Annotated in this window: 40 protein-coding genes and 1 riboswitch (1 of these 41 only partly in view); of the genes, 19 read left to right on the forward strand and 21 right to left on the reverse strand. The window is 67.6% G+C overall.

Features of this window, described 5'->3' with window-relative positions; translation table 11 throughout:
- Both ACIGII_RS15160 and ACIGII_RS15165 read right to left on the reverse strand, forming a co-directional pair.
- Positions 1–209, reverse strand: partial view of an ATP-binding protein gene (locus tag ACIGII_RS15160; protein WP_399639377.1) — the 5' end (the start) only. It extends 3,280 nt beyond the left edge of the window; only the first 209 of its 3,489 coding nucleotides appear in the window; it begins with the start codon at positions 207–209; the stop codon falls past the left edge of the window.
- A gap of 137 nt (positions 210–346) precedes the next feature.
- Positions 347–3,925 (reverse strand): ATP-binding protein, encoded by a 3,579-nt coding sequence (locus ACIGII_RS15165; protein ID WP_399639374.1) that lies wholly within the window; start codon positions 3,923–3,925, stop codon positions 347–349.
- 129 nt (positions 3,926–4,054) lie between these two features.
- On the opposite strand from ACIGII_RS15165, the gene ACIGII_RS15170 reads away from it, so the two are divergent.
- From ACIGII_RS15170 to ACIGII_RS15180, 3 genes are read left to right on the forward strand one after another with little or no spacing between them, the layout of a single operon-like run.
- Positions 4,055–4,753: a YceI family protein gene (locus ACIGII_RS15170; protein ID WP_399657563.1), complete on the forward strand. Its 699-nt coding sequence runs from the start codon at positions 4,055–4,057 to the stop codon at positions 4,751–4,753.
- Positions 4,750–5,322 (forward strand): cytochrome b, encoded by a 573-nt coding sequence (locus ACIGII_RS15175; protein ID WP_399639371.1) that lies wholly within the window; start codon positions 4,750–4,752, stop codon positions 5,320–5,322. Before ACIGII_RS15170 ends, ACIGII_RS15175 begins: the two co-directional genes overlap by 4 nt.
- 2 nt (positions 5,323–5,324) lie before the next feature.
- Positions 5,325–5,894 carry a YceI family protein gene (locus tag ACIGII_RS15180; RefSeq protein ID WP_399639368.1) on the forward strand — a complete coding sequence of 190 codons (570 nt, stop codon included), beginning with the start codon at positions 5,325–5,327 and terminating at the stop codon, positions 5,892–5,894.
- Here ACIGII_RS15180 and ACIGII_RS15185 read toward each other — a convergent pair.
- Complete coding sequence (locus tag ACIGII_RS15185; RefSeq protein ID WP_399639365.1) at positions 5,863–6,111, reverse strand: glutaredoxin family protein; 249 nt, start codon at positions 6,109–6,111, stop codon at positions 5,863–5,865. The genes ACIGII_RS15180 and ACIGII_RS15185 overlap by 32 nt on opposite strands.
- Positions 6,112–6,197: 86 nt before the next feature.
- On the opposite strand from ACIGII_RS15185, the gene ACIGII_RS15190 reads away from it, so the two are divergent.
- Together ACIGII_RS15190 and ACIGII_RS15195 are read left to right on the forward strand one after the other, a co-directional pair.
- Positions 6,198–7,580 (forward strand): L-serine ammonia-lyase, encoded by a 1,383-nt coding sequence (locus ACIGII_RS15190; protein ID WP_399639363.1) that lies wholly within the window; start codon positions 6,198–6,200, stop codon positions 7,578–7,580.
- A gap of 50 nt (positions 7,581–7,630) precedes the next feature.
- Complete coding sequence (locus tag ACIGII_RS15195) at positions 7,631–8,629, forward strand: alpha/beta fold hydrolase (RefSeq protein WP_399639360.1); 999 nt, start codon at positions 7,631–7,633, stop codon at positions 8,627–8,629.
- 76 nt (positions 8,630–8,705) lie between these two features.
- Here the strand turns inward: ACIGII_RS15195 and ACIGII_RS15200 are convergent, their stop codons facing one another.
- From ACIGII_RS15200 to ACIGII_RS15210, 3 genes are read right to left on the reverse strand one after another with little or no spacing between them, the layout of a single operon-like run.
- The gene (locus ACIGII_RS15200) at positions 8,706–9,773 is read right to left on the reverse strand and encodes a homoserine dehydrogenase (protein WP_399639358.1); all 1,068 of its coding nucleotides are present in this window, start codon (positions 9,771–9,773) and stop codon (positions 8,706–8,708) included.
- Positions 9,770–11,014: an O-succinylhomoserine (thiol)-lyase gene (locus tag ACIGII_RS15205; protein WP_399639355.1), complete on the reverse strand. Its 1,245-nt coding sequence runs from the start codon at positions 11,012–11,014 to the stop codon at positions 9,770–9,772. Before ACIGII_RS15205 ends, ACIGII_RS15200 begins: the two co-directional genes overlap by 4 nt.
- Positions 11,011–12,039 (reverse strand): homoserine O-succinyltransferase, encoded by a 1,029-nt coding sequence (locus ACIGII_RS15210; RefSeq protein WP_399639352.1) that lies wholly within the window; start codon positions 12,037–12,039, stop codon positions 11,011–11,013. The genes ACIGII_RS15205 and ACIGII_RS15210 overlap by 4 nt, the downstream gene beginning before the upstream one ends.
- 78 nt (positions 12,040–12,117) lie before the next feature.
- Positions 12,118–12,237: riboswitch (SAM riboswitch) on the reverse strand.
- Positions 12,238–12,380: 143 nt separating this feature from the next.
- Between ACIGII_RS15210 and ACIGII_RS15215 the strand changes: the two genes are divergently transcribed.
- The 4 genes from ACIGII_RS15215 to ACIGII_RS15230 all read left to right on the forward strand — a co-directional run bounded on the left by ACIGII_RS15215 (position 12,381) and on the right by ACIGII_RS15230 (position 17,928).
- Positions 12,381–13,265, forward strand: a complete 885-nt coding sequence (locus tag ACIGII_RS15215; RefSeq protein WP_399639349.1) for a M23 family metallopeptidase — start codon at positions 12,381–12,383, stop codon at positions 13,263–13,265.
- Positions 13,266–13,340: 75 nt separating this feature from the next.
- Positions 13,341–14,945 carry a peptide chain release factor 3 gene (locus ACIGII_RS15220; protein WP_399639347.1) on the forward strand — a complete coding sequence of 535 codons (1,605 nt, stop codon included), beginning with the start codon at positions 13,341–13,343 and terminating at the stop codon, positions 14,943–14,945.
- Positions 14,946–15,031: 86 nt separating this feature from the next.
- Positions 15,032–15,670 carry a hemolysin III family protein gene (locus ACIGII_RS15225; RefSeq protein ID WP_399639475.1) on the forward strand — a complete coding sequence of 213 codons (639 nt, stop codon included), beginning with the start codon at positions 15,032–15,034 and terminating at the stop codon, positions 15,668–15,670.
- A 332-nt stretch (positions 15,671–16,002) separates the two neighbouring features.
- Positions 16,003–17,928, forward strand: coding sequence for an AsmA family protein (locus tag ACIGII_RS15230; protein ID WP_399639473.1), 1,926 nt, complete (start codon positions 16,003–16,005; stop codon positions 17,926–17,928).
- 255 nt (positions 17,929–18,183) lie between these two features.
- On the opposite strand, the gene ACIGII_RS15235 is transcribed toward ACIGII_RS15230, so the two are convergent.
- Genes ACIGII_RS15235 through mtgA form a run of 3 tightly spaced genes read right to left on the reverse strand, consistent with a single transcriptional unit; the run spans position 18,184 to position 20,347 of the window.
- Entirely contained in the window at positions 18,184–18,615 is a 432-nt protein-coding gene (locus ACIGII_RS15235; RefSeq protein ID WP_399639344.1) for a CBS domain-containing protein, read from the reverse strand.
- Positions 18,575–19,594, reverse strand: a complete 1,020-nt coding sequence (locus ACIGII_RS15240; protein ID WP_399639342.1) for a glycosyltransferase family 2 protein — start codon at positions 19,592–19,594, stop codon at positions 18,575–18,577. Before ACIGII_RS15240 ends, ACIGII_RS15235 begins: the two co-directional genes overlap by 41 nt.
- A gap of 3 nt (positions 19,595–19,597) precedes the next feature.
- Positions 19,598–20,347: a monofunctional biosynthetic peptidoglycan transglycosylase gene (gene mtgA, locus ACIGII_RS15245; protein ID WP_399639339.1), complete on the reverse strand. Its 750-nt coding sequence runs from the start codon at positions 20,345–20,347 to the stop codon at positions 19,598–19,600.
- A gap of 83 nt (positions 20,348–20,430) precedes the next feature.
- Between mtgA and ACIGII_RS15250 the strand changes: the two genes are divergently transcribed.
- The 3 genes from ACIGII_RS15250 to ACIGII_RS15260 all read left to right on the forward strand — a co-directional run bounded on the left by ACIGII_RS15250 (position 20,431) and on the right by ACIGII_RS15260 (position 25,418).
- Positions 20,431–21,324: an Hsp33 family molecular chaperone HslO gene (locus ACIGII_RS15250; protein WP_399639336.1), complete on the forward strand. Its 894-nt coding sequence runs from the start codon at positions 20,431–20,433 to the stop codon at positions 21,322–21,324.
- 151 nt (positions 21,325–21,475) lie between these two features.
- Positions 21,476–22,300: a hypothetical protein gene (locus ACIGII_RS15255; RefSeq protein WP_399639471.1), complete on the forward strand. Its 825-nt coding sequence runs from the start codon at positions 21,476–21,478 to the stop codon at positions 22,298–22,300.
- A gap of 355 nt (positions 22,301–22,655) precedes the next feature.
- Positions 22,656–25,418 carry a TonB-dependent receptor gene (locus ACIGII_RS15260; protein WP_399639333.1) on the forward strand — a complete coding sequence of 921 codons (2,763 nt, stop codon included), beginning with the start codon at positions 22,656–22,658 and terminating at the stop codon, positions 25,416–25,418.
- Positions 25,419–25,557: 139 nt separating this feature from the next.
- Here the strand turns inward: ACIGII_RS15260 and ACIGII_RS15265 are convergent, their stop codons facing one another.
- The gene (locus tag ACIGII_RS15265; protein ID WP_070209681.1) at positions 25,558–26,160 is read right to left on the reverse strand and encodes a TetR/AcrR family transcriptional regulator; all 603 of its coding nucleotides are present in this window, start codon (positions 26,158–26,160) and stop codon (positions 25,558–25,560) included.
- Positions 26,161–26,263: 103 nt separating this feature from the next.
- Between ACIGII_RS15265 and ACIGII_RS15270 the strand changes: the two genes are divergently transcribed.
- The 3 genes from ACIGII_RS15270 (at position 26,264) to ACIGII_RS15280 (ending at position 30,193) form a co-directional block, all read left to right on the forward strand.
- A complete protein-coding gene (locus tag ACIGII_RS15270) occupies positions 26,264–27,160 on the forward strand; it encodes an alpha/beta fold hydrolase (protein ID WP_399657566.1) in 897 nt (298 codons plus the stop codon).
- On the forward strand, positions 27,157–29,637 hold the full coding sequence (locus ACIGII_RS15275; RefSeq protein ID WP_399639327.1) for an acyl-CoA dehydrogenase: 2,481 nt from the start codon (positions 27,157–27,159) through the stop codon (positions 29,635–29,637). Before ACIGII_RS15270 ends, ACIGII_RS15275 begins: the two co-directional genes overlap by 4 nt.
- An 82-nt stretch (positions 29,638–29,719) precedes the next feature.
- Positions 29,720–30,193, forward strand: coding sequence for a hotdog fold domain-containing protein (locus tag ACIGII_RS15280; protein ID WP_399639325.1), 474 nt, complete (start codon positions 29,720–29,722; stop codon positions 30,191–30,193).
- Between the two features lie 514 nt (positions 30,194–30,707).
- On the opposite strand, the gene ACIGII_RS15285 is transcribed toward ACIGII_RS15280, so the two are convergent.
- Together ACIGII_RS15285 and ACIGII_RS15290 are read right to left on the reverse strand one after the other, a co-directional pair.
- Positions 30,708–31,064, reverse strand: coding sequence for a DUF1304 domain-containing protein (locus ACIGII_RS15285; RefSeq protein ID WP_249832956.1), 357 nt, complete (start codon positions 31,062–31,064; stop codon positions 30,708–30,710).
- 29 nt (positions 31,065–31,093) lie between these two features.
- Complete coding sequence (locus tag ACIGII_RS15290) at positions 31,094–32,431, reverse strand: NTP/NDP exchange transporter (protein ID WP_399639322.1); 1,338 nt, start codon at positions 32,429–32,431, stop codon at positions 31,094–31,096.
- 144 nt (positions 32,432–32,575) lie between these two features.
- On the opposite strand from ACIGII_RS15290, the gene ACIGII_RS15295 reads away from it, so the two are divergent.
- Together ACIGII_RS15295 and ACIGII_RS15300 are read left to right on the forward strand one after the other, a co-directional pair.
- Entirely contained in the window at positions 32,576–34,156 is a 1,581-nt protein-coding gene (locus tag ACIGII_RS15295) for a GMC family oxidoreductase (RefSeq protein WP_399639319.1), read from the forward strand.
- A 140-nt stretch (positions 34,157–34,296) separates the two neighbouring features.
- Positions 34,297–35,688 (forward strand): serine hydrolase domain-containing protein, encoded by a 1,392-nt coding sequence (locus ACIGII_RS15300; RefSeq protein WP_399639317.1) that lies wholly within the window; start codon positions 34,297–34,299, stop codon positions 35,686–35,688.
- Positions 35,689–35,923: 235 nt separating this feature from the next.
- Here ACIGII_RS15300 and ACIGII_RS15305 read toward each other — a convergent pair whose 3' ends face one another.
- The 9 genes from ACIGII_RS15305 to nudE all read right to left on the reverse strand — a co-directional run bounded on the left by ACIGII_RS15305 (position 35,924) and on the right by nudE (position 42,782).
- Positions 35,924–36,463: a hypothetical protein gene (locus ACIGII_RS15305; RefSeq protein ID WP_399639314.1), complete on the reverse strand. Its 540-nt coding sequence runs from the start codon at positions 36,461–36,463 to the stop codon at positions 35,924–35,926.
- A 706-nt stretch (positions 36,464–37,169) separates the two neighbouring features.
- Positions 37,170–37,565, reverse strand: a complete 396-nt coding sequence (gene gcvH, locus ACIGII_RS15310) for a glycine cleavage system protein GcvH (protein ID WP_399639312.1) — start codon at positions 37,563–37,565, stop codon at positions 37,170–37,172.
- A gap of 62 nt (positions 37,566–37,627) precedes the next feature.
- Positions 37,628–38,740 carry a glycine cleavage system aminomethyltransferase GcvT gene (gene gcvT / locus ACIGII_RS15315; RefSeq protein WP_399639309.1) on the reverse strand — a complete coding sequence of 371 codons (1,113 nt, stop codon included), beginning with the start codon at positions 38,738–38,740 and terminating at the stop codon, positions 37,628–37,630.
- 95 nt (positions 38,741–38,835) lie between these two features.
- Entirely contained in the window at positions 38,836–39,267 is a 432-nt protein-coding gene (locus tag ACIGII_RS15320) for an NfeD family protein (protein WP_399639306.1), read from the reverse strand.
- Position 39,268: 1 nt separating this feature from the next.
- Positions 39,269–40,231: an SPFH domain-containing protein gene (locus ACIGII_RS15325; RefSeq protein WP_399639304.1), complete on the reverse strand. Its 963-nt coding sequence runs from the start codon at positions 40,229–40,231 to the stop codon at positions 39,269–39,271.
- Positions 40,232–40,289: 58 nt separating this feature from the next.
- On the reverse strand, positions 40,290–40,613 hold the full coding sequence (locus tag ACIGII_RS15330) for a YnfA family protein (RefSeq protein ID WP_399639301.1): 324 nt from the start codon (positions 40,611–40,613) through the stop codon (positions 40,290–40,292).
- The gene (gene mazG / locus ACIGII_RS15335) at positions 40,610–41,422 is read right to left on the reverse strand and encodes a nucleoside triphosphate pyrophosphohydrolase (RefSeq protein ID WP_399639298.1); all 813 of its coding nucleotides are present in this window, start codon (positions 41,420–41,422) and stop codon (positions 40,610–40,612) included. The genes ACIGII_RS15330 and mazG overlap by 4 nt, the downstream gene beginning before the upstream one ends.
- An 11-nt stretch (positions 41,423–41,433) precedes the next feature.
- Complete coding sequence (gene cysQ, locus ACIGII_RS15340; RefSeq protein WP_399639295.1) at positions 41,434–42,237, reverse strand: 3'(2'),5'-bisphosphate nucleotidase CysQ; 804 nt, start codon at positions 42,235–42,237, stop codon at positions 41,434–41,436.
- Positions 42,234–42,782 (reverse strand): ADP compounds hydrolase NudE, encoded by a 549-nt coding sequence (nudE, locus tag ACIGII_RS15345; protein ID WP_399639293.1) that lies wholly within the window; start codon positions 42,780–42,782, stop codon positions 42,234–42,236. Before nudE ends, cysQ begins: the two co-directional genes overlap by 4 nt.
- A gap of 62 nt (positions 42,783–42,844) precedes the next feature.
- Between nudE and bioA the strand changes: the two genes are divergently transcribed.
- Both bioA and ACIGII_RS15355 read left to right on the forward strand, forming a co-directional pair.
- On the forward strand, positions 42,845–44,236 hold the full coding sequence (bioA, locus tag ACIGII_RS15350; RefSeq protein WP_399639291.1) for an adenosylmethionine--8-amino-7-oxononanoate transaminase: 1,392 nt from the start codon (positions 42,845–42,847) through the stop codon (positions 44,234–44,236).
- Positions 44,227–44,961 carry a 16S rRNA (uracil(1498)-N(3))-methyltransferase gene (locus tag ACIGII_RS15355; protein WP_399639290.1) on the forward strand — a complete coding sequence of 245 codons (735 nt, stop codon included), beginning with the start codon at positions 44,227–44,229 and terminating at the stop codon, positions 44,959–44,961. The genes bioA and ACIGII_RS15355 overlap by 10 nt, the downstream gene beginning before the upstream one ends.
- The last annotated feature ends 317 nt before the right edge of the window (positions 44,962–45,278 follow it).

Raw genomic sequence — 45,278 nt, forward strand, 5'->3', positions numbered from 1 at the left:
AGGCCATCGCTGCCGGCCAGCCACAGGTAACCGGAGGCATCCTCGGCGATGGCACGCACGTGCGGATCATGCAGGCCGTCGGCCAGACCCAGCAGGCGCGGGGTGGGAATCTGTACCACGCCCGCGGCGCGCGCCTCCGGCCAGGCCCCCAGGCATGCCAGCAACACCACCATCGCCCGCCCGCGCAGGAGTGCTCGCGGAAACGTCACCTTTCAGCGCAGCGTCATCGTTCTCATCGGCGTAACGGTAGAACCTTCGCCCGCGCGGTGCAGCGGCATATGCGTGACGGCGTCACAGTCGCGCAAGTGAAGTTTTAGATTGATTCTGCGTTTTTCTGACGCACAGCCTATTGAACAGCGGCACCGTCCGTCGTTGCCCGTCGCTTCGCGCAGGCCTGGGCGATGGCCGACACCAGCAGGTCTCCGGTGACCGGCTTGCGCAGGAAACCGTCGAACCCCGCAGCCAGGACCTGCTGCTCGGCGTAGGCATCCGAACGCGCCGTCACGGCAATCAGCGGCAGCGCATACCCCATCGCGCGCAGCTGGCCGGCGATGGCGATGCCATCCAGCGCCGGCAGGTCGAGGTCGAGCAGGCCGACATCGAAGGCACCGGCTGCCACTTCCGACAACGCGGCCAGGCCGTGCAGCGCATGCACCACGGCATGGCCGCGCGCGCGCAGGAGTCCCGCGATCACCTCGGCCACGGTGGCGTCGTCTTCCACCAGCAGGATCCGCAGCGGAGGCAGCGCGATCACGCTTCCGTCGGGCACGGCCTGCGACGCCGGACCGCTGCGCTGCGACCAGGGCAGCGGAAGATGCACGGTAAACCGCGCGCCCTGGCCCGGCTGGCTGTCGATTTCGATCCGCCCGCCCATCGCAACCGCCAGTTCCTGGCAGATCGCCAGGCCCAGCCCGCTGCCGCCGTAGCGGGAGGCGGTACGCGGACCGTCGGCCTGTTCGAAGCGGTGGAACAGGCGCTCCTGCTGGTCACGGTTGATGCCCGGGCCGGTGTCGGACACGTCGAACACCACCCCGGTGCCCTGTTCGACCAGATCGATGCCCAGCCCCACGTGGCCGTGTTCGGTGAATTTGATCGCGTTGCCGAGCAGGTTCATCAGGATCTGCCGGACGCGCATTTCATCGCCGCTGACCTGGATGGGGCCAGGCAGGGTGAAGCTGCGTTCGTAGGCCAGCCCGCGATGGTGTGCCATCGGTTCCATCAGCGCGTCGACCTGGGCAAGCATCGACATCAGATCGAACGGCCGGATATCCAGCTCCAGCCGGCCCGCCTCGATCCGGGCGAGGTCGAGCGCGTCGTTGACCAGCCGCAGCAGGTGCGCGCCGGCGTGCTGGATGGAGGCCGCGTACCCGCGCTGCAGCTCGTCCAGTGGCGTGGCAAGCAGCAGTTCGCTCATGCCCAGTACGCCGGTCATGGGCGTGCGTACTTCGTGGCCCAGCGTGGCCAGGAAACGGCTCTTGGCCTGCGAGGCCTGTTCGGCGATCTGCTGCTTGTGCACGGTGAGCTGCCACTGCTGGCGCCGGCGCAGCCGCGCGCGCGCGAACGCGGCCAGGGCGGCCACCAGCAGCAGCCACAGGATGACGTAGCTGAGGATGGCCCAGCCACTGCGCCACCACGGCGGCTGCACCGTCACGCTGATGGTGCGGGAGGGCGTCCACTCGCCCTGCGGCGTGGCGGCCTGCACATCGATGGCGTACCCGCCTGGAGGCAGGCGCGACAGCAGACGTTCGCCGTCGGCGTTCTGCATCACCCAGTTCTGGTCATACCCGGAAACCCGGTAGCGGTACCGGTTGCCCATCGGGCTGGCATAGGACAGCAGCCGCGCCGAAATGATCAGGTCGCGGTCGTCCGGCCCCAGCAGCAGCGGCGCGTTGACCGGCAGCGACTGCTGGCCTTCGGCGTCGTCGCGGCGCACCTGGATGTTGTCGATGACCAGCTGCGAAGGGGGCAGCGCCAGCTCCGGCGCGTTCGGGTCGAACGCCACCAGGCCGGTCGCGGTAACCGCCAGCACGCGCCCGTCCGCCCCGGTGACCGGAGGACGCCCGCTGAACTCCACGTCGGGCAGGCCATCGCGTTCGCCGTAGACGCGCAGGCGGCGATCGCGCGGGCGCCAGCTGACCAGCCCACGCGGCGTGGTCGCCCACACCTGCCCGTCGGCGCCGCGGGCGAGGCCGCCGATCGACACCGGCGGCATGCCCTGCGCGGCGCCCACGCGTTCGCGCAGGGTCATGCTGAGACCGTCCCAGCGGTATCGCTCCAGGCTGCCCTTTCGTGCCAGCCAGGCTTCGTCCGGACTGATCCACAGCATGTCGTACAGACTGCCCGGGGCGATCCCCGGCACGCGTTCGAAGCGGTCCTGCTGCCAGCGCAGCAATCCCATCTCGCCGAGATCGCCCATGATCCACAGCTGCCCGCGTGGATCGAACACCATCTGCTCCACCGGCATGTCGACCAGGCCGCGGCCAGCGTCGATGCGGATCTCGTCCAGCAGCTTGCCCTGCGCGTCGCGGTGCTGCACGCCCAGGTTGGTGATCGACAGCCACAGCCCGCCGTCGGGCGCCTGGCGGATCAGCTCGATGCGTTGCCGCACATCGGTGCCGCTGCCGATCGTCCATTCGCGCAGGCGGCCCGTGCCGGGGTGGTACAGGCCCAGCCTGCCCGCACGCCCCAGCCACAACGCACCGTCAGCGCGTGGCAGGACCGAACGCACCGCGCCGATCCCCAGCTGCTTTTCGTTCGCCACCTGGCGCAGCTGCCCGCCCGCGTCCAGCGCGTACACGCCGTGCGCGGCGGCAATGTAATAGTCGTTGCCTGCCGCAGCGGCACTGAGCAGGTACGCGCTGTCCAGCGGCTTGCCGTCGAGCTGGTACCAGGTCGAAAACCGCTTCCAGTCCGGCGGCAGGTACGCCAGCCCCTGGGTGAGCATGGCGAACCACAGGCCGCCTTCGTGGTCCTGCAGCATGTCCAGCACGCCGCTGCGTTCGGTGAGGAAGCCACTTCCGGCATCGCCGGCCAGCAGGCGCATGCTGCGGTCGTCGCCGCGGTACAGCCCGTCGGCCGTGCCCAGCCAGTAGCCGCCGTTGCGGTCGTGGACCACCGAGGCAGCACGCACGTCGGCGCTGGGCGACCACGGCGCCGGGCGCACGCTGTCATCGGTACCGATGCGGAACAGGCCGCCCTGGGTACCGGCCCAGACCGTACCGTCGCGGTCGCGGGTCAGGCGGAACACGCTCTTGTCGCCCAGCAGCGCGGGCGCGATACGGGTGAAGGCCTTGCCGTCCCAGCGTGCGACGCCGCTGCCGGTGCCGATCCAGACCCGCCCCTGTGCGTCGGACAGCATCGTGTAGACGGTGTCGCTGGGCAGGCTGCCCGGATCGGCAGGATCGGCGCGGTAGCGCACCAGGTTGCCGTCTTCGTCGCGGCGGCAGATGCCATGGGCATTGGTGCCGATCCACAGCGATTTACCCGCGTAGGCCAGCGACCAGAACTGCCCGTCGCAGTGCGCGCTGATGTCGGGAAACTGTTCGAAGCGTTCACGGGCGGGGCCGAGCATGCTCAGGCCGCCGCCGTTGCTGCCGACCCAGACCCGATCCAGCGGATCGACCAGCAACGTTTCGATCTCGTTGCTGGGCAGCGAACCCGGGTCGTCCGGCTCATTGCGCCACACCCTCAGGCCAACGCCGTCCACGCGCGCCAGGCCATCGTCAGTGGCGGCCCAGACATATCCCTGCCGATCCTGCGCCAGGGCCAGCACCATGCGCGACGGCATGCCTTCGGCCGCACCGAAGCGGCGCATGCGCGGTGTCTCTGCCGATGTCCCTGCGGCCCACGACGCCGACGGCACGGCAGACGCAGCCAGTGCCAGCAGCACGATGCCTGCCCGCCAACCGCGCGCGCTCAACGCCATCGAGTTCTCCCTGTTGGCCGCGATTGTCACACAGCGGGGCCCGCTGCGCGTCCGGCGCCACCACGAACTGTTGCAGCCATGGTGCTGCCGGGGATCACGGCCCAGCGCGTATGATCGGCCCAGCCCTGAATGGAGCCGGCCGTGAGCCATCGCCTGACCCTTGCCCTGCTGCTGTGCGCCACCCCCTGGATGGCGGCCGCCGCGCCGGATACCTACCGGCTGGACCCGGTCCACACCCGGGTGCTGTTCGCGGTGGAACACGCCGGGTTCTCGCAGGCGCTGGGCACGGTGTCCGGCAGCGAAGGCACGCTCTCCTTCGATCCAGAGGACTGGAGCACGGCCACGCTGTCGGTCGGCGTGCCGCTGCAGCGCCTGGACCTCGGCGACGACAAGTGGAACAAGGCCGCCCTGGCGCGCAACCTGCTCGACGCCGACCGCCATCCGCAGGCGCGCTTTGTCTCCACCCGCGTCGAACCGGTCGACGCCACCCACGCGCGGGTCGTCGGTGAGCTGACCCTGCGTGGGGTGAGCCGCGAGGTGACGCTGGAGGTCACGCTCAATGCGGTCAAGCGCCATCCGATGCCCCCGTTCCGACGCACCGCCGGCTTTTCGGCCACCACCACGCTCAGCCGCAGCGCGTTCGGCGTGGATGCCTGGCCGTCGATGATCGGCGACGAGGTGCAGTTGCGCATCGAAGCCGAGGCGCTCCGCGATCGCAACGCCACCGATCCGCAGGACACACCGTCCGTCGACGAACCGGGAACTCCCGCACCGGTCGACGACTCCGATCCCGCATCTTCTCCGCCCGCCCGGAAGCGCTCGCCATGACCACCCGAAATACCCGTGACCGCTGGGGCAGCATCAGCCAGGGCCTGCATTGGCTGATCGCGCTGCTGATCCTGCTGCTTGGCATCGTCGGCCTGACCATGGGCGAGTTGCCGCGCACCCCGAAGTACTTCTGGGTGTACACCGCGCACAAGTCGCTTGGCATCACCGTGCTGGCGCTGGTCGCGCTGCGCCTCGGCTGGCGGCTGTACGCCGGTGCGCCCGAACCGGTCCCGGGCACGCCCAGCTGGCAGGAGCGCATCGCGTCGGCCACCCACTGGCTGCTGTACGTGCTGATGTTCGCGCTGCCGCTGTCGGGCTGGATCTACGATTCGGCCAGTGGCCTGCGCCCGTTCCGCTGGTTCGGGCTGGTCGAGGTACCCAAGCTGGTGGCGCCGGACCCGAACGCGCGCGACATTTCCCACGCCATCCATGAGTGGGGTTTCTGGCTGCTGATCGCCGTGGTCGTCGCCCATGCCGGTGCCGCGCTGTACCACCATCTCTTCCAACGCGATGCCACGCTTGCGCGCATGTTGCCGCAGGGTTGGCTCGCCTCCCCCCAGAAGGATTGACGATGAACATCAAGCTCACCTCCCCCGCTGCCGTGGCCGCCGCGCTGGCCGGCCTGATCGCCACCGCCCCGGTGCTCGCCGCCGATTACGTGCAGGCGCCGGGCGCCGGCTCGACGCTGGCCTTTGCGACCAAATACGACGGCGAAGTGTTCACCGGCAGCTTCCCCGGTTTTTCCACCCGGATCAGCTTCGATCCGGCCAACCCGGCCGCCGGTACGCTGGACGTGACCATTCCGCTGGCCGGCGCCAAAACCGGGAACGGCGACCGTGATTCGACGCTGCAGACGGCGGACTTCTTCGACGTGGCCAGATTCGCCACCGCCCGCTATACCGCCAAGGGTTTCACCCGGAGCGGCGACAAGTACGTGGCCAACGGCACGCTGGAACTGCGCGGCGTAAGCAAGCCGGTCACCTTCACCTTCGACTGGACGCCCGGCGCGAATCCGGTGCTCACCGGCAAGGCCACGGTCAAGCGCCTGGACTTCGGCGTGGGCCAGGGCGACTGGAAGGACACCAGGAACATTCCGGACGACACCGCGATCAGCACGCGGGTGAAGCTCCAGGCGAAGTAATCGCGGTGAAATCCTGGACCGTGGCCACGTCGAAGGGCCAGTCCAGCTCCCGGCCCTGCGCGTCGCGCAGTACCGGCACCCGGCTGCCGTAGCATGCCTCCAGGGCCGCGTCATCGTCGATGAACACACTGTCCAGGCCGGGTACCCGGGCCTGGGCCAGGACCGCAAGGGCCAGGTCGCACAGATGGCAGTCGTCACGCTGGTAAAGGATGAACATCGGCCCGCCATGTTGCGTTGCAGCCAGGGTGCTGGCCGGGGAAAGCATAGAATAGCGTTCCATCCGATACCCGCAGTTTGGCACTCATGGCTGTCAGCACGTTCGACGTTTTCAAGATCGGCATTGGCCCGAGCTCCTCGCACACCGTAGGACCGATGAAGGCCGCCGAACGCTTCGTGCACCGCTGGCTGCTTGATCCGGGCTGCCTGCAGGACGTGGTGCGCATCCGCGCCGATGTCTATGGCTCGCTGGCATTGACCGGCCGCGGCCACGGCACCGACAAGGCCGTCCTGCTGGGCCTGGAAGGCCAGCGCCCGAACCTGATCGACCCGGACATCATTCCCGACACGCTGGAGCGGATCCGCAGCAGCAAGCGGATCCGGTTGATGGGCACCCACGAGATCGCCTTCGACGAGAAGCGCGACCTGGGCCTGAACAAGCGCCAGAAGCTGCCCTACCACACCAATGGCATGCGCTTCACGGCCTACGATGCGCAGGAACAGGTCATCGCCACCCGCGACTACTATTCGGTGGGCGGCGGGTTCGTGGTCAACCAGGACGACGCTGCCGACGACCGCATCGTGCCCGACGAAACCCCGCTGCCCTACCCGTTCAAGAGCGGCGACGAACTGCTGGCGCAGACCGCGCGCAGCGGGCTGAGCATCGCCCAGCTGATGTTCGAGAACGAAAAGTGCTGGCGCAGCGAGGATGAGATCCGCGACCAGCTGCGTGAGATCTGGAGCGCGATGCAGGCCTGTGTCGCCCGCGGTATCCGCCAGGAGGGCACCCTGCCCGGCGGCCTGCATGTGTCGCGGCGGGCCCCGGCGCTGTACCGCGAACTGTCGTCCAAGCCGGAAGCGGCGATGCGCGACCCGCTGACCACGCTGGACTGGGTGAACCTGTATGCGCTGGCGGTGAATGAAGAGAACGCCGCCGGCGGGCGCGTGGTGACCGCCCCGACCAACGGCGCGGCCGGCGTACTGCCGGCGGTGCTGCACTACTTCGACCGGTTCTGCCCCGGCGCCAACGAACAGCGTGTGTTCGATTTCCTGCTGACCTCGGCGGCGATCGGCATCCTGTACAAGGAAAACGCCTCGATCTCCGGCGCGGAAGTGGGCTGCCAGGGCGAAGTCGGCGTGGCCTGCTCGATGGCTGCCGGCGGCCTGGTCGCGGCCCTGGGTGGCAACCCCAGCCAGATCGAGAACGCAGCCGAGATCGGCATGGAACACAACCTGGGCCTGACCTGCGACCCGATCGGCGGGCTGGTGCAGATTCCCTGCATCGAGCGCAATGCGATGGGCGCGGTGAAGGCGATCAACGCCTCGCGCATGGCCATGCGCGGCGACGGCAAGCACAAGGTGTCGCTGGACAAGGTCATCAAGACCATGCGCGATACCGGCCGCGACATGCAGGACAAGTACAAGGAAACCAGCCGCGGCGGGCTCGCGGTCAACGTCATCGAGTGCTGATCGGAGACGCGCGGGCGGTTATCCTCGGGGTTCCCCCACTGGAGACCGCCATGCGCATCCTGGCCGCCGCCCTGCTTGCCTGCCTGCCCCTGACCTCGTTCGCCGCCGATACCTACGACGCGCGCCTGCAGGCCTTCGACTACGGCTGGCCGGTCAAGACCTTCAGCTTCGATTCGCAGCGCCAGCCGCTGGAAATGGCCTACCTGGACGTGCCCCCCGCGGGCAAGGCCATGGTCGGCACCGTGGTGCTGCTGCATGGCAAGAACTTCTGTGCGGGGACCTGGCGCGACGCGATCAAGGCGTTGAGCAGCGCCGGATACCGGGTGATCGCGCCGGACCAGGTCGGCTTCTGCAAATCCAGCAAGCCGCTGCGTTACCAGTACTCGTTCGGCCAGCTGGCAGCCAACACCGAAGCGCTGCTGGCCCATCTCAAGCTGGACACCACCCAGGTGGACCTGGTCGGCCATTCGATGGGCGGCATGCTCGCGGCGCGCTTTGCGCTGATGTACCCGCAGCAGCTGCGCCAGCTGGCACTGGTCAACCCGATCGGGCTGGAAGACTGGAAGGCCAAGGGCGTGCCGTGGCGCAGCGTGGATGCGTGGTATGCCAATGAACTCAAGACCAGCTTCGACAGCATCAGGAAGTACCAGCTGGAGGTGTACTACAACGGCGAATGGAAGCCGGAATACGAACACTGGGCGCGCATGCAGGCCGGCATGTACGCCGGTCCTGGCAAGCAGGCCGTGGCCTGGAGCCAGGCGCTGACCTCGGACATGGTGTTCAACCAGCCGGTGGTGCATGAGCTGGCCAACCTGCGCGTGCCGACCACGCTGTTCATCGGCCAGAAGGACCGCACCGCGATCGGTCGCGACCTGGCACCTCCGGCACTGAAGGCCACGCTGGGCGACTATCCGGCCTTGGGCAAGGCCGCGGCTGCGGCGATTCCCGGGGCGACGCTGGTGAGCTTCGACGCGCTGGGGCATTCGCCGCAGGTGCAGGATCCGGAGCGGTTCAATGCCGCTTTGTTGAAGGCGTTGAAGGGCGGCTGATGCTTGGCGGACACGCCATGCGTGTCCGCGTGGGGCGTGTCTCCGGGGGGATTGCGTGGACACGCATGGCGTGTTGCTACGCGCGGGTGATGGACAGTACGTCGTCGAGCAGCGCGGCGGCGGTGATGTCGGCGCCCGCGCCGGGCCCCTGGATCAGCAAGGGCTGGGCGCTGTAGCGGTCGCTGTGGATCGCCACGCGGTTGTCGGTCTGCGCGCCGCCGGCCAACGGGTGGTCCAAGGGCACGATGCGCAGGGAAACCGTGGCGCCCTGGTGGTCGAAACCGCCGATGAAGCGCAGGCAGCCGTCCTGCGCGCGGGCCTGCTCCCACTGCCGTTGCAGCGGCGCGTCCAGCAATCCCAACTGCGCAATGGCCGCGGCCGCCGGCAGCGACGCCAATGCGTCGGGCACCAGCGAGGCCACCTGGACCTGGTCGGCGCGCAGCGCGACGCCGCTGGCGCGCGCCAGGATCAACAGCTTGCGGCGCACGTCCTCGCCGGACAGGTCCACGCGCGGGTCCGGCTCGGTATAGCCGGCGCCCACCGCGTCGCGCACCCATGCCGAAAACGGACGCTGGCCGTCGTAGTGATGGAACAACCAGGCCAGCGATCCCGACAGCACGCCTTCCACCCGATGGATGCGGTCGCCGCCGGCGACCAGCCCGCGCAGGCTGCTCAGCAGCGGCAACCCTGCGCCCACGGTGGCGCTGTCGCCGTAGCGTGCCCCGCCGTCCAGCCCGCTGCCGGCGATGGCCTGCGCGCGGGCGAGCTGCGCGCCCTGCCCCAGCTTGTTGGCGGTCACCACGTGCACGCCGCGTGCCAGCCAGTGCTCGTGCCAGTTGGCCACGTCGTCGCTGGCGGTGGCATCGACGACCACGTCCCCGCGCTGCAGGCCCTCGGCGTCGGCCCACGGCTGCAGCGTCGGCACCGTGCGCGCGGCCTCGTTGGCGTGGTCCAGCGCCTGCGCCGGATGCTGTTCGCAGGCGCGTGCCGTGCGCGAATTGGCCAGCCACGCGAACTGCGGAAGCTCGATGCCACGCGACTGCAGCGACTGGTAACGTTGCACGAACGCGGTCCCGACCGTCCCCGTACCCAGCAACGCAAGCCGGCGCGGCGCCGTGCGCGCGAAGGGCAGCACCGCGCTCATGCATCCACCTGTTTGCGGCGGGCCAGCTGCGCCTGGCGGTCGATCACGGCCTGTGCGCGCTCCAGGCCGCCCTGCAGGTCCGCGACCAGGTCGTCGGCCGCTTCGATGCCCACCGACAGGCGCAGCAGACCTTCGCTGATCCCGGCGTTGGCGCGGGCCTCGGCGGTCATCGCCGCATGGGTCATGGTGGCCGGGTGCGCGACCAGGCTTTCCACCCCGCCCAACGATTCGGCCAGGGTGAAGCAGCGCAGCCCATCGACGAAGGCGCGCACCGCCGCGTGCGGATCATCGCCCGGGCACGAGGCCAGTTCAAAGGACAGCATCGCGCCGAACCCGCTCTGCTGGCGCGCGGCGATCGCGTGTCCCGGGTGCGATTCCAGGCCCGGGTAATAGACGGTGGCCACCGCAGCACTGGCGGCCAACAGCTGCACGATCCCGGCGGTGTTTTCCTGGTGCGCGCGCAGCCGCGCGCCCAGCGTGCGCAGGCCCCGCAGGGTCAGGAACGCATCGAACGGCGAACCGGTCAGGCCCAGCGCGTTGGCCCACCACACCAGCTGCTCGTGCAGTGCCGGATCGCGCGCGACCACGGCGCCACCGACCACATCGCTGTGGCCGTTGATGTACTTGGTGGTCGAATGCAGCACCACGTCGGCACCGAAGGCGATCGGCTGCTGCAGCGCCGGCGACAGGAAGGTGTTGTCGACCACGACTTTCGCGCCGGCACGGTGTGCGGCATCGATGACGAAGCGCAGGTCGGTGATGCGCAGCAGCGGGTTGGAGGGCGTTTCGACCAGCACCAGCGTGGGCGACTGCGCCAGCGCGTCGGCCAGCGAGCGCGGATCGGTCAGGTCGGCGGTGACCAGCTGGAAGTGGCCCTTCTTCGCCAAGGCATTGAACAGGCGCCAGCTGCCGCCGTAGGCGTCGTGCGGGACCACCAGGGTATCGCCCGGCTGCAGCAGCGCGTTGAGCACCAGATTGATCGCGCCCATGCCGGTGGAGGTGATCACCCCGCCGGCGCCGCCTTCCAGGTCGGCCAGCGCTTCACCGAGCAGGTCACGGGTGGGGTTGCCGCTGCGCGTGTAATCGTACTGGCGCTTGTTGCCAAAGCCATCGAAGCTGAAGTTCGACGACAGCACGATCGGCGGGGTCACCGCACCATGCGCGGTATCGCGATCGATCCCGGCGCGCACGGCGGCGGTGACACGGCTACAGGTCGGTTCGGAACCGGCGGACTGGCTCATGCGTTTTCTCCCGGGGTACGGATTGCAGTGGCGAGGATCGCGTCGATGCGATCGGTTTCTTTGAGGAAGGCGTCGTGGCCATACGGCGAGCGCAGTACGCGCAGGCTGCCGCGCGGCCCCAGCCCTTCGACCAGGCCGACCAGGTCGGCCAGCGGCACCAGGCGGTCGCCTTCGACCGCGATCACCACGGTCGGCACGCCGATCGCGGCCGGGTCCACGCGGTGCAGGTCGATCGATTCGGACAGCCGCAGGTAAGCTTCCACCGGCGTGCGCGCGACGTACTGCGCACCGGCGGCGTCGAGGTAATCTTCGGCGGCCACGCGCACCCGGCCATTGACCACTTCCGGCGGCGCGTCGAAGCGCTCACCGAATTCTTCCGGGGTGCGATAGCTGAGCATCGCGAACTGCCGTGCCAGCGCCAGCCCGTGATGCTCGGCGCATTGCAGTTGGCCCAGGGCTACGGCCCGGCGCTGCAGCGCGCGCCAGGCGGCCGCATACGGGTGCGGGCGGTGCGCCCCGCTCACCGCGACCAGCCGCGCCAGCCGCTGCGGGTGGCGCACCGCGAACTGCTGGCCGACCAGCGCGCCATAGGAATAGCCCACGAAGCACTGCAACCGGGGAATGCCGAGGTGGTCCAGCAGCAACGCCAGTGCGTCGGCCTGGTCGGCGGTATCGATGGGCAGGTCGAGCGCGCCGTCGGCGCCGATGAAATCGAAGGCCAGGATGCGGCGCGCGGCCGGATCCAGCGTGCGTCCGGCGGCCACCAGCCCTTCGGCCCAGCCCTTCTCGGGAAACTCCAGATTGGCCGCCACGTGGCGGTGCGCGGAGATGCCGCCGGCCAGCACCACCACCGGCGCGCCGGCGCGGCCAACCAGCTCGTAACGCAGGCGTACCGGCCGTGGACCGCCATGCCGCAACGACAGCACCGCAGCGATCTCGCCGCGTACGGCAGTGCGCCCGGTATCGACCGGAACGCTTAAAGGGGCGAAGGACTCGGTGGCAACAGCGGCAGTAGCGAAACCCATGGCGGTATCCCGAAGAGGAAAACGGCCATCGAGCTTTCGCGGAGCTCGCGTTCGAAGCGCACAGGCTGTGCACGGTTCGAACCATCTTTCGGTGGACGCCACGGTCCCCGCAGGATTTGGCACCTACGCAGGTCGCTTGCGCGCCTGCGGGCTGCCCCGGCTTCAAAGGGCCTGTCCCTCTGCCGGTCTCGATGGTGACCCTACGATGCCAGCCCCCTCCGTCGATGTCAATCCTTTCATCCGCATGAAGCGATATGTTTTTTTCTCATCAGGCACCCGCGGGGCTTTCCTGGACCAACCGGCTTGCGTAGAGTCCGCGCACTGCCCCCGGAACCTGGACCATGCGCTGGACCCTGCTGTTGACCCTGTTGGTGCCCCTGGTGACGGCCGCCGGTCCGCCCCCGGCCGGCGCGTGGCGCTCGGGCTGGGGGCTGGTGGGACCGGCCAGCACGGCCCCGCAGGGCCCCGCCGCCGGCACGCTGGCATCGGTGAAGCTGGAGGGGGGCGCCGCGTATTGGCGGGCACGGGTCGACAACCACCTGACCGGGCCGGTACAGATCGCACTGCGCCAGGAGGTCGGCGCGGCGGTGCTGCCCGGCCTGCCGCTGCAGACCGTGCTGCCCGGTTCGGCCAGCGTGGTGGTGGCAAGGATGCAGCTGCCCCCGGACACCCAGCGCCTGAACCTGTTGCTGGACGCTGTCCCCGGCGATCCGGCCGCGCGCCCGCAGGACGTGGCCTACCAGCTGCCGTTCGATGCCCGGCGCTTCCACGTCAGCCAGGCGCCGCAGGGGCATTTCAGCCACACCGACGCGGAAAACCGCGACGCGGTCGACTTCGCCCTGCCCGAAGGCACCCCGGTGCTGGCCGCACGCGCCGGCAAGGTGATGCAGGTGCAGGGTAATTTCAGCGGCAACGGGCAGGACCCGCGGCGCGACCGCGAGCGGGCCAATTTCATCCGGGTGCTGCATGAAGACGGCAGCATGGCCGTCTACGCCCACCTGCGCGAAAACGGGGTCCTGGTGCGCAGCGGCCAGCGGGTCGAGGCCGGGCAGCGCATCGGCGTCTCGGGCAACACCGGCTACAGCACGGCGCCGCACCTTCACTTCGTGGTGCAGGCCAATACCGGCATGCAGTTGCGCTCGATCCCGGTCCGCATCGTGGCGCCCCAGGGCGAGCTGCACTTCGCGCGTGAACAGCCCGACGCGGGCGATGCGGCCAGCCCCTGACCCGCCACGGCGGGCTGCCCGGTATACTCATGGGCTTATTTCCATGAAAAGCGCCCCGGGCGGGCGCGTCACGCCATGTCCGAAGTCGCTACCGAAGCTGCGCGCCGCCGCACCTTCGCCATCATCTCCCACCCTGACGCCGGCAAGACCACGCTGACCGAAAAGCTGCTGCTGTTCGGCGGCGCGATCCAGATGGCCGGCTCGGTCAAGGGCCGCAAGGCCGCCCGTCACGCTACGTCGGACTGGATGGCGCTCGAAAAGGAGCGCGGCATCTCGGTGACCTCCTCGGTCATGCAGTTCCCGTACGAAGGCAAGATCGTCAACCTGCTCGACACCCCGGGCCATGCCGACTTCGGCGAGGACACCTACCGCGTGCTCACCGCCGTGGACTCGGCGCTGATGGTGATCGACGTGGCCAAGGGCGTGGAAGAGCGCACCATCAAGCTGATGGAGGTGTGCCGCCTGCGCGACACCCCGATCATGACCTTCATCAACAAGCTCGACCGCGAAGGCAAGGAGCCGATCGACCTGCTTGATGAAGTAGAGAGCGTGCTCGGCATCCAGTGCGCGCCGGTGACCTGGCCGATCGGCATGGGCCAGCGCCTGAAGGGCGTGGTTCACCTGATTTCGGGCGAGGTACACCTGTACGAACAGGGTCGCAATTTCACCCGCCAGGATTCCACCATCTTCCCGTCGATCGATTCGCCCGGCCTGGCCGAGAAGATCGGCGACCGCATGCTGGCCGACCTGCGCGATGAACTGGACCTGGTGCAGGGCGCCAGCCATGCGTTCGACCTGGAGGCCTACCTGGCCGGCAGGCAGACTCCGGTGTTCTTCGGGTCGGGCGTGAACAATTTCGGCGTGCAGCCGCTGCTGGACTTCTTCGTCGAGCACGCGCCGTCGCCGCAGCCGCGCGCCACCACCGGCCGGGTCATCGCCCCGCAGGAAAACAAGCTGACCGGCTTCGTCTTCAAGATCCAGGCCAACATGGACCCGCAGCACCGCGACCGCGTGGCGTTCATGCGGGTCTGCTCGGGCCGTTTCGTGGCCGGCATGAAGACCTTCCACGTGCGCACCGGCAAGGAAATGAAACTGGCCAACGCGCTGACCTTCATGGCCAGCGACCGTGAGATCGCCGCCGAAGCGTGGCCCGGCGATGTCATCGGCATCCACAACCACGGCACCATTTCCATCGGCGACACCTTCACCGAAGGCGAAGCGGTGAGCTTCACCGGCATTCCCAACTTCGCCCCGGAACTGTTCCGCCGCGCCCGCCTGCGCGATCCGCTCAAGCTCAAGCAGCTGCAGAAGGGCCTGGCCCAGCTCTCGGAAGAGGGCGCGACCCAGTTCTTCCGCCCGCTGATGAGCAATGACCTGATCCTGGGCGCGGTCGGCGTGCTGCAGTTCGACGTGGCCGCCTACCGCCTGAAGGACGAATACGGCGTGGAAGCCACCTTCGAGCCGGTCAGCGTCACCACCGCGCGCTGGGTCACCTGCAGCAACGAAAAGAAGCTGGAGGAGTTCCGCGAAAAGAACGCCAGCAATCTCAGCATCGATGCCGCCGGCCACCTGGTGTACCTGGCGCCGACCCGGGTCAACCTGCAGCTGGCCCAGGAACGCGCGCCGGACGTCCGCTTTGCCGCCACCCGCGAAGCCGCGCACAGCATTTCGGTCGGCTGACCGGGCGCGGCAGCGATGGCGCGTGCACGCGCGTGCCATCGCGGCGATGATAGGGGCAAGCGGGTCCCCCTCCCCGTGCCTCGACCATCGCCATGACCTCTGTTGCGTCCGTACGTGAAGAAATCGCCAGCGCCCTCACCCACGGCCTCGGCGCCGTGGCGGCGCTGGCCGCCAGTGCGGTACTGATCACCCTCGCCGCCATCTACGGCGACGGCTGGCAGCTGGCCAGCGCCATCGTGTTCGGCGTGGCCCTGCTGCTGCTCTACACCGCTTCCACGCTCTACCACGCCATCCAGCACCCGATCGCCAAGGGCCGCCTGAAGGTCTTCGACCACTGCGCCATCTACCTGCTGATTGCCGGCACCTACACCCCCTTCACCCTGATCGGCCTGCGCGGATCGTGGGGATGGGGCATGTTCATCGCCATCTGGACCCTGGCGGTGGCCGGGGTCATCTTCAAGCTGTTCTTCACCGGCCGCTTCAAGCTGCTCTCCACCGCGATCTACATCGCCATGGGCTGGATGGTGCTGGTGGCGATCAAGCCGATGTGGTCCCACATCGACGGCTGGACCCTGGGCTGGCTGTTCGCCGGCGGGTTGTCGTACACGCTGGGTACCTACTTCTACCATCGCGAATCGATCCGCTACTCCCACGCCATCTGGCACCTGTTCGTGATAGGTGGAAGTGTCTGTCACTTCGTAGCAGTCACATCACAGGTGCTGTGACTGCTACGAAGTGACTGCCCAATCCTGCTGCGCAGGATCGGGCCCCCGGGCATGCCGCCCATCCCCGCGCCTGTCGGCGTACAGGTGCGCAACGCGCACCTGTAGCCCACGGTTTGCGATGCAAACCGTGGGGCCCGTATTGCCGCCTATCCCCGCGCCTGTCGGCGCGCCCCCTTAACAAAAGGGGGCTTGCACGTGCTGCATGACCTCCTCGCTGACGCGACTGTTACGTCTGCTTCGCGTTACCTGCACGATGGACGGGCAAGGATGGTGGAGTGAATACCTTTACCGATCCTGCGCCCACCGCCCCATCCTCCCGCCCGCGCTGGCGCATGCGCCGGCCTGGCAAGCGCGGGCAGCGCTGGCTGGCGGTGCTGGTGTTCCTGGTTGCCCTGATCCTGCTGGTGATCGCACTGTGGGACTGGAACTGGTTCAAGGGCCCGGTCGAACGCGCCGTGCAGGCCAAGACCGGCCGTGTATTCCATATCGGCGGCAACCTTGACGTCGATCTCGGGCGCACGCTCACCATCCGCGCAGACGGCCTGACCTTCGCCAACGCCGAATGGTCCAGGACCCCGCGCATGGCCAGCGCCGATCGCGCCGAAATCGACCTGCGCGCCTGGCCGCTGCTCCGCGGCCAGGTCCGCATTCCCGAAATCCGCCTTACCCGCCCCGACCTCCTGCTGGAAACCGCTCCCGGCAAAGGCCAGCCGGGCAACTGGGACTTCCTCGGCCCCAGCGACGGCGATCCCCCCGTCCTGCAGCGCCTGCTGGTCGACGATGGTCGCCTGAAATTCCTTGACGCCGCCGGCAAGACCGACATCCTGGTCGCGCTCAACAGTGGCAAACCGCGCAGCGCCGACAGCGCCCCGCCGCTGCTGGTCAGCGGCAAGGGGCGCTGGCAGGGCAACCCCTTCACCTTGGCCGGCAACACCGAATCGCCGCTGGAACTGACCAACAGCGAACACCCCTTCCGCATCCACCTCGACGGCCGCGCCGGCGCCACCCGCGCCATCGCCAGCGGCACCCTCACCAACCCCTTCGCCCTGCGTACCTTCGACCTGGATTTCGCCCTCAGCGGCCAGGACATGGAAGACCTGTACCCCCTGATCGGCCTGGCCATTCCCTCCACGCCCCCGTATCGCCTCAAGGGCAGGCTCAAGCGCAACAACGACACCTGGCGCTACGAGAACTTCACCGGCGTGGCCGGCGACAGCGATCTCGCCGGGACTGCCCAGATCGAAACCGGACGCGACCGCCCCTTCCTCAAAGCCGACCTCGTGTCCAAGCGCCTGGACTTCGACGACCTGGCCGGGTTCATCGGCGCGCCCCCCAAGACCGGCGCCGGCGAATCGGCCAACGCCGAACAGAAGGCCGAGGCCGCAGCGTTGGCCGCGAAAGCGACCGTCCTGCCCGATACCCCCTACAACCTCACCAAGCTGCGCGCCATGGATGCCGACGTGAAGTGGAAGGCCCAGCGCATCAACGCGCCTGCGCTGCCGCTGGACGACATGGACGCCCACCTCAAGCTCGACGACGGCCTGCTGCGCCTGGAACCCCTCAACTTCGGCGTCGCCGGCGGCGACATCCGCAGCACCATCCGCATGGACGCACGCAAGCCGGCCATCGCAACCCAGCTCAAGGCCAGCATCCGCAAGGTTCAGCTGGGCCGGCTGTTCCCCGATGCCAAGCTGGCCGAACAGGCCTCCGGCGCCATCAGCGGCGACATCGATCTCAGCGGCACCGGCAACTCCATCGCCGCCATGCTCGGCAGCTCCGACGGCAAGGTCGCCATCGGCATGGGCCGTGGCCACATCGGCAACCTGATCATGGAACTGGCCGGCCTCGACGTCGCCGAATCGTTGAAGTTCCTGTTCACCGGCGACCGGCAGATCCCCCTGCGCTGCGCCTGGGGCGACTTCGGCGTACAGCGCGGCCTGATGACCTCCCAGCAGCTCGCCTTCGACACCACCGACACCCTGGTGCTCGGCGAAGGCACCATCGACCTCAAGCAGGAACAGCTCGACCTGCTGCTGCGCCCGCGCCCCAAGGACATCAGCATCCTGGCCCTGCGCTCCCCGCTGCGCATCGGCGGCACCTTCAAGGACCCCTCGTTCCGCCCCGATTTCAAGGCACTGGGCATCCGCGGCGCCATCGCAGTCGCATTGGGCACCATCACCCCGCCCGCCGCGCTGCTGGCCACCATCGAGACCGGCCCAGGCGAAGATTCCAACTGCGGCGGCCGCTACGCCAAGTAAGTAGCGGTTACCGTTGCCGTTGCCGTTGCCTTTGCTGTTACCAACCGACCACGACCCCGTATGGGGGCGGCCGCCGGGCAGCCCCCGTAGGGACTGTCAAAAACATGGATGTTTTTGACAAGCCCCCATGGATGGGTTCACGGCGTGTCCCGGAGGGGGCTGCCCGGCGGCCGCCCCTGCACGGAGCAATGACAAGCTGCCTTCCAGCTGTTCGCTGTCGCTGTTCGCTGTCGCTGTTCGCAGCCAACAGCCCACTCAACCCGCCACGATGTACTGCTGCAGCTGATCCAGCGTCTGCGCCTGCTCGTCGATGACCGACTTCACCAGATCGCCGATGGAGATCACCCCGATCACAGTGCCACCTTCCACCACGGGCAGGTGGCGGATGCGGAAATCGGTCACCAGCTGCAGGCAGTGTTCAACCTGTTCCGACGGCGCCACCGTCACCACCTTCGCCGTCATGATCTCGCCCACCCGCGTCGTGCTCGACGAACGGTCGTGCAACACCACCTTGCGCGCGTAATCGCGCTCGGACAGGATCCCGACCAGGTCCCGACCCTCCATCACCACCACCGCTCCGATGCCTTTTTCGGCCATCAACCGGATCGCGTCGATCACCGCCGATTCCGGACCTACCGCGAATACCTCAGGGGACTTGCCTTCCAACAGCTGTCGTACCGTGGTCATCTCGCTGCCCTCCACCGATGGGATGCACCGCCGAGTCTGCCACGAACGGCGCATGCCAGGTGTCAACCAGATACAACGGCCGCTGCTTCGACTCCTCGTACAGCCGCCCCAGGTATTCACCAATCAGGCCCAGCGCGATCAACTGCACCCCGCCCAGGAACAGGATCACCGCCATCATCGTCGGATACCCCGCCACCCGGTCCCCGTACAGCGCCGCCTTCACCACCACCCACGCACCGAACACGAACGCAACACTGGCCGTCAACAGTCCCAGATAGGTTGCCGCCCGCAGCGGCACCGTCGAAAAACTCGTGATGCCCTCCAGCGCGAAGTTCCACAACTTCCAGAAACCGAACTTCGTGTCCCCCACCATGCGCGCATGCCGGTGGTACGGCAGCGCCTTGCGCCGGAACCCGACCCAGCCGAACAGCCCCTTCATGAACCGGTGGCGTTCACGCAACTGCCCCAGCGCCTGCAACGCACGCGGCGACAGCAGACGGAAATCGCCCGTATCGGCAGGAATCGGCGTTCTCGACAGCCGCCCGATCACCCGGTAGAACAGCGACGACGAGCCCCGCTTGAGCCAGGTTTCGCCATCGCGCTCCTGCCGCGTGCCATAAATGTTGTCGTATCCCTGCCGCCACAACGCCACGAATTCCGGAATCAGCTCCGGCGGGTCCTGGCCATCGGCGTCGAGAATCATCGCCGCCCCGCCATCGACCACATCCAACCCCGCCGTAAGCGCCGCCTCCTTGCCGAAATTACGCGACAACCGCAGCACTCCCACGCTGTCGTCCGCCGCAGCCAGCGCCTGCATCACCTCCCAGGTCGTATCCGTGCTGCCATCGTCCACGTACACCACCCGGCCTTCGATGCCGTCCAGACCCGCCAGCACCGCGCGCAGGCGCGGGTGCAGCAGCGGCAGCGCCTGCGCCTCGTTGTGCGCGGCTATGACCAGCGTCAGCCTTTCACCGGACATGGCTCAGTCCTCCTGCAGGTACGCATCGCCGCCCAACTGCCGTGCCTGGCGCTGGATCCAGTTCGCCCGGCGCTGCACATACGGCCCCGGTCGCGCCGCATTGTAGCGGCGCGGCGCCGGCAGCACCGCCGCCAGTTTCGCGCTTTCCGCCGCCGTCAGCCGCGCCGCATCCTTGTTCCAGAACTGCCTCGACGCCGCCTGCGCCCCATAGATGCCGTCACCGAACTCGGCGATGTTGGCGTACATCTCCAGGATCCGCGATTTCGGCCACAGCGCCTCGATCAGCACCGTGTACCAGACCTCCAGCCCCTTGCGCAGCCAACTGCGGCCCTGCCACAGGAACAGGTTCTTGGCGACCTGCTGGCTGATCGTGCTGGCCCCGCGCAGGCGCCCGCCGCGCGCATTGTGGTCACGCGCCTTCTCGATCGCCTTCAGGTCGAACCCATTGTGCTGCGGGAAGCGCTGGTCCTCCGCCGCCACCAGCGAAATCGGCAGGCTCGGCGCCATCCGGTCCAGGTCGCGCCACTGGTAATGCAGCCGGAATCCCCAGTCGCGCTCGCCCAGCGCCTCGCCGTACCGCCACACCATCACCGTCGACAGCGGCGGATCGACGAACCGCAGCACCACCACCTGCAGCACGCTCCCGGCCACGAACAGCACCGGCAGCCACAGCAGGTATTTCCAGCGCCAACGGCGCCGGTGCGACGGTTCCTGGCCCGGTTCGGCCTTGTGGTTGCTGCGCTCTGCCCCCATTACTGGTGCATCCTCTGCTTGCACGGTAGTCGGCGCATTATCCGGCAACCAGCCCCCATAACTTAAGCGCAGCCACCGACCCGATGACCGCCCAGACCGACTCCCTCGTCCGCTTCCTGCTTCCCGACGCCGGCGTGCGCGGCGTGCATGTGCACCTTGATGCCGCCTGGCAGGAAATCCTGTCCCACGGCCACTACCCGCCCGCCGCCGCCGAACTGCTCGGTGAAGCCAGCGTCGCCGCCGCCCTGTTCACCGGCCACACCAAGGTCGACGGCCGCCTGGCGATCCAGCTGCGCAGCAGCACCGCCCTGCGGACCCTGTTCGCCGAGTGCACCGCTGCCGGCACCCTGCGCGGCATCGTCCAGCTGGCCGACGACGGCGACGCCCCGCGCGACCTGACCGCGCTGGGCGCTGACGCGCTGCTGGCCATCACCATCGAGAACCCCGGCCTGGACCCGCGCGAGCCGCAGCGTTACCAGAGCCTGGTCGGACTGGATGCCGCTGCCCTGGACGAGGCCTTCGAAGACTACTTCCGCCAGTCCGAGCAGTTGCCGACCCGCCTGCTGCTGGCCTGTGACGGCACCCGCGCCGCCGGCCTGCTGCTGCAGAAGCTGCCCGGCGACGAAGGCGACACCGACGGCTGGACCCGCGCCAGCGCCCTGTTCGACACCCTAGGCAAGCAGGAACTGCTGGATGTCGCGGCCGACACCCTGCTGCACCGCCTGTTCCATGAAGAGCAGCCGGAACTGCTCGGCGAGCGCCCGCTGCGCTTTGCCTGCTCCTGCTCGCGGGAGCGGGTCGAAGGCATGCTGCAGTCGCTGGGCGAAGCCGAAGCCCGCGCGGCCGCCGAACCCACCGGCGCCGTTGAGATCCGTTGCGAATTCTGCGGACGGGAGTATCACTTTCCGTTGACGGAATTCGACATACTGTTCCACGACGCCGCCGTTGCCCTGCCGGCTCCTGAACGGCTTCAGTAACGCCGCGCGAGTTTTGTTCTGGGGAGAACCAAGACTTGTTAAGAAATCATAAACGCCCTAGGATCAGTCTCCCGCTTTGGCGGGAACTTGTACTCATCGCTGTTGTCTGAGAGTTCCCATGCGTTCCCTTCTGCGTCTACCGCTGGCCCTGATGATCGCCCTTGCCGCGATCCCGGGCGCGCACGCGCAGTCCAAGGCACGCCAGGACAGCACCGTCATTCCCGTGTGGAACAAGGGCAGCGGCAAGGTCGAAGCCCTGCTGTACCTGGAACCCACCGGCGAACAGGCCGCCGGCGCGCGCTGGCATTTCGGGCGCAGCTCGCTGGACGCGGCCTTCGGGCTGTCTTCCGGCGACTCGCTGGGCCTGCTCTGCAACAGCAGCCGCGGCACCAGCATCAGCGGCCTGGCCAGTCACTGCATGCTGGCCAGCCTGGGTGACGATGACGACAACGCCCTGAGCCGCCGGGTCACCGGCACGGCCGCGTTCAATCGCCCGGGCGGTCGCTTCGGCATTACCGCCGGCACCGGCAAGGACACCCTGCCGGCGTGGCTGGCAGGCCCGAACAAGTCGCCGGCGCTGCGCGCCGAGCAGAACGACCTGACCGTGTTCGGCCAGAAGAACATCGGCCGTGAAGGCTTCGTGTCCATTGGCGGCACCTACGCCAAGGCCCGCCTGGTGCCGTTGTCCGACGTCTCCCCTGCCCTGGTCGACCGCTGGGACAGCAAGAGCCTCACCCTGGGTGCCGGCTACGGCAACTTCAGCGGCAACATCATCGGCCGCGTGGTCGACGTGCCCGGCCAGCCCGGCAAATGGGAAGGGCTGGGCGTGGGACTGACCTGGCGGACCCCGTGGAGCGGCCAGCTCACCGTGGGCGCGGAAAACGTCATCACCCGCGGCAAGAACCCGTTCGCGCCGCGCAACGAGAGCACCGACGAGGGCACCGTCCCCTACGTCCGCTACGAGCAGGACCTGTAAGCGTCTGCGCATGTCGCAGGCCGGACAAGAAAAGGCGCGCCCATGGCGCGCCTTTGTCGTTTCCGGGCCTGCTGAACACGCCAACCTGATACACAGCGTGACAAATCAACTGCAACTATTTTGCTAACATTTTTTTAACAAATGGCCCATCTGTCGCGTATGACCTCTCCAGGCCATTGATCCACAAGGACTTTGCCGAATTTCACACAGATCACAGACTTCATTAACGCTACTTTAATTCTTTCGAAGTGGCAGTTACTATCGAGTCAGCCTTGTGGTCTTTGGTGCTCTTCTTGGCACCGCCCCCGGCAAACACCCCAGTGAATACCCAAGATTCCCTTGGAGAGAGAGAGCAATGAACTTTAAGTCCAACAAGCTGCGTGACGCAGTGGTCGTTGCACTGGTCGTCACGGCCGGCAGCAGCGCCGCCGCGCAGGCGCAGGAAGCCGCCAACACGACCAACCTGGATCGCATCTCGGTCACCGGCTCGCGCATCAAGAGCACCGACATCGAGACCTCGCAGCCGGTGCTGAGCCTGAGCCGCGCGGACATCGACAAGCAGGGCGTGACCTCGGTCGCCGACATCCTGCAGCGCATCTCCGCCAGCGGCGCCGCGCTGAACCGCACCTTCAACAACGGCGGCGACGGTACCTCGGGCATCAGCCTGCGCAACCTCGGCAGCCAGCGTACCCTGGTGCTGGTCAACGGCCGTCGTTGGACCACCGGCATCACCGGTTCGGTCGACCTGAACACCATTCCGTCGGCCATGGTCGAGCGCATCGACGTCCTGAAGGACGGCGCTTCCACCATCTACGGTTCGGACGCCATCGCCGGCGTGGTCAACATCATCCTGAAGAGCAACTTCGACGGCGCGGAAGCCAACGTCTACAAGGGCCAGTACAGCCAGGGTGACGGCGAGCGCGAGGCCTATGACTTCGTGCTGGGCACCACCACCGATCGCGCGTCGGTGATGCTGGGCGCTTCCTACGTCAAGGAAGAATCGGTCATGGCCGGTGATCGCAAGATCTCCGCCGGTGGCCCGCCGTTCTACAGCGGCCAGAGCACCACGGGCCTGCCGGGTTCGTACATCCGCAACGGCAATCGCTACGTGATCGTCGACGGCGTGGAAACGCTGTTCAATTCGGACATCCACGGCTACAACAGCTCGCCGGACAACTTCCTGTTGACCCCGCAGGAGCGCACCTCGCTGTTCGCCAGCGGTTCCTACAACATCACCGACAACGTGACGTTCAAGACCGAGGCCCTGTACAACGAGCGTAAGTCCGAGCAGCTGCTGGCGGCCATGCCGGTCACCAACCAGACGCTCAGCGCGGCCAGCATGTACAACCCGTACGGCGTCGCCCTGACCGGCGTCAACCGTCGTTTCAACGAGAGTGGCGGTCGTTCGTTCAACCAGAACGTCAAGAACTGGCACTTCTACGGTGGCTTCGAAGGCTTCTTCGAATTCGCTGACCGCACCTTCGATTGGGATGCCGGTTACCGTTACGACAAGACCGACGAGAACGTGCTGACCTACGGCCTGTTCAACCGTTCCAACCTGGCGGCGGCCTACGGCCCGTCGCGCCTGGTGAATGGCGTTCCGACCTGCTTCACCGCCGCCGGTGCCGTGATCGACGGCTGCGTGCCGGTCAACCCGCTGGGCCCGGAAGGTTCGATCTCGCAGGCCGCGATCGACTACACCGCGTTCACCGCGCATGACTCCTCGACCCTCGAGTCGAAGGGCTACTACGCCAACATCTCCGGCACCATCGTTCCGCTGCCGGCAGGTGACCTGGCCTTCGCAGCCGGTTACGAGTACCGCAAGGAGAGCGGCCAGTTCGACCCGGACGCCTTCATCGCCTCGGGCCTGAGCACCGGCAATGGCGCCAAGCCGACCAAGGGCTCCTACGACCTGGACGAGTTCTACCTGGAACTGTCGATCCCGGTCCTGGCTGACCTGCCGGGTGCCAAGCTGCTCGACTTCAGCGCTGCTACGCGTTACTCCAAGTACAGCAACTTCGGCAACACCACCAACAACAAGTTCGGGTTCCGCTGGAAGCCGATCGACGACCTGATGGTGCGTGGTAACTGGTCCGAAGGCTTCCGTGCGCCGAGCATCAACGATCTGTTCGCCGGTGATGCCGACTCGTTCGAAACCTTCGTCGATCCCTGCTCGACCCACAGCGGCCGCCGCGTTGGCGCCGTTGCCGCGCAGTGCGCCGCCGAAGGCGTGCCGGCCGGCTTCGTCCAGCCGGGTGGTGGCAGCGGCCCGCGCCAGGCGCCGGAACCGTTCACCTGGACCTCCAACACGGATCTGAAGCCGGAAACCTCGACCAGCAAGACGCTGGGCCTGGTGTGGAGCCCGAGCTTCGTGACCGGCCTGAACGTCACCCTGGACTGGTGGCAGATCGAAATCGAAGACGCGATCACCCGTCCGGACATCCAGGACATCGTGAACTTCTGCTACACCGGTTCGCCGCAGCAGCAGGCGCTGTACTGCGGTCTGATCACCCGTGATCCGACCTACGGCACCGCGACGCAGAACTACGCCATCACCGGCGTGCGCATGCCGCTGCTGAACCTGGCGTCGTACGACGTTGAAGGCTGGGACCTGGGCGTTGCTTACCGCCTGCCGGAAACCAGCATCGGTCAGTTCAGCATCAACCTGGATGCCACCTACCTGAGCAAGTGGGAGCAGAAGGCAACCGCCGACGCGACCGCGGACGGCCTGCAGGGTAACTACCTGAACCAGGATCCGTACTGGCGCATCCGCGGCAATCTGTACGTCGACTGGAGCTTCAAGGACTTCGGCGTCAACTACGGCCTGCGTTACAAGTCCGGCCTGACCGAACAGTGCCCGTTCGACGCCGAAGAAGATCCGGTGGCGTTCGCTTACTGCTCCGACGGCGCCAATGGCACCAACTACATCGGCGCGACCACCTACCATGACATCCAGTTCCGCTACAACACCCCGTGGAACGGCACCGTCATGCTGGGCGTGAACAACGTGTGGGACAAGCAGCCGCCGACCTCGTACGTGGTTGCGTACAACATGTTCGACCCGCAGTACGACCTGCCGGGCCGCTTCTACTACATGCAGTACAAGCAGAAGTTCTGATCGATCCACTGATCGGTACCTGATGCAGCAACGGCCCCGAAAGGGGCCGTTGTTTTTTGCGCGATACGCTGTCGCGCGCCGATGGCGCAGACACAAAAAAAGCCGCTTTCGCGGCTTTTTCCGTGCATGACAGTGCACTTCACCCGATCGGGATCAGGGTCTCGATCACGTGCTCCACATACGCTTCGAAATCCTCGCGCGCCGGCTTGGGCTGCTGCAGCTGCAGCGACAGCTGCAGGAAGCCCACGTACGCCGCATAGGCCAGCCGCGCGCGATGCTGCGCGTCGGTGCGGCTCAACCCGGCCTGGCGGAACGAGGCCACCAGGTACTCCAGACGGCGGTGCGAAACGCGATCGATCACCGGCCGCACCATCGGGTGGTCCAGCGCCTTGAGCAGTTCGCTGTAGATGATGTGCGGCTGCACTTCGTGCGCCACGACCTGGAACAACTGGCGCAGGCGCGCCCTGGGATCAGGCACATCTTCCAGGCTGCCGAATACCTGTTCCTGTTCGAACAGTTCCCAGCGCTCAAGCGCCGCCTGCAGCAGTGCATCGCGCGAGGGGAAGTGCCAGTAGAAACTGCCCTTGGTCACCCCCAGCCGCCGCGCCAGCGGCTCCACCGCCACGGCCCCCACACCTTGTTCAGCGATCAGGTCCAGGGCGGCCTGGGCCCAGTCTTCCGCGCTCAGGCGGCTGTTGCGACCGGCTCTCGGCTCGCCGGCAGTAGCTTCGGGTTCATTCATGCTGATGATTTAACCATACGCCGGGGTCGGTTTGTGTGGAATTGATCGGTCCACCATACCTACCGGTATTGACACGCCCAAAGGCAGGTCCATACTAGCCGGTATGGTAACGCCCACCCTCCGCCTGACCGCCGCCCACGACACCGTGCTGGCGGCCACCCGCAGCGACCCCGGTCGCCGCGGCACCGTGCTGTTCGCCCATGGTTTCGGCCAGACCCGGCATGCCTGGACGGCGACCGCACAGGCGCTGCAGGCCGCCGGGTACCAGACCCTGGCCTACGACGCACGCGGCCACGGCGATTCGGACTGGAATCCGGCCGCCCTGCCCTATCACGGCGAACAGTTTGCCGACGACCTGATCGTGCTGGCCGGCGAACAGCCGCAGCCACCGGTGCTGGTCGCCGCCTCGATGGGCGGGCTGTTCGGCCTGCTGGCCGAAGCGCGCTGGCCGGGGCTGTTCTCGGCCATGGTGCTGGTGGACATCACCCCGCGCTGGGATACCGCCGGGGTCGAAAAGATCCTGCAGTTCATGTCCGCGCACCCGGAAGGGTTCGCGACGCTGGAACAGGCCGCCGATGTGATCTCGGCCTACCTGCCGCACCGTCCACGCAAGTCCGAGGACGCGCTGCGCGCGCTGCTGCGCGAAGACGGCCACGGCCGCTGGCGCTGGCATTGGGACCCGCGGCTGGTGGCCGAACTGGCGCGCGACAGCGAACAGCACCAGGACGCGCTTGCAGACGCAGCGCGCCAGGTGAAATGCCCGGTGCTGCTGGTCAGCGGCGGACGCAGCACCCTGGTCACCCCACAGACGGTGGCCGAATTCCTGGCGTTGGTGCCGCATGCACGCCACGTGCAGTTGCCGGAGGCCACCCACATGGTCGCCGGCGACGACAACAACGCCTTTACCGCTACTGTGTTGGACTATCTGGACGTGTTGCCCTCGGCCTCCGCCGTGGCACTGTCCGCCACAACCGAGCACGTCACCGGAGCACGCTCATGAGCTATGTCGTTCCCTTCCTCGCCATCCTGCTGGCAGGCGCCATCGTCGCCTACCACCGGATGCGGCTGATCACCTGGACGCTCGTCAGCCTGGTGCTGCTGGCGGCCTGCTGGTTCGTCCCCTATGTCAACCAGACCGCCACCATCGTGGCTGCGGCGATCGTCGCCGTCATCGCCGTGCCGCTGCTGCTGCCGTTCATCCGCAAGCCGCTGCTGACCGCGCCGATGATGAAGGTGTTCCGCAAGGTGCTGCCGCCGCTGTCGCAGACCGAGCGCATCGCGCTGGAAACCGGTTCGGTCGGGTTCGAAGGTGAGCTGTTCACCGGCGACCCGGACTGGAACAAGCTACTCAACTACCCCAAGCCGCAGCTCACCGCCGAAGAACAGGCCTTCCTGGACGGTCCGGTGGAAGAACTGTGCGCGATGGTCAACGACTGGGAGATCACCCACGTCTACGCCGATCTGCCGCCGGAGCTGTGGGCGTTCATCAAGAAGAACAAGTTCTTCGGCATGATCATCCCGAAGGAATATGGCGGCCTGGGCTTCAGCGCGCTGGCCCACCACAAGGTGATCCAGAAGCTGGCGTCGGTGTCGAGCGTGGTCAGCTCCACCGTTGGCGTGCCCAACTCGCTGGGCCCGGGCGAACTGCTGGTGCACTACGGCACCCAGGAACAGAAGGACCAGTACCTGCCGCGCCTGGCCGACGGCCGTGAAGTGCCGTGCTTCGGCCTGACTGGTCCGTTCGCTGGTTCGGACGCGACCTCGATTCCCGATTACGGCATCGTCTGCAGGGGCGAGTGGAACGGCGAGCAGGTGCTCGGCGTCAAGCTCACCTTCGACAAGCGCTACATCACCCTGGCCCCGGTCGCGACGCTGATCGGCATGGCGTTCCGCATGTACGACCCGGACGGCCTGATCGGCCCGACCCGCGACATCGGCATCACCCTGGGCCTGCTGCCGCGCGACACCGCCGGCGTCGAGATCGGCCGTCGCCACTTCCCGTTGAACTCGACCTTCCAGAACGGTCCGATCCGCGGCAAGGATGTCTTCATTCCGCTCACCCAGCTGATCGGCGGTGCCGAGAAGGCCGGCAAGGGCTGGAACATGCTCAACGAATGCCTGGCCGTGGGCCGCTCGATCACCCTGCCCTCCACCGCCAGTGGCGGTGCCAAGGCTGGCGCGGTGGTCACCGGTGCCTACGCGCGCATCCGCAAGCAGTTCGGCCTGTCGGTCGGCCGCTTCGAAGGCGTGGAAGAGGCGCTGGCCCGCATCGGCGGCAAGGCCTATGCGATCAGCGCGCTGTGCCAGGCCACCGCGGCGGCGGTGGACCGCGGCGACGTGCCGTCGGTGCCGTCGGCCATTGCCAAGTACCACTGCACCACCATGAGCCGCGAAGTGATCTCGGACGTGATGGACGTGATCGGCGGCAAGGGCATCATCCTGGGGCCGCGCAACTTCGCCGGCCGCAGCTGGCAGGCCGCGCCGATCGCGATCACGGTGGAAGGCGCCAACATCATGACCCGCAGCCTGCTGATCTTCGGCCAGGGTGCGATCCTCTGCCACCCGTGGGTGCTGCAGGAAATGAAGGCGGCGCAGGATCCGGACACCAAGGCCGGCCTGCAGGCTTTCGACCGCAGCCTGTTCGGGCACATCCGCTTCGGCATCTCCAACGCGGTGCGTTCGTTCTGGCTGGGCCTGACCGGCGCGCGTTTCGGCGCCGCCCCGGGCGATGCCTACACCCGCCGCTACTTCCGCAAGCTGGACCGCTATTCGGCCAACCTGGCGCTGATGGCCGACATCTCGATGATGACCCTCGGCGGCAAGCTGAAGTTCAAGGAGTCGCTGTCGGGCCGCCTGGGCGACGTGCTGAGCCATGTGTACATGACCAGCGCCATGCTCAAGCGCTACCACGACGAAGGCGCCCCGGTGGCCGACCAGCCGCTGCTGGCCTGGGCGTTCCATGACAGCGTGCACAAGATCGAGGAATCGCTCTCGGCGGCGCTGCGCAACTTCCCGATCCGTCCGATCGGCTGGCTGATGTGGCTGCTGATCTTCCCGTTCGGCCGCCGCGCCGAAGCCCCGGGCGACCGCCTGGGCCACCGCGTGGCGGCGCTGCTGATGGCGCCCAACGAAGCGCGCGACCGCCTGGCCAGTGGCGTGTTCCTGACCCCGTGCGAGAACAACCCGGGTGGCCGCATCAACAGCTACCTGTCCAAGGCGATCATGGCCGAGCCGGTGGAGCGCAAGTTCATCAAGGCGCTCAAGACCAAGGGCATCGAAGCACTGGACTTCAACGCACAGCTGGACGAAGCGGTGGCTGAAGGGGTGATCACCCAGGACGAGCGCACGCTGCTGGAAGAGCTGCGCACGCTGACCATGGACACCATCACGGTGGACGACTTCGAGCCGCACGAACTGCGTTCGGCCAGCTACTACGACCGCGAACGCAAGGACGCGCAGTCGCAGGAAGCGGCGTAACGCCAGCCTCGATGTAGCTCACAACGGCGGACTTCGGTCCGCCGTTTTTCATTGCCCCTGCCGTATTCCAGGAGACCTCCTGATGTCCGCCCCCCTCTTGACCCTCTACCGCCGCATGCAGCGCTGGCCGTCCGGCCAATGGCTGTTCTCGCGCGCGGTCTGCTTCAAGGCGCCCTATTTCGCCAGCATCGCCCCGCGCATCACCATGCTCGAGCCGGGCCGCTGCGAAGGCCGCATCGCGCACCGGCGCCGGGTCACCAACCACATCGGCACCGTCCACGCGATCGCGCTGTGCAACCTGGCCGAGCTCACCGCCGGCCTGATGGTCGATGCCTCGCTGCCCAAGGGCATGCGCTGGATACCCAAGGGCATGGAGGTGAAGTACCTCGCCAAGGCGACCGGCACCCAGCATGCAGTCGCCACGCCTGCGCAGGCGATTGTCAGTGCCGAAGCGGGCTATGCGCTGCCGGTGAACGTGCAGGTGCGTGATACCGCCGGAACGATGGTGTTCGAAGCGCGGATCGATATGTGGGTGTCGCCGGTCAAGCGCGGTTGATTCTCGCGAAGAGCAGCGTTTCAGTTCTTACGAGCAGGGGCGGCCGTCGGGCAGCCCCGCTCCGGGACACGCCGCAAGTACGTCCTTGTAGGCTGCTAGAAAACATCCATGTTTTCTAGCGTCCCTCCGGGGGCAACCCGCCGGCCGCCCCCGACAGTGGGTCGCGTGCGGAAGCAAAAATCAGCCACGCAGGGCGTGGCTCTACATGGTGCCGCTGGCAGGTCAGGTTCCCGAACGAATGCACGGAACGCACCAACGCCCAGTAACGCATGAAAAAAGATCGGGGCGGCCATTGATCTTCCTTGGCCACCAACACACTGTGGAGGGTCGGCGGGGGTGGGTTTGCGGGACTGTAGAAAACATGGATGTTTTCTACAAGCCTCCACGGATGGATTCACGGCGTGTCCCGCAAACCCACACCCGCCGGCCCAGCGCGAGCACGTTCGCAGGCCTCGGCTGTTGGCTCTCCGCGAACATCGCACCGACCAACGGTCGGTACCTACCGCAGGGCGAGTCAGGCCGGGACGAACTGCCAGGCGATGACCGCGAGGATGGCCGGGAGGGCCTGGATGACGAAGATGCGCTTGTTGACGCTGTAGGCGCCGTACACGCCCGCCACGATCACGCAGCCCAGCATGAAGTTCACCAGCATCGGCAGGTGGTCGAACAGGCCCCAGAACAGGCCCGCGGCCAGGAAGCCGTTGTAGAGGCCCTGGTTGGCCGCCAGCACGCGCGTGGTCTCCGCCTTCTCCGGCGTGTTGCGGAACGTCTTCAGGCCCAGCGGGCGCGTCCACAGGAACATTTCCAGGACCAGGAAGTACACGTGCAACAGCGCGACCACCAGGGTCAGGATCAGTGCGGTCCAGTACATGCGCAAACCTCGAACGAATTGGAAACAGCTTACTCCGGCCGCTCGACCGGCAGCTTCTTTTCTTCGCGCAGCAGCCCGAACGCCGCCGCCGTCATGATCCCCGCCACCACCAGCCCGCCGGCGAACACCGCATGCGAGCCGAACAGCGACAGCCCCTTGTGCACCCATGCGAAGGTCAGGTCGCCACCGCGGTACACCACCGTGTCGATGGCCGCGCCCGCCTTGTAGCGCCACTGCCGGTCCACGCGGGTGAAGATCGTCTCGCGGGCCGGCTTGGCCAGCGAGAACTCGCTGGCCCGCGTCATCACCTGCACCACCGCCACCAGCATCGGAAGGGGCGAGGCGGCCAGCACCGAGAAGCCGATGATGATCGCAAACCCCGGGATCAGCAGCGCCGGCGCGATGCCGAAGCGCGACAGCAGCCAGCGGGTCACGCCCAGCTGCAGGATCAGCGTCAGCGCGTTGATCGCCAGGTCGATCCGCGAATAGAACGCGGTGCTCGCCGCCGGGTCCGTGTACAGCCGGCGCACGATGGAGGCCTGCTCGTTGTACAGCAGCGTGCCGATGCCCACCCCGAACACCACCATCACTGCCAGCCAGCGCAGCAGCGGCTCGCGCGCGATCAGCTTCAGGCCGTCCAGCACCCCGCCGCCCATCGGCGCCTCGCCCGAGGCCAGCTGCAGCTCCTGCTCCCGGGCCACCGCCCACAAGCGCAGCCGCCAGATGCAGAACAGGCACACGCTGAGGAAGCCGGCCGACACCAGCATCAGGTTGGCGATGCCCACCCGCTGCACCAGCGTCGAGGTCAGCGTCGGGCCCAGGAACGCGCCGATCGTACCCGCCGCCCCGATGTAACCGTAGAACGCCCGCGCCTGCACGTTCGAGAACACGTCGGCCATGAAGCTCCAGAACACCGCCACCGCGAACAGGTTGAACACCGTGGTCCAGAAGAAGAACAGCATCCCCCGCCCCGGCACCCCGCTGTCGAACAGCAGATAGAAGCCCAGCAGCGTCACGATGAAGAAGCCGTACACCGCCGGCAGGAACACCCGGCGCGGGTAACGGCTCACCAGCGCCCCGTACAGCGGCTGCAGCACCACCATGATCACGAACACGCACGTGAACAGCACCTGCAGCACGAAGTCCTGCAGCGCGATGCCATGGCCATCGAACCACGCGATCAGCGCCGGCGGGAACACCGTCTGCAGGTCCGCCGACGCCGCCATCGCCTCGCGCACCGGGCGCAGCACGTAATAGCCGCTGAGCAGGCAGAAGAAATACACGCAGGCCCAGAACAGCGGCGGCGACTGGCGCAGCGCCGCGCGCAGGCCGGGCTGCGCGGGCGCGCTCGGGTCCGGGGCGTTCATGGCGCGCAGGTCCCGCACAGGCGGCGTGGCAGCGGCAGCATCGTGGCGATTCCGGGCAGCAAAGCGCGCACGGTAAACGATGCACCGCAACATCGCTAGGGGGCGACTGCCTTATGCTCGTACCATCACCGTTGGGGAACGGACATGTACGACTACATCATCGTCGGCGCCGGCTCGGCCGGCTGCGTGCTGGCCAACCGGCTCAGCGCCGACCCGCACTGCCGCGTGCTGCTGCTCGAAGCCGGCCCGCGCGACCGCAACCCCTTCATCCACATGCCGGCCGGCCTGGCCCGGCTGGTCCACAACCACCGCATCAACTGGAACCTCTACACCGAACCGGAGCCGGCACTCGATGGCCGGCGACTGTGGTGGCCACGCGGCAAGGTGCTCGGCGGCTCCAGCGCCATCAACGCCATGTGCTACGTCCGAGGCGTGGCGGCCGACTACGACGGCTGGGCCGCCGCCGGCGCCACCGGTTGGGACTGGTCGCACGTGCTGCCCTGGTTCCTGCACAGCGAAGCCAACAGCCGCGGCGCCAGCCCCTGGCACGGCGACGCCGGGCCGCTGTCGGTGTCTGACCTGCGCCACCACAATCCGCTCTCCGACGCCTTCCTGGACGCTGCCGTGCAGGCCGGCCACCCGCGCAACGACGACTTCAACGGGCCCGACCAGCTTGGCGTCGGCCTGTACCAGGTGACCCAGCGCGATGGGGTGCGCTGCTCCAGCGCCAGCGCCTACCTGCGGCCCGCGCGTGGGCGCGGCAACCTGACCGTACTGACCGATGCCCGCGCGCGCACCCTGGGCTTCCACGGCGATACCGCCACCGGCGTCTATTACCATCACCGCGGCGTACACCGGCACGCGCAGGCCGCGTGCGAGGTCATCCTCAGCGCCGGCGCGATCCATTCCCCGCACCTGCTGCTCCTGTCCGGGATCGGCCCGCAGCGGCAGCTGCGCGCCCATGGCATCAGCACCCGCGTCGACCTGCCCGGCGTCGGCGGCAACCTGCAGGACCACCTGGACATCTGCACCCTGGTGCACACCCACCCCGGCATCAGCTACGACCGCAGCAACCAGGCCCGGATCGCCTTCGACTACTTCCTGCGCGGCCGCCGCGGCGCCGGGACCAGCAACATCGCCGAGGCCGGCGGCTTCGCCCGCTCGCCGCTGGCGCGCGACGCCGGTGCCGACGTGCAGTTCCACTTCGTGCCTGCCATGCTCGACGACCACGGCCGCCATCGCCTGCCCGGCGACGGCTACACCCTGCATGCCTGCGCGCTGCACCCACGCAGCCGGGGGCGCATCCAGCTGCGCGATGCCGATCCGACATCGCCGCCCCGGATCGAGGCCAACTACCTCAGTGACGCCGACGGCCATGACATGGCCATGATGAAGCAGTGCGTGCGCATGTCGCAGCAGATCCTGGACCAACCCGGGTTCGACCGCTGGCGCCGCGCTCCCCTCTTCCCGGCCCAGCGGGAGCTGGACGACACCGCGCTGGAGGCGTTCATCCGCGCCAAAGCCGAAACCATCTATCACCCGGTCGGCACCTGCGCGATGGGGCAGCATGCCGATGCCGTGGTCGATCCGGAACTGCGCGTGCAGGGCATCCGCGGCCTGCGCGTGGTCGATGCGTCGGTGATGCCGCGCCTGGTCAGCGGCAACACCAATGCCCCCACCCTGATGATCGCCGAGCGCGCTGCGGCGTGGCTGCGCGGTACCTGAACAGGCCCTCACATGGCCCCGCCCGTCCCCTGCAAAAACCGGGCCTTTTCAATGCGATACGCATTCATCTTCGCTCTGTTTGTGCAATCACGAAAAGCGGCGCTAGAATCGGCCCACGCAGCGCGCACAGGTCCCACACGATGAATCAGAACAGCAGGCGCCGGCCGATCCGTTCGGCGGCCACCGGGTTGTTGGGCATGCTGATGCCCATCGCCATGTCCTCCACCGCCCAGACCCCGAGCGCGACACCGGCCGCGTTCCCGGTCAACATCGAGAACAGCGCCGCGCCTGCCATCGCGCACACCCAGCCTGCCGCCTACCGCGCCACCCCGGCCAATCCCAAGGTGCTGCCGCCGGCTGCCGGGTTCAACGTGGCCAACATCGAATCGATGGCGCAGCAGTTGACCTATGGCGAACGCGTGCCCGGCATGGCCGTGGCCATCGTGCAGGGCGGCCGCGTGCTCAGCGCGCGCGGCTACGGCGTTACCGACGTCAACAACCCGCAGATGGTCGACGCGCACACCGTGTTCCGCCTGGCGTCGCTGTCCAAGGCGTTTGCCGGCACCATGGCCGGCCTGCTGGTCAACGACGGCACGCTGCGCTGGGACAGCAAGGTCACCGACTACGTGCCCGGCTTCCAGCTCAACAGCCCGGAAGCCACCGACCGGCTGACCGTGGCCGACGTGCTCAGCCACCGCGTCGGCCTGCCGTACAACGCCTACGACCGCGACGTGGAAGCCAACGCCGAGTACTACACGCTGACCCACAAGCTGGCCGCCACCTCGCTCAAGTGCCTGCCGGGCGACTGCTATGCGTACCAGAACGTGGCCTTCAGCCTGATCGGCGACGTGGTCTATGCCGCCTCCGGCAGTTTCTACGAGCAGTCGGTGGAACGGCGCCTGTTCAAGCCGCTGGGCATGGACGACGCCAGCATGGGCCTGGCCGGTATCCAGGCCAGCTCGCGCTGGGCACGTCCCCACGTGCGCAGCCGCAACGGCTGGGTGTCGCTGACCCCCAAGCCCACCTATTACCGCCTTGCGCCTGCCGCCGGTGTCAACGCCAGTGCCAGCGACATGGCGCAGTGGCTGCTCGCGCATACCGGGCACCGCCCCGACGTGCTGCCGGCCCCGCTGCTGGCGACCCTGCATTCCACCCTGGTCAACACGCCGGGGGAAATGCGTTCGGGCTGGCGCCGCCAGCGCCTGCATTCGGCCGGCTATGCACTGGGCTGGCGCAACTTTGACTACGCCGGGCATGAGGTGGTCTTCCATGCCGGCGCCGTGCAGGGCTACCGTGGCCTGGTGGCGCTGGTGCCCGAGCGCGACCTTGGCATCGCCATCCTGTGGAACGGCGAAAGCAGCCTGCCCAGCGGCCTGCTGCCCACCGTGCTGGATGCGGCGATGGGCCTGCCCGCGCAGCGCTGGCTCGACGTGGACACCGACTTCGGCAGCGACAACCTGATGACCGAAGACAGCAGCCCGGCCAAGCGCAAGGGCGTGTCGTCGGATCGCGCGGTGGCTTCGCCGCGGTAAGCGGCAGCGAGGTATATCGCATCCGGTACAGGGCGGCCTACGGGTCGCCCTTTTTTTGTAGTGCCGGCCGCTGGCCGGCTCCCGATACCGCCTGGGCCGACTGACAGTCGGCGCTACCGTCGGGATCAACGTTCGTTGATCCCTCGCGGGAGGGGGATTTTTTTTGCGCAGCAAAAAAAAACCCCCTCCCGCTGGGCGCCGGGAAGGGGTTTCAGGTACGGCTATCGGGAATCGATCAGATCAGCGGTGCCGGGGTTGCCGGCAGGGCGACTGCTGCAGCCTTCTTCTTGCGGACCGCCGGCTTGCGCTTGGCGACCTTCTTCACCGCCTTCTTCGCCGACGCCTTCTTGGCGGCTGGCTTGCGCGCGGTTGCCTTCTTGGCGGTGGCCTTCTTGGCTACCTTGCGGGTGGCCTTCTTGGCGGTCTTCTTGGCAGCGGCCTTCTTGGCTACCTTGCGGACGGCCTTCTTGGCGGTCTTCTTGGCGGCGGCCTTCTTGGCGGTCTTGCGGACTGCCTTCTTCGCCGTCTTCTTCACTGCCTTCTTCGCGGTCTTCTTGGCGGCGGCCTTCTTGGCGACCTTGCGGACCGCCTTCTTTGCCGTCTTCTTCACTGCCTTGCGGGCAGTCGCCTTCTTGGCTGCCTTCTTTACCGTCTTCTTGGCAGCCGCCTTCTTGGCTACCTTCTTCACGGCCTTCTTGGCAGCCGCCTTCTTGGCGACCTTCTTTACGGCCTTTTTCGCGGCCGGCTTTTTCTTCGCAGCTTTCTTGGTTGCCATGGGATGGCTCCTCGTCAGTGATCTATGGAGTTGAAACGCCCAGGTAAAGCAAACCCGCGGTTACTGCCTGCGGGGACCGCCGTCGCGTCATGCGCGTCGTGACGGATACGGGGATACCGGCCAGTGGATGCCAGGCAGATATCGAATGGGGGGTGAGCTTGCATTTCACCGGAGGAAGCGAACCCGACTCCACCGTCCTCGGACGCGCGGTGGATGATCTGGTTGTGCTTCGCGACTGGATGTCGATTCGGTTGGCTCGTTTCGCAGGCAAGGTCTGCTGGGCGAAACCTAATCACGCTTTTTTTCACTGTCAACAACCCCCGCTGAAAATTTTCACATGGCGGGTGCCCGACGCGCCTCGCGCGCGGCCTCGCCAAGCACCCTGCAGCGCCCCGCCATGCCGCTTCGAACGCGCGCATGCATCCACGCGGCCGCAGATGCGTTGAAAGAAAAGCACTTAAAAGAAGCACTTTCGCTCAGCGCGCATTCGAACAGCGTGCGCCGGCACGGTCACGCGGCCCGCGCGGCGATGGGCGCGCCGACGCTTCCCGCACTGTGGCAAAACGGGGGCGAAAACTTTTCACATCCGGCAACGCTTTTTGCGTCCGGATTCGCGCAACTGCGCAAACTTTTTGGCGGCTGCCGGGCACCCGGCAAAAAAAAACGGCCGCACCGGGCGACCGTTTCTGTTCCAGGCTGGCGAGGATCAGTTGTCCTCGTCGTCCAGCGTTTCGGCGTAGTCGTCCGGCTCCAGCAGGTCGTTCAACTCGTCCTTGTTGGACAGCTCGACCACATACAGCCAGCCGTCACCGTAGGCATCTTCATTGATGGTTTCCGGCTTGTCCGCCAGCGCGCTGTTGACCTCGACCACCGTGCCGGTGATCGGGCTGTACACGTCCGAGGCGGCCTTGACCGACTCGACCACCGCGATCGCCTCGCCGGCTTTCGCTTCGGCGCCGACTTCGGGCAGCTCGACGTACACCAGGTCGCCGAGCAGGCCCTGGGCGTGGTCGGAAATGCCGACGGTGACGCGGCCGTTGCCTTCAACGCGCGCCCACTCGTGGGACTTGAGGAATTTGAGGTCGCCGGGGATCTCGCTCATGGGACTGCTCCGAAGAATTTCAGGGGGGTCAGAAAACGGGGGTAGTGTAAAACAACCGGTGCTCAGCGTTCGCCCAGCACGCCGGGCTGCGCCTGGCCTTCGCGCACGAACGGGAACTTCACCACGCGCACCGGCACCTGCCGGCCACGAATGTCCACGTGCACCTGGCCGAGCTCGCCACCCGGCACGCGGGCGAAGGCGATGCCCTTGCCCAGCGTCGGCGAGAACGTGCCCGACAGGATCTCGCCGGTGCCGCCGGCGGTGGTCACCGCCTGGCCATGGCGCAGCACGCCCTTCTCGTCCATCACCAGGCCGATCATCTGGCGCGCGTCGCCGGCCGCCTTCTGCGCCTCGAGCACGTCACGGCCGATGAAGTCGCGACCTTCGTCCAGTGCCACGGTCCACGCCAGCGCCGCTTCGAACGGGCTGATCGCCTCATCCATGTCCTGGCCATACAGGTTCATGCCGGCCTCCAGGCGCAACGTGTCGCGCGCGCCCAGCCCGGCCGGGCGCACGCCGGCCGACGCCAGGGCATTCCAGAACGCGACCACCTGGTCCTGGCCGACGAGGATCTCGAAGCCGTCTTCGCCGGTGTATCCGGTACGGGCAACGAACAGCGGCGCGCCGCTGGCGGCGGTGGCGTCCACGGCGGCGAAACGGCCCAGCTTCTGCAGCGCGGCGCGGTCGCGTTCGGCGACCAGGCCGATGACCTTTTCGCGCGCGGTCGGCCCCTGCACGGCGATGATCGCCAGGTCCTCGCGTTCGGTTACCTGCACCTCGAAAGCCGCGGCCTGCTCGCGGATCCAGGCCAGGTCCTTCTCACGGGTGGAGGCGTTGACCACCATGCGGAAGAAGTCGTCGGCCAGGTAGTAGACGATCAGGTCGTCGATCACCCCGCCCTGCGCGTTGAGCATGCAGGAGTACAGGGCCTTGCCCGGCACCTTCAGCTTGTCCACCGAGTTGGCCAGCAGGCGGCGCAGGAACGGGCGCACCTGCGCGCCGCGCAGGTCGACCACGGTCATGTGGCTCACATCGAACATGCCCGCATCGGCGCGGACCAGGTGGTGCTCGTCCAGCTGCGAACCATAGTGGATGGGCATGTCCCAACCGCCGAAATCGACCATCTTGGCGCCGAGCGCGCGGTGGGTATCGTTGAGTAGCGTCTTCTGGGTCATGACCACAATCCGGGGGATGAAAATGCAGGTCGTCATTATCCCAGAACCGCTCCGTCAACGCCTGCGGCGGTGCGCCATCCCCCGTGGGTGCGCGATCAGGCCTGTTGCACTTTGAGCGTCATGCCATCCACGGCCACCACGCGCACCGGCGTGCCAGCCGGCAGGTCCGGCCCGGCCACCACCCAGAACGCATCATCGACCTTGGCGCGGCCGGTGCCGGCCACGATCGGCTGGTCCAGCGCCACCACCCGGCCGACCAGCTGCTCGGCGCGGCGGTTCAACAGGGGTGCGTCGGATTCCCGCGCACGTCTGCGCCCCCACTGCCGGTAGCACTGGATCGAGACCACGCTGAGCAGTACGAACGCCACCACCTGCCACAGCAGCGGAATGTCGGCGAACACGGCCACCAGCACGAACACCGCGGCCGCGCCGATGCCGATCCACAGCATGAACGCGCCCGGTGCCAGCGCTTCGGCGGCGAACAGCACCAGCGCCAGCGCGCCCCACCCGACCACTTCCCAGCGCATCTCAGCCTCCGATGCGCGGCGGCACCGCGCGCGTGGTCTTCTTCTCTTCCTGCCGGGCGAATGCCTCCTTGGCCAGTTCGGCCACGCCGGCGATGGACCCGATCACGCCGCTGGCCTCCATCGGCATCAGCACCAGCTTCTGGTTGGGCGAGGTCGCCAGTTCCTTGAACGCTTCCACGTACTTCTGCGCGATGAAGTAATTGATGGCCTGCACATCCCCCTTGGAGATCGCCTCGGACACCATTTCAGTGGCCTTGGCTTCGGCCTCGGCCAGGCGCTCGCGCGCCTCGGCGTCGCGGAACGCGGCTTCCTTGCGGCCTTCGGCTTCCAGCACGGCGGCCTGCTTCTCACCATCGGCGCGCAGGATCTCGGACTGGCGCGAACCTTCAGCTTCGAGGATCTGCGCGCGCTTTTCACGTTCGGCCTTCATCTGCCGCGCCATCGCATCCAGCAGGTCGCGCGGTGGCTGGATGTCGCGGATCTCGATGCGGTTGACCTTCACCCCCCACGGATTGGTGGCATGGTCGACCACGCTGAGCAGCTGCGCGTTGATCACTTCACGCTGGCTGAGCGATTCGTCCAGGTCCATCGAACCGATCACGGTACGGATGTTGGTCTGCACCAGGGCGATCATCGCCACTTCCAGGTTGGCGACCTCATAGGCGGCCTTGGAGGCATCGAGCACCTGGAAGAACACCACCCCGTCCACGCGCACCGCGGCGTTGTCCTTGGTGATCACTTCCTGGCTGGGCACGTCCAGCACCTGCTCCATCATGTTCACCTTGCGGCCAACGCCGTACACGATGGGAATCAGGAAGTGCAGGCCGGGGGACATGGTGTGGGTGTAGCGGCCGAAGCGCTCCACCGTCCATTCGTAGCCCTGCGGCACCATGCGCACGGCCTTGAACAGGATCACCACGGCCACGAAGGCGAGAATCAACGAAAACAGCACGGTCGGAAACATCGGCTACTCCTTTCCCTGGGTAACCCCGAATATACCGCCGAATGCGCGGGCTGCCGCCTCAGGCCGCCCGTGGCGCGAACATGATCACCGCCATCCCGGCCAGGCACAGTCCCACCCCAAGCAGGTCCCAGCGGCCGGGGCGGATCCCGTCGACCACCCACAGCCAGGCCAGCGCCGTGCCGATGTAGACACCGCCGTACGCGGCATAGACGCGCCCGCTGGCGGCCGGGTGCAGGGTCAGCAGCCACGCGAACAGGGCCAGGCTGGCGGCCGCCGGCAGCAGCAGCCAGGCACTGCCGTCGCGGCGCAGCCACAGCCACGGCAGGTAGCAGCCGACGATCTCGGCCACCGCGGTCAGCACGAACAGCAGCAGGGTTTTCACGGCGTGCCTTCGGCGGCCTTGGCCTGCTCCCAGAGGCGTTCCTGCGCCGCCAGGTCGAGCTCGGCCATGCCCTGGCCGGCAGCGGCGGCCTGCGCTTCCATCGCGCGGAAGCGGCGTTCGAATTTGTGGTTGGCCTGGCGCAGCGCGGCACCCACGTCGACCCGGGCATGCCGCGCCAGGTTGGCGCAGACGAACAGCAGGTCGCCCAGTTCTTCCTGCAGCCGGGCCTGGTTGTCCTGCACCGGGCCGCGGGCGAACTCGGCGGCGACCTCGTCCAGCTCCTCCCGCACCTTGTCCAGCACCGGTGCCGGACCCGGCCAATCGAAGCCGACCCGCGCCGCGCGTGCCTGCAGCTTCAGCGCACGCTGCCATTCCGGCAGCCCGCGTGAGATCCCGGCCAGCGCCGAACCGTCGGCATCGCCCTTGGCTGCACGCTCCTGGCGTTTGATCGCGTCCCAGTTGCTGTTGACGTCTTCAGCCCCCTGGACCTTGACCTGCGCAAACACGTGCGGATGCCGGCGCTGCAGTTTGTCGCTGATCGCGCGCGCCACGTCCGCAAAGCCGAAGGCGCCCTGCTCGCTGGCCATCTGCGCATGGAACACCACCTGCAGCAGCAGGTCGCCCAGTTCGTCGCAGAGATCGTCGAGGTCGCCGCGGTCGATCGCATCGGCCACTTCGTAGGCTTCTTCGATGGTGTACGGCGCGATGCTGGCGAAATCCTGCTGCAGGTCCCACGGGCACCCGTCGCGGGGATCGCGCAGGCGCGCCATGATGCCCAGCAGGCGGTCGAGTTCGGCAGGTGCGGACATCGGGGCTCCGGTCAGTCGGACAGCCAGCTGCGCCAAGGCAGCTGGGTATCGCCCAAGGCGATGAAGTCACCGTTGAGCAGGGTTTCGCGGCGGTTGTAGCGGAACGGCTTGCCGGTAGCGGCCGAAAGCACCGCGCCGCCGGCGGCGTGCAGCACGCACTGACCGGCGGCGGTGTCCCATTCCGACGTGGGCCCCAGCCGCGGATACACGTCCAGCGTCCCCTCGGCGAGCCGACAGAATTTCAGCGACGAGCCCTGCGCCACCACCTCGATCTCGCCCATGCGGTCAAGCAGCGCCTGGGTCTGCGGGCTGCGGTGCGAGCGGCTGGCGGCCACCTGCAGCGGCGGCAGCGCGGGGGTACGGGTGCGCAGCACCGAATCGTGGATGCCGTCGCGGCGGTAGGCCAGTTCACCGCGCATGGCGTGCCAGGCCACGCCGCTGACCGGGGCCAGGACCACCCCGAACGCGGGCGCGCCCTGGTAGATCAGCGCGATGTTGACGCTGAACTCGTCGTTGCGCTTGACGAACTCACGGGTGCCGTCGAGCGGGTCGACCAGCCAGTAGGCGCCCCAGTGCCGACGCACCTCCCAGGGCACCTGCGCCGATTCCTCGGACAGGATCGGCAGGTCCGGGGTGAGCTGGCCGAGTCCGCGCAGGATCACCTGGTTGGCCGCGAGGTCGGCGGCGGTCAGCGGGCTGCGGTCGGACTTGATCTCCACATCGAACGGGCGGGCGTACACGTCCATGATCGCCGCGGCGGCATCCTGGGCGATGGCGATCACCGTTTCGCGCAATGCGGTGGTGAGTTTGATCATTCCCCGCGTTCCAGCCACTGCCGGGCGATGAACAGCGCCGCCAGCGAGCGTCCTTCGGAAAAATCCTCGCGCAGCATCAGCTGGTCCAGGTCGGCCAGCTTCCACGGCACCACTTCCAGCTCTTCGGGCTCATCGCCGACCAGGCGCTCGGGATACAGGTCGCGCGCCACCACCAGCCAGGACTGATGGCTCATGTAGGTGGGCGCCAGGGTCATCGCGCGCAGCACGTCCACCCGCCGGGCCCCATAGCCGGCCTCTTCCTTCAGTTCGCGGTCGGCGGCCTGTTCCGGGGTCTCGCCCGCATCGATGCGGCCCTTGACCAGGCCCAGCTCGTAGCGATGCACGCCAGCGGCGTATTCACGCACCAGCAGGACCGTCTCATCGTCCAGCATCGGCACCACCACCACGGCGCCGTGGCCACGGCTGACCAGGCGTTCGAAACGGCGGCGTTCGCCGTTGGAGAATTCCAGGTCCAGGTGCTGGCGCTGGAACGGCCCGCTTTCCTCGTCCGTGATCTGGTGGATGGTGGGCAACCGACGGGTCATGCGAACGGGCTCTTGGAGATCGATAGAATGCAGGCAGGTGAAAACGTGTCCATGAGCCCGAAATGCTAGCAGACCCAGCCCCCCTCACGCTGGCCGACCAGTGGCGGCAACGCGACCTGGCCGTGCTCTGGCACCCGTGCACGCAGATGCGCGAACACCCGGACACCTTGCCGTTGGTGCCGATTGCGCGGGGTGAAGGGCCGTGGCTGATCGACCACGCGGGCCACCGCTACCTGGATGCGGTCAGCAGCTGGTGGACCAATCTGTTCGGCCACGCCGAGCCGCGCATCGGCGCCGCCATCGCGCGCCAGGCGACCCAGCTGGAACAGGTGATGCTGGCCGGTTTCAGCCACGAACCGGCGGTACGGCTGGCCGAGCGCCTGTTGGCGATCGCGCCGCGCCAGGCCGGGCGCGCGCCGCTGTCCAAGGTGTTCTACGCCGACAACGGGTCGGCCGGGGTCGAAGTGGCGTTGAAGATGGCGTTCCACTACTTCCGCAACCGCGGTGAACCGCACCGCACCCGCTTCGTGGCGCTGGAAAACGGCTACCACGGCGAAACCCTGGGCGCCTTGTCGGTGGGCGACATCCCGCTGTATCGGCGGGTCTATGCGCCGTTGCTGACCGAGGCGCTGTTCGCACCCTCGCCCGATGCCTACCTGGCCGAACCCGGACAGAGCGCGGCGCAGCGCGCGCACGAAGCGGCCGACCGCCTGGCCGACCTGTTCGACCAGCACCCGGGCGAGATCTGTGCGGTGATCCTGGAGCCGCGCCTGCAGTGCGCCGGCGGCATGCGCGTGCACGACCCGGTCTACCTGAAGCGGGCGCGCGAACTGTGCGATGCCAACGGCGCGTTCCTGATCGCCGATGAGATCGCCACCGGCTTCGGCCGCACCGGCACGCTGTTTGCCTGCGAACAGGCCGGGGTGATGCCGGACCTGCTGTGCCTGTCCAAGGGCCTGACCGGCGGCTTCCTGCCGCTGGCGGCGGTGCTGGCCACCCAGGCGCTGTACGACGCGTTCCTGGACGACAGCCGTGAGCGCGCCTTCCTGCATTCGCACAGCTATACCGGCAACCCGCTGGCCTGCGCGGCGGCGCTGGCCACGCTGGATATCTTCGCCACGGAAGACGTGATCGCGCGCAACCGCAGCACGGCCGAGGTCATGCGCACCCTGTCCGCGCCGTTCACCGACCACCCGCATGTGGCCGATGTGCGCCAGGCGGGCATGGTGGTGGCCTTCGAGCTGACCCGCAACGGCGACAAACGCACGCCCTTCCCTGCCGACGCGCGGGTCGGCCTGCGCGCCTACAACGCGGCGCTGCGGCATGGCGTGGTGCTGCGCCCGCTGGGCAACGTGCTGTATTGGATGCCTCCCTACTGCGTGGAGGACGACCACCTGGACCTGCTGGCCCAGACCACCCTGGCTGCCATCGAGGAAGCTGTTGCATGCGCCTGACCCGTTCCCACGTCGACCTTCCGCTGGCCGTGGGCCAGACCCTGTCGCTGCCCGAAGACGTGGCCAACCACCTGGTGCGGGTGATGCGCCTCCGCGAGGGCGACCACTGCGTGCTGTTCAATGGCGATGGCCATGACTACAGCGCCACGCTGGTGGAGGCAGGCAAGCGCGACGCGCGCGTGCAGGTCACCGGGGCGCAGGCGCTGGACAACGAATCGACGCTGTCGATCACCCTGCTGCAGGGCATCGCGCGTGGCGAGAAGATGGACCTGATCCTGCAGAAGGCCACCGAACTGGGGGTTCAGGCGATCGTGCCGGTCAACGCCGAGCGCACCGAGGTCAAGCTGGATGCGACACGGGCGGAGAAGCGGCTGGCGCACTGGCGCAGCGTGGTGGTGTCGGCCTGTGGCCAGTCCGGGCGTGCCCGGGTGCCGCGCGTGGCACCACCGCAGAGCCTGCAGGACGCGGCGCAGGCGATGCCTGCGGACGCGCTGAAGCTGACCCTGGACCCGCAGGGCGAACACCGCCTGTCCACGCTGTCGGCGGCGCCGGGCGGGGTGGTCATTGCGATCGGGCCGGAAGGCGGCTGGTCGCCGCGCGACCGGCTGGCCCTGCAGCAGGCCGGGTTCCAGGGGTTGCAGCTCGGTCCGCGGATCCTGCGCACCGAAACCGCCGGGCTGGCGGCGATCGCGGCGTTGCAGGCGCGGCTGGGCGATCTGGGCTGAAAGCGGGCCACGACCAACGGTCGTGGCCTACCGACGGCCCCGCGGTTCGATCACATCCCCGGTAGGTATCGACCGTTGGTCGATACAACGCCCAATCACCGGCACGCATCGACCGTTGGTCGATGCAACGCCGCATCACCGGCACGCATCGACCGTTGGTCGATACAACGCCCAATCACCGGTAGGTATCGACCGTTGGTCGATACAACGCCGAATCACCGGCACGCATCGACCGTTGGTCGATACAACGCCCAATCACCGGTAGGTATCGACCGTTGGTCGATACAACGCCGAATCACCGGCACGCATCGAACGTA

This window comes from Stenotrophomonas sp. NPDC077420 (genome assembly GCF_044543385.1).
GTDB lineage: Bacteria > Pseudomonadota > Gammaproteobacteria > Xanthomonadales > Xanthomonadaceae > Stenotrophomonas.

What these genes read in the sequence shown, in the direction of transcription:
- ACIGII_RS15220 (WP_399639347.1), top strand. Translation starts at nt 13,341, where the DNA reads ATGTCCGAAGTCGCTACCGAAGCTGCGCGCCGCCGCACCTTCGCCATC.
- gcvT (WP_399639309.1), bottom strand. Translation starts at nt 38,740, where the DNA reads ATGACCCAGAAGACGCTACTCAACGATACCCACCGCGCGCTCGGCGCC.
- ACIGII_RS15285 (WP_249832956.1), bottom strand. Translation starts at nt 31,064, where the DNA reads ATGTACTGGACCGCACTGATCCTGACCCTGGTGGTCGCGCTGTTGCAC.
- nudE (WP_399639293.1), bottom strand. Translation starts at nt 42,782, where the DNA reads ATGACCCGTCGGTTGCCCACCATCCACCAGATCACGGACGAGGAAAGC.
- ACIGII_RS15170 (WP_399657563.1), top strand. Translation starts at nt 4,055, where the DNA reads ATGGAGCCGGCCGTGAGCCATCGCCTGACCCTTGCCCTGCTGCTGTGC.
- cysQ (WP_399639295.1), bottom strand. Translation starts at nt 42,237, where the DNA reads ATGATCAAACTCACCACCGCATTGCGCGAAACGGTGATCGCCATCGCC.
- ACIGII_RS15320 (WP_399639306.1), bottom strand. Translation starts at nt 39,267, where the DNA reads ATGCGCTGGGAAGTGGTCGGGTGGGGCGCGCTGGCGCTGGTGCTGTTC.
- ACIGII_RS15200 (WP_399639358.1), bottom strand. Translation starts at nt 9,773, where the DNA reads ATGAGCGCGGTGCTGCCCTTCGCGCGCACGGCGCCGCGCCGGCTTGCG.
- ACIGII_RS15270 (WP_399657566.1), top strand. Translation starts at nt 26,264, where the DNA reads ATGGTAACGCCCACCCTCCGCCTGACCGCCGCCCACGACACCGTGCTG.
- ACIGII_RS15280 (WP_399639325.1), top strand. Translation starts at nt 29,720, where the DNA reads ATGTCCGCCCCCCTCTTGACCCTCTACCGCCGCATGCAGCGCTGGCCG.
- ACIGII_RS15190 (WP_399639363.1), top strand. Translation starts at nt 6,198, where the DNA reads ATGGCTGTCAGCACGTTCGACGTTTTCAAGATCGGCATTGGCCCGAGC.
- gcvH (WP_399639312.1), bottom strand. Translation starts at nt 37,565, where the DNA reads ATGAGCGAGATCCCCGGCGACCTCAAATTCCTCAAGTCCCACGAGTGG.
- ACIGII_RS15295 (WP_399639319.1), top strand. Translation starts at nt 32,576, where the DNA reads ATGTACGACTACATCATCGTCGGCGCCGGCTCGGCCGGCTGCGTGCTG.
- ACIGII_RS15275 (WP_399639327.1), top strand. Translation starts at nt 27,157, where the DNA reads ATGAGCTATGTCGTTCCCTTCCTCGCCATCCTGCTGGCAGGCGCCATC.
- ACIGII_RS15255 (WP_399639471.1), top strand. Translation starts at nt 21,476, where the DNA reads ATGATCGCCCTTGCCGCGATCCCGGGCGCGCACGCGCAGTCCAAGGCA.
- mazG (WP_399639298.1), bottom strand. Translation starts at nt 41,422, where the DNA reads ATGTCCGCACCTGCCGAACTCGACCGCCTGCTGGGCATCATGGCGCGC.
- ACIGII_RS15265 (WP_070209681.1), bottom strand. Translation starts at nt 26,160, where the DNA reads ATGAATGAACCCGAAGCTACTGCCGGCGAGCCGAGAGCCGGTCGCAAC.
- ACIGII_RS15300 (WP_399639317.1), top strand. Translation starts at nt 34,297, where the DNA reads ATGAATCAGAACAGCAGGCGCCGGCCGATCCGTTCGGCGGCCACCGGG.
- ACIGII_RS15250 (WP_399639336.1), top strand. Translation starts at nt 20,431, where the DNA reads ATGACCGCCCAGACCGACTCCCTCGTCCGCTTCCTGCTTCCCGACGCC.
- ACIGII_RS15205 (WP_399639355.1), bottom strand. Translation starts at nt 11,014, where the DNA reads ATGAGCCAGTCCGCCGGTTCCGAACCGACCTGTAGCCGTGTCACCGCC.
- ACIGII_RS15260 (WP_399639333.1), top strand. Translation starts at nt 22,656, where the DNA reads ATGAACTTTAAGTCCAACAAGCTGCGTGACGCAGTGGTCGTTGCACTG.
- ACIGII_RS15325 (WP_399639304.1), bottom strand. Translation starts at nt 40,231, where the DNA reads ATGTTTCCGACCGTGCTGTTTTCGTTGATTCTCGCCTTCGTGGCCGTG.
- ACIGII_RS15305 (WP_399639314.1), bottom strand. Translation starts at nt 36,463, where the DNA reads ATGGCAACCAAGAAAGCTGCGAAGAAAAAGCCGGCCGCGAAAAAGGCC.
- ACIGII_RS15210 (WP_399639352.1), bottom strand. Translation starts at nt 12,039, where the DNA reads ATGGGTTTCGCTACTGCCGCTGTTGCCACCGAGTCCTTCGCCCCTTTA.
- ACIGII_RS15165 (WP_399639374.1), bottom strand. Translation starts at nt 3,925, where the DNA reads ATGGCGTTGAGCGCGCGCGGTTGGCGGGCAGGCATCGTGCTGCTGGCA.
- ACIGII_RS15355 (WP_399639290.1), top strand. Translation starts at nt 44,227, where the DNA reads ATGCGCCTGACCCGTTCCCACGTCGACCTTCCGCTGGCCGTGGGCCAG.
- ACIGII_RS15175 (WP_399639371.1), top strand. Translation starts at nt 4,750, where the DNA reads ATGACCACCCGAAATACCCGTGACCGCTGGGGCAGCATCAGCCAGGGC.
- ACIGII_RS15215 (WP_399639349.1), top strand. Translation starts at nt 12,381, where the DNA reads ATGCGCTGGACCCTGCTGTTGACCCTGTTGGTGCCCCTGGTGACGGCC.
- mtgA (WP_399639339.1), bottom strand. Translation starts at nt 20,347, where the DNA reads ATGGGGGCAGAGCGCAGCAACCACAAGGCCGAACCGGGCCAGGAACCG.
- ACIGII_RS15185 (WP_399639365.1), bottom strand. Translation starts at nt 6,111, where the DNA reads ATGTTCATCCTTTACCAGCGTGACGACTGCCATCTGTGCGACCTGGCC.
- ACIGII_RS15180 (WP_399639368.1), top strand. Translation starts at nt 5,325, where the DNA reads ATGAACATCAAGCTCACCTCCCCCGCTGCCGTGGCCGCCGCGCTGGCC.
- ACIGII_RS15230 (WP_399639473.1), top strand. Translation starts at nt 16,003, where the DNA reads ATGCGCCGGCCTGGCAAGCGCGGGCAGCGCTGGCTGGCGGTGCTGGTG.
- bioA (WP_399639291.1), top strand. Translation starts at nt 42,845, where the DNA reads ATGCTAGCAGACCCAGCCCCCCTCACGCTGGCCGACCAGTGGCGGCAA.
- ACIGII_RS15290 (WP_399639322.1), bottom strand. Translation starts at nt 32,431, where the DNA reads ATGAACGCCCCGGACCCGAGCGCGCCCGCGCAGCCCGGCCTGCGCGCG.
- ACIGII_RS15195 (WP_399639360.1), top strand. Translation starts at nt 7,631, where the DNA reads ATGCGCATCCTGGCCGCCGCCCTGCTTGCCTGCCTGCCCCTGACCTCG.
- ACIGII_RS15240 (WP_399639342.1), bottom strand. Translation starts at nt 19,594, where the DNA reads ATGTCCGGTGAAAGGCTGACGCTGGTCATAGCCGCGCACAACGAGGCG.
- ACIGII_RS15235 (WP_399639344.1), bottom strand. Translation starts at nt 18,615, where the DNA reads ATGACCACGGTACGACAGCTGTTGGAAGGCAAGTCCCCTGAGGTATTC.